Here is a 44,720-nt window from a genome sequence, read left to right as displayed (position 1 = left end):
GCTTCCATTCAGGTTGCTTTGCCTTTGTATAATCCTCAAATATATGGAGGTATTAGGACTTCTAAAATTGCTACAGAGATAACCAATTACAATACAAAAAACTGAAGAACAGGTTTTTTTGAAATATCAACCTTTATTATAATGTTCAGATTCTACAAACATCAATTGGCATTTATTGACAGCAACATCGTTAATACAACAAAACTTCTTGGAAACATGCAACTTTTACATCAACAATTAATGATAAAAGGAACAGATGTAAGAAAGGTGGAACTGCAAAATGACCAATTAACAACGCAGCGAGATCTTATTGCCAACAATCTTGAACAAGTTATGGATGCTTTAAAATTCTCTATGGGAATTTCAATTCATCAAAACATACCCATAGAAACGGACATTCAATTCAAAACATAAGTGAATATTCAAGTTTACCAACTATTGATTTACAACTTATAAATTTGCAAAATCGTCTTTTAACAAGCGAGTTGAAAACATTAAAAAATTTGCGATTGCCACGGTTTCATTATATGGAAGCTACGGACAAACCGGATTTGGATATGATAAAAAACCAAATGATTTTCTAAAATTCTTTCCGCAAGTTTTGGGGGTTCAATTTTCTTATCCTCTTTTTAACGGAACAGTCACTTATCGAAAAATAAATCAAAAAAGATAGAAATTCAAAATAGTCAGTTGCAAATAAGCTTAGTAACAGACCAAAATAATATGCTCATTGAGAATGCAAACCGCCGTAGATTTATTACACAAAAAACAATAGCAAATACTTTGTCGCAAATAAATTTGGCAAGAACTGTTTATGAACAAACGCTCTTACAGCAAAAAGAAGGCACTTCAAATTTAACCGATGTTTTATTAGCCGACAATGCTCTGCGAGAGGCACAACAGAGTTATTTATCAGCTATTGTAGAATATCTAAGAGCTGATTTGGAATTAAAGAAATTAACTGGAAATATTACATTAAAGAACTAAAAAACACGAAAATGACAAAAAAAATAATTTATATAGTTGTGGCTTTGGCTTTAATTGTTTTCACAGTTATTCGTCTGAAAAGCAATAAAGAAACCACCCAGAGAAGAGTTTATCAGTATGATAAAGAAACTCCAATTAGTATTCAGGTTGATACCATAACATTGAAAGACGTAAACGCTGAATATTCTTACACGGGTTCTTTTGAACCCAATAAAGAAACTAAAATAAGTGCTGAGATTCAAGGTAAAATTAACTCATTGCTTGTTGATGTCGGGAGTAGTGTTAAAACGGGTCAGGGCTTAATTCAATTAGATAATTCGTTGCTGAAATTGCAACATCAATCTATTGAAGTGCAAATTGAAGGATTGTAAGCTGACGTAAAAAGATACACTGTTCTTGCTAATGCAGATGCAATTCAAGGGGTTCAATTGGAAAAACAGAACTGGCTTTGAAATCGGCTAAATGTACAAAAAGCAACACTTCTTGAACAAATCAACAAAACCACCATTAAATCGCCATTTAATGGGATTGTAACTGCTAAAATGACTGAGGAAGGCGCATTTGCTGCTCCCGGGATACCCTTATTGCAAATTACGGATATTTCGAAGTTAAAATTTACAATTAATTTGCCCGAGCAACAATTGAATCAGTTTAATTTGGGGCAAACATCCAAATTAACTGCTGATGCAATGCCGAATATAGTTTTGTCGGGTGAAGTTTCTATGATTGGTAGTAAAGCCAATATGGGAAATAGTTTTCCTGCTCAATTTTTAGTTGGAAATACCCCCGATTTGAAAATAAAATCAGGAATGTCGGGCAGTGTGCTTGTTGCAAATAAAAACGAACAGAAACAAATTATTATTGCTTCTTCGGCTATTGTGGGTACTAATATTAAACCACAGGTATATATAGTAAAGCAAGGAAAAGCAATTCTCTGCGATATAACCATCTCAAAACGAATAGGAAACAAGGTTATAGTTGATAAGGGATTAACAAAGGGAGATGTAATTGTAACCAACGGGTTTATCAATCTTTTTGATGGTGCCAACGTTTCAATTAAAAACTAGAAAATCATGAATATTACAGAAATTGCCATAAAACGACCATCGCTAATAATTGTTCTTTTAGCGTATTTACGCTTTTGGGAATTATTGGTTACAAAAATTTGGGCTATGAATTACTGCCCGATTTTAACCAGCCGGTAGTTGTAATAAAAACTATGTATCCGGGAGCAGAACCGCAGGAGGTGGAGACTTCTGTTTCACGAAAAATTGAAGATGCACTTTCAAATTTGGAAGGTGTAGATTATCTGGAAACGAAGTCAATGCCCAATGCATCGGTAATTATTGCCAACCTGAAATATGGGACAAATGTTGACAAAGCCATGCAAGATGCTCAACGCTATATAGACAATATCAGAAAAGATTTGCCTGCCGATATTTTAAGTCCGGTGATGAGTAAAGTTTCGCCAAACGATTTGCCAATCATCTCGATTAGTGCAACCAGTAAGTTGTCGGAAATTGAGTTCTATCAGAAAATGAAAGATGATTTTCTGCCACAAATACAGCAATTAAAAGGGGTTGCCGAAATTAACTTTTGCTTGGCGAAGAACGTGAAATTCAGGTAAAAGTGAACCAAGATAAATTGGTGTATTATAAAATTTCACTTAGCCAGGTGGTAGATGCTATAAATCGTTCAGGCATAGACCTTCCTGCCGGAAAAGTCCAAACGCAAAAAGAAAACAATTCGGTACGTGTTACTGGGAAATTTACGACAATTGAAGACATAATGAATGTGCAAGTAGCTATGCCATTTCCCAACAGCCCGGTGTATGTAAAAGATGTTGCCAATGTTATTGATGGCGTTAAAGGAAATTGCATCAGTGAGCCGATTCAATGGCGTAAACGGTATTGGGCTGATGCTGAAAAAACAAGGCGATGCCAATGCGGTAGAGGTTTCGAAACTGGTTCGTGAAAACTTAAAACAATTGAAGAGCAGAACAAAAGTGCAGTGTAAAATTTATTATTGCCGATGATTCAACCGACAAAACGATCGCCGCTGTTAATTCGGTTGTATTTGATTTGTTTTTGGCAGTAATACTGGTTTCTATTGTGATGCTTTTGTTTTTGAGAAGCTACCGAAATTCATTAATTGTATTGATTTCCATCCCGACATCTCTTGTTACAGCTTTTGCTGTGATGTGGCTTTTGGGCTACACCCTAAATCTGATGACACTGCTTGCTATGTCTTTAATTATCGGGATTTTGGTTGATGATGCCATAGTGGTACTTGAAAATATTCAACGCCATTTAGATAAAGGAAAAGAAAAACGAACAGCGGCAATGGATGGTCGAATGGAAATTGGGTTTTCTGCACTCTCCATTACTTTGGTGGACGTGGTTGTATTTTTGCCCATTTTGTTTTTGCAGGTTTTTGTTGCCGATATGCTTAAGCAATTTTCGGTTGTCGTTATCACTTCTACGCTTACCAGTTTATTGGTTGGGTTTACCCTTACCCCTTGGCTTGCGTCCAGAATCGGGAAAAAGAAGATTTGCAACCTACCAATATTATGAACCGTTTTTTGCTTTGGTTTGAACATCAATTAAACACTTTTATTGAATGGTACGGCAGACAACTTGTTTGGGTACTAAGCCACAAACTTATTTTTACAGGCATTGTTTTGCTCCTTTTTGTGTTGACTTTGGGTGTAATGAAACAAGGTATTATTGGCAAAGAAATGATGTCAACCGGCGACCAGGGAAAATTCCGTTTGAATCTTGAATTTGATAAAACCATTACGGTACAACAAAACAACATTGTATCGCAACAGGTTGAAAACTATATTCTGCAACAACCCGAAGTATCCTCGTTATTCAGTAATATTGCGGGGCCCAGCACCGGAATCGGAAGTCTTGGAGTAGGTGCTGCCAATAAATCTGAATTTACTATTCAATTAAAACCTGAAAAAGAACGAAATATGAAAACAGAAGAATTTATGAAATTTCTTCTGTCTCAACTAAAATCAGATTTTCCGGGTACAAATTTCTCGATGGCTGTAATTGGATTACTACCCAAAGGAGCTCCAATTAAAATTACCTTGAGTGGTGCAAATATAGATTTAGTAATGAAAACATCACAAGAGTTGAAATCAGTTATTGAAACGATTCCCGGGGCAGACAATGTTCAATTATCGGTGGTTGAAGGCAATCCCGAATACAAAGTAATTCCAGATAAAGATAAAATGCAGCGATTAGGTCTTACCACTGCTTATGTAGGAATGAATTTAAGGACAGCATTTACTGGTAATGACGATGCCTCGTTAACTGAAAACGGAACAGAATATCCGGTAGAGAATTTGGCTTGACGAATTTGACCGAAAGAATTTTGAAGATGTAACTCGGTTTACTATCGTTAATCCAATGAATATTCCTATAGAAGTTTCGCAATTTGCCACTGTAATGCAAGACAATTCACCATCGCTTCTTGAAAGGCTCGACAGGCAAACATCGGTAACGCTTACAGCCGAATCATTTGGCCGGCCTTCCGGAACAATGGCAGATGAAGTGATTACCTATTTAAAATCAAAACCACTGCCCGAAGGTGTTAAACTGAGCTGGGGTGCAGATATTAAAACACAAAACGAAAGTTTTGGTGCACTGGGTTCTGTTTTGCTTATTTCATTTATCCTGATTTATCTGATAATGATTGCATTATATGATAGCTACATCTATCCATTTGTTGCGTTGTTTGGTATTCCAGTGGCTGCTATTGGGGCATTTTTGGCATTAAATTTATCATTAAATCATTTGACTCTTTTGCCCAACTTGGATTAATTATGCTTATGGGCTTGGTAACAAAAAATGCCATTCTTATTGTCGATTTTACCAATCAACTAAAAGCGGAAGGCAAACATTTTAAAGAAGCATTGATTATTGCCGGCAAAGAACGGATGCGCCCTATTTTAATGACAACCTTGGCTATGGCAATTGGCATGTTGCCCATTGCATTGGCAAAGGAACCGTGCAGAATGGAAAAATGGTTTAGCATGGGTTATTATAGGCGGTTTACTTTCGTCAATGATATTAACTGTTTATTTAGTTCCGATGGTTTACTACGTGGTGGATAGTATTAAAGAACGATTTGCAAAAAAGAAAGGAATTGCAGAATGAGAAATCTAACAATTGTAATAAGTTCGTTCTTGCTTTTGCTGATAATTACATCATTTAGCAATCAAGCCGAAAAACATTTTCATTAACAGTAAATGTTGAAAAACTAAGAAACTCTGAAGGCATAGTGCAGTTTGCTTTGTACAATAAAGAAGGTTCTATTCCTGACGAGAATTTTAAGAAATGCTATAAAATAGTGAAAGCTAATATTGTAAATGGTTCATCTACAATAACATTTCACAGTATTCCGTCAGGTAAATATGCTGTAAATATCTTACATGATGAAAATAACAATAGTAAAATTGATAAAGGATTTATACTCCCAAAAGAAGGTATAGGATTTTCAAATTTTAAAACGATAGGACTCTCAAACAGACCCAATTTTGAAAAAGCCTCTTTTATACTTAATAGCAATAAAGTACTGATGATATTAAGATGGTATATCTATAGCCAAATGGTATGAGAACAATTATTAAAATAGTACTTCTGATTAATGTTTTTCTTCTGCTTGCTTGTGAGGATATGTTCGACTATTCGCCTTATGCTATTGATTTTAGTGATGAAAAAGAAAATGTGAATCAACGGAATATCGAAAAACTACATGCACGGGAAAATGACGATACAATAAGCATTGCATTTACAGGCGATACCCATCGTTTTTTGATGAAACGGAGTTGTTTGTAAGCGCAGTTAATAAAAACAAGGCTATTGATTTGTAATACATGTGGGCGATATTGCCGATTTTGGGTTGCCTAAACAGTATTTGTGGGCTAATTCATACTTGCTTAAATTAAATTTTCCTTATTTTGTTGTTATCGGGAATCACGATTTGGTGGGCAACGGTTCGCAAGCTTATCTTGAAATGTTTGGTGTATTAAATTATAGCTTTATATACAACAGCATTAAATTCGTTTTTATAAATACAAATAGCCGTGAGTTTAAATATAGTGGTGATGTTCCTGATATTCAGTGGTTAGACAACCAATTGCAACCAAATTTTGATTTTACTATGGCAGTTGTGGTATTTCATGTCCAGCCAACAGATGCTGATTTCGATGCATCTCTCGAAGAGGATTTCCACAACTCCTTATCACGTTACAATAATGTATTATTCACCGTACATGGTCACTCGCATGGTCACGAAATATATTATCCTTATGCTGATAGCATTACCTATGTTAATGTTTTTGGCGTAGAAAACAAAAAATACAATTTGATAAAAATATCCAATAATCAATTTGAAGTTGAAACAGTTGAATTTTAAAATAGTACGGATAAGTTTGCTGATTATATTTATTACCGGAGCTGAAGCCTTTAGTCAGGTTTCACAAAACTCCGATTCAGCAAAATATAAAAGGTTTTTGCCTGATTATGTGAAGCTGCAATTTGCCGGAGGTATAGGATTTGTTTCAATGGGTGTTGGATACACCTTCTTTAATCAAAAAATAGAGGTCTCCTACTTTTATGGGTATGTACCTGAATCTGTTTCAACTGACGATTTACACAGTGTAAGTTTGCAATTAACAGCCAAATTATTACGATTTAAAATAAACCCTAACATTGAATTAATGCCTTTGAATTTTGGCTGGTTCATACATCACACCTTTGGTAACGAATATTGGATAAAACTGCCCGACCATTATCCGGCTGAATATTATTGGTGGTCGCCAGGGAGAAACTCGGGAGTTTTTTTGGGTGGCGAAATTAAAACAAAACTATTAAGCAATAAAACACCAGCTTCCGGTACTGCATTTTATGTTCGTGCAGGCAGCAGAGGCTTATACATTGCAAGCAAATTTGGGAATTCTACAATTCCTTTAAAGGATATTATAGAGTTTGGATTTGGCATTGCAGTTTATCGCTAATATCAAAGAGTATGATAAAGTCAATAATTACTTTATTCATAGTTATGCTAACAAATTCACTGGTTAGCATGGGGCAAGCAAGCGACTCAATGCAGCAGATTGGAATCACTGATATATCTCAGGTGAATCAAGGGAATAGTTATATTACTTTTCCTATGGATATTGGTAATATTGAACCCCTTTGGTTCGAAGGGAATTTAATTCCAAACTTTTACCTCAGGCAAAGTAAAAACTCTAGATTGGTGGGAGTAATTACGCCACAAGTTATTATCAGAATGTACCAAGAAGAGTCGTCTCCAGTTCGTACTCCGAGTTATATACCCCAATTTACTTTGTATTTTCGTTTAAATAATAATAAATTTTTAAATAACACAAGTGTTTTCGGTCGAATTGCCCATCATTCCAATGGTCAGGATGGCGATTTTTTCCTTGGTAACGGAGATGCTAACACAAAATCAGGTGACTTTTCCACAAACTATTTTGAAGGCGGGCTAATAAAAACAAATTTCAATAAACGGCTTAATGCTTTTCAGTTTTTTAAATCATCTTTAGAGGTTCACCCACAAAGTTGGTCTGCTGATGAACTCGAAGGAATATACAGTATGGTTCGTTGGCACAATGCATTTTCGATATTTAAACTTTCTAATAAAAATATCGACCAAAAGCAGCGGTCTGCTAATATTTCGTTAAAAGGTGAGGCGATTTGAAAGTTTGGTAAAATAAACGATTGGAATAATGCATCCACTAAACGCCTAAACCTTGGTTTAACGTTTTACTATCACCCTAAATTTTTAGAAGATATTGGCCTTTTTGTTCAATATTACCACGGGTTGGATTATTACAATATGTATTTCAATCATCAGCTGGATGTGCTGCGTTTTGGAATTATGACTGAGAAACTAAGATTTTAATTGCAACTGTTATAACGATAAATTCAAAAGTGTTAAAATATAAAACAATGCCAAATCGGATGAAAGTAAAGTACACCGATAGGTATCCTTCGGGATTATGTGAACCGATTTTAATTTGACTCTGGTAGCCCGGAAAATGTTTTTACTCCGTAGTTAACGTTCTACATCAGGATTCCTATCGCTGCACTTTTTATTTTGATTTGACCTGCAAGAAATCAATGATGCTGATACAATTTGGACTCAACGCTCGATAGGATTTTTAGAAGTTTGATTGTGATTTACTTAGTGGAGTTTTTTAACGTGAAAACTCTATGATTTAATGATTTAAGAGTTATTGGGAGAGCCAATTCTGATCAAAGCCTCGCTCCTACTTGTATTGTGACTTCCAGTGCAAGTAAATAAGTCAAACACAAATTGACTTCTGGCTGCAAGTAGATTTTTATGTGCTGATTTTTTAACGTCATCGAAAACGTGGGATTTCTAAAAATTAAGCTACGCAATCGGGATTTCCCCGCATTTTGCCCCCCCCACCCCCCCCCGCCAAACACGGTTGTAGGCAAGCCTGAGAGACAGCTCGTAACAAATAAGCAATGATTAAGATAAAACTAGAAAAATATAAAATTCACAATTATTATATTGATGTTATTAAGGATAAAATGGCAGCGGAGACATGTAAAACGAATTTGAGCCCACAACTGATGTTTAAACAAAGTTTTACAGGGATTACTTTAAAAACTTTCGTTGGTAATTGGACTAAAAATGGATTTTGGATTTCAAAGTTCAGAATGCAACTTATGCAATTACGACCAGATATTATCGCAAAATTTAGATTTATTGATATTTCTGAATATAGTGAGCTTTCAATACGATATTCGATTGGTTTTTCAAGTCTTTTTATTGGATTAATGTGGATTACTATGTTTGCTTTGCCTTTTCTAGCTTTTGGATTAGTTGGATACTTGATTGGTTTAGCTGTAACTATTGGAGGTTATGTTTTATTGTCGATAATTGAACTTGGGAACTTGCAGGAGAAAATTTTAGAAAAGGTATTGAGTAATGTTGCTCGTGAATCTATTGAAACATGATTATATATTTAATATTAGGTCTATTCATACTGACGGCTTACTTTATCTATAAAGATAAAAAGGAGCGAAAAGACTTGATGAATGAGACAAAAAAATTTATTGATAAGAATTATGACAAGTTGGTCAATCTGGATTTATCAGCAACCAAATTTGATTATTTACCTTTAAAAACTAATATTTACTATTTGAAAAAAGGTGATTCTTATTTGATATGTATAAATCAGAAAAAACCTGACATTCAATTGTCTGACTTGATTTATAGTAAACATCAAAGATTTACTCAATACTTGACCAAACATAATGAACCTATGGTTTTTCAAGATAAACGGACGAATCATTTATTTTACCCTGTTAATTCAAACGATATTAATACTGATTTTCTGATTTTTGAAAAAGGAAGAACTGATTTTGATGATATTTTTACGAAACATAGATAAAGGCCAGCCTACAACAATGTATAAAAATAATAGCCGAGATAGTAGTAAATTCAAGGGTTGTAGCCCGCTTCAACTTTCGTGCAACTTGACAGGAAAGTGCCACGCAGTCGGCTACTATTCTTATACTCAACGTTGCGTGCAATGGCATCAAAACCATGACACCTGGAAATCGGATGAAAGTAAAGTACACCGATAGGTATCCTTCGGGATTATGTGATTCGATTTTAACAAGACTTTATAGTCCGACAAGACTTAGTGCACTTTAATAACTTTCTGCATCAGGATTCCTATCGCTGCACTTTTATTTTGATTTGACCTGCAAGAAATCAATGATGCTGATACCATTTGGACTCAACGCTCGGAAGGATTTTTAGAATTTGATTGTGATTTGCATTTAGTGCAGTTTTTAATGTGTGAGAACTCTATAATTTAATGATTTAAGAGTTATTGGGAGAGCCAATTCTGACGAGCCTCGCTCCTACTCGTATTGTGACTTCCAGTGCAAGTAAATAAGTCAAACACTAATTGACTTCTGGCTGCAAGCAGATTTTAATGCGCTGATTTTTAAACGTCATCGAAAACGTGGGATTTCTAAATAATAAGCTCTCATCGGGATTTAAAATTGTAAAAGACATTAACTAACCGTGGATATTTAGCCTTCACCATCTATTTGGACAAAAGGACAAAATTTTAAAACAAAAACCCACTGCACGCAACAAGCAGTATACGCAATACGGGTTGTTTTGCTATATTTGAGCCATGTACAAGCAATCAACATTCAGTAGTGCTGACAGTCGGCTTTCTAAAATCCCCGCACTGCGCATACTGCTGGGCGTTAGCACCAATTTTGACAAAAAAAACGACAAACCTTAATAATATTGGAGTATCCGAAAATCCATAAAAGAGTAGGAAAAAACTAAATTTAAATAAAATGAAAAAACAATCGATTTCTTTTGCAATTTTAATTGCTATGTTTTTTATGACTGAGAATTTATATTCTCAAGGTAATTTCTCTTTACATGCTGGACCATCTTTTGCAATTTCCGATTTTGGAGATGACGATATTGATGATGACGATGCTGGTGGAGCTGGTGTTGGCTTAAATATTGGAGGTAAATATACATTTAAGCTAAATGATAAAGGATTAGGATTGTATTTAGGTGCTGATTTTAATTATAATGGTTTAAAAAGTAGCTACAAAGACGATATTGAAGATGAGTTAGATGATATGGGTGCTGATATTGATATTACATATTTCAAGTATATTAATGTTCCAATTACCGCAGGATTAAATTTTACATTTAAGGCTAATGACCAAGTTTCTCTTTTTGGTGATTTAGGTCTTGGTGCTGATTTTTTTAAGGTTACTAATATGACAATGGAAGCAGATAATGAGGAACTTGAATTTAATTACAAATTATCAACTCAACTTGCTTACAAAATTGGAGGCGGTCTTTTAATTCAAGATAAATATATAATTGGCTTACATTATAATGGATTAGGTGAACATAATGTTAAAGGTGAAATGAAATATGATGGAGATACTGAAGATTTAGATGATACAAAACTAAAAGTCGATATTTTAACTCTGACTTTTGGAGTAAGATTTTAAAAAAAACTGGTGCTAACAACGGGTCATAAAACATGCCGGTTTCAGTGGGTTTGCGAGCGGTTCGTCCCGCATCAAGTTTTGTATCGTGGGATACAGACGCATCTCCGCAATCCGGCACGTTTCATACCCGCAACCGTTGGCTGTAATACAATCGCAGCAGGAACATTCAGATTATGCCATAAATATTAGGGGAGACGAAATTTGAGATTGTCATTTAAGAAAACTAGATTATGAGAAATTATATTTTACTACTTGGATTGATAATTTCAATCAATTTATTTGGACAAGAACTGACCAAAAAGAAAAGAAATATATTCCAGAGGATTTTAGTGAATCATTAGAGCAGTTAGATAAAATTATTCCTGATTCTTCAAAAAATCTGATAAAAACTATGACTGAAAATGATTTTATTGCTCAAACGCATCTTACCATTGGAATGTGGATTAGGAATTATTGGTTATACAACAGATATTTACTTGGATTAATTGTTACAAAGTCAGATTTAAGAAAGGATTTAGCAGCAAAAGGATTATTTCATAACGATGATATGTCTGGAGTTATTTTACGCTCCTATTATAGAAAATTAAACGGATTGGATATTAATCTTGAACAACAGATTAAAGATATTCATCAATGGTATGTAAATATGAATAATCCTGAATGGAGAGCGGAACAAGATTCAATTGCTTGGGTAAATCATATGAGTAAGTTTAATATTGGAGACACTATTGCTCAACACATTTATTACGAAAGAAACTGGCTTGGAGAACCAAGAAAAGACAACGTAATACTTGCTGAGATTACTGATAAGAATGAAAAGCAGATAAAAATAGAGATTGTTTCATTCGGAGAAGAAACCGAAAAACAACTTGTTTACGAAGAAATTGAATGCGATTCGACTGACTGTTGGATTTCACCTTATTTCTGGAAAAATATAAATGACTTTGAAGATTAAAGAAGTACTACAGCCAACACAGTATATACAAAATAGGCGCAATAGTAGTAAATTCAAAGGTTGTAGCCCGCTTCAAAATTGTTACGGTTTGATAGGTTTGAAGCCCGCAACCGCCTACTTTGCATATACTAAACGTTGGCAACAAGTGTAAAAAGACAGACGACCAGACAGAAACGATAGTGATAAATTGAAAATAGAAAGGATTTAGCTTTTTGACAGGACAGTGCAAATTTGATGGAAATTTATTTTGTTTTTTTCTTCCCCCCGCAAAAAAAAGAAGAAAGAAACTCCACCCACATTGCACACATTGCCAAAGCCCCACAAGCCAACGCTGAAACCAAAGATTTGTCAAAGAGTGCAATCTTGCCGACACACACGGTGCTAAAACGTAGCTTTATCTGTATTTTTGAAAATTGTAAAAAAAGAAATTAAATATATGAGTTTAAATACACAATCACTGCAACCAGTTATAAACTTCCTTTGGACAGTTGCGGATGATGTTTTGGTAAATACCTACCAAAAAGGAAAATACAAAGATGTTATACTACCAATGGTAGTTATTCGCCGTCTCGATTTACTTTTAGAACCTACAAAAGACCAAGTTTTAAAAACATTCAACGAATACAAAGACAAACTTCAAAACCTTGATAGCTTATTGACTAATGGTAAACATGGTTCTGGTTTGGCTTTTTATAATACTTCAAGGTTTACATTAAAAAAACTGCTCGATGACCCGAAAAACCTTAGAAGTAATTTTGAAAACTATTTGAATGGTTTTTCAGAAAATGTGCAGGACATTATCAAACAATTCAAATTCAGAAATGAAATTGAAACATTGGACGAAGCAGATATACTGTTTTCTCTGATTGAAAAATTCTGTTCACCGAAAGTTGAATTGCACCCCGACAAGCTGCCACCGTTGGCAATGGGTTATGTTTACGAGGATTTGGTTCGCCGATTTAACGAAGAAAACAACGAAGAGGCCGGAGAACACTTTACGCCAAGGGAAATCATTGATTTGATGACGCACCTTGTTTTCTTACCTGTGAAAGACAAAATTCAACAAGGAACTTATTTGATTTATGACCCCTGTGTGGGAAGTGGCGGTATGTTGACCATTGCCAAACACTTTATGCTCAATCCCGAAGGATTGATTAAAAGTAATTCTACCGTTCATTTATACGGACAAGAAAGTACGCCTTTCATTTATGCGACTTGCAAAAGCGATATGCTTATAAAGGGCGAAGACCCTGACAAAATTGTATATGGAAGCACTTTGAGTGCTTACGGGTTTGATAAAGATTTGAAATTCGATTTCATGCTTACAAATCCGCCATACGGCAAAACATGGGCTCCCGATAAAAAAGCATTGGGCGTTGGCCCCAAAGGAGCCATTATTGACAAACGCTTTATGCTGAAAGGCAGCTACAAAGAAGAAGCCGTTACCAGCCGCGTGAATGACGGACAATTGATGTTTGTATTGCACATGCTCAGTAAAATGAAAGATACCGAACTCGGTAGCCGTATTGCTTCTGTTCATAATGGTTCGGCTTTGTTTACAGGTGATGCTGGACAAGGCGAAAGCGAAATTCGTAAATACATTATAGAAAGCGATTTGTTGGAAGCCATTGTAGCATTACCAAATGATATGTTTTACAACACTGGCATACCGACTTACATTTTCCTTTTCACCAACCGAAAAACGAAAAACCGAAAAGGTAAAGTGCAATTGATAAATGCCACTTCCGAAAAGTTCTATTATAAAATGCGCAAGCCTTTAGGCAAAAAAAGAGTTGAATTTTCAACGGAGCATATTCCTGTGATTGAGAAAATGTTCTTGAATTTTGAAGAGAACGAATACAGCAAAATATTTGACAATGCAGATTTTGGCTATGCTCAAATTACGGTGAACCGCCCATTAAAAGATGAAAAAGGCAAAATTGTAACAGATAGCAAAGGCAAACCAAAGCCCAACCCAAAATTGAAAGACACCGAAAACATTCCATTGAAAGATGCTATTCAGGAATTTTTTGAACGTGAAGTATTGCCGTTTGCTCCTGATGCTTGGTGGGATAAGAAAGACACCAAAATTGGGTATGAAATTAACTTTGCTAAATACTTTTACAAACACCAACCGCCAAGAGCCTTGGCTGATATTGCCAAGGATATTTTTGCAATTGAAGAAGAAACCGAAGGACTATTAAAAGAAATTATTAGCTAATGGCAGAACTTGACACAAGGATGAATTTAAAAACTATCATTGATTACAATGAAGTTTACGGTGTATCAAAGGATATTTCTTTTGCTGATACTTTAATTAAAGACATTCCCTCTGTAACTCTATTGAATTACATTTCTGGTTTCAATATCAAATTGTATCTGAATGAAGTTAGCACAGAAGCATACAATATTCAAATCCAGTTGTTGAATAATTTGATTGTAAAAGCAGGAGAGCCAACAATAGAAATTTTCAAAAAAGTGTTTCAAAAACATCTTGACCAACAACAGTGGCCAATTGTTTTTTGGCAATATTCAAACTTGCTTTTCTATGAATTAATTTTAAGAAATTATAATACAAAGCCAAGCCGAGACTTTACAAGTGATGAAGCAAAAAGAGTTCTTGATGCATATCTAATCTTGAATAGTATCACAAGCAACAGATTTAAAATTACAACAGAAGAAGTTCAAGCAGCGGCAGCAAAAGAAGAAACTGAAAGTATTTTGCTGCCAAATTTTATTTATCAAAGAGACTATACTTCAACAACTGATTTCTCGAATCAAATCACAAGAAGTATAAAGTTCTTTGAGTATCTTGAAAACTCCGAAAAATTCAAAGTTTTTGTTCAGGACTATTACAACCATCTGCATGTAAAAGATTGCAAAGATTTAATCTTTAACATACTTACTGTTTTTACCCAAGTGGGGATACATGAACCAGTAACTGCACGAAAACAAATAATTCCATTAGGCAACTTGTTGCCATTGATAAATATTGATTACATAAATAGCTTATCAATCAATGAAGCTATTTCAAATTATAACCCTGATAATAGCTTTAGAACATTGCGAAAGAAAATGCTTTATCATTTTGATAAATACATCTACTTTCTGCTTGATATAAATTTTCTTATTGACCAACTATACAAAGCACAGATTTTTTCTTTCAAAGAATTTATTGAAAATAACGGCTACAAAGGCAATTTTCTTTCTGTAAAAGGAAAAGAATTTATGGAGGATATTTATTTCCGTCTCATTATGGAAAAATGCTTTCCTCACTATATTCGTAAATCAGGAGATGATGCAAAGAAAAATGATGGCAATGAAATTTGCGATTACTACCTACGTAATGGCAATAACATTATTCTCATTGAATTTAAAGATATACTCCTTAGTGCAGACTTGAAAGAAAAATCAGATAAAGAATTACTTTATTCTGAATTTGAAAAGAAATTTTTCGAAAACCAAAAGAAAGACCCAAAAGGAATTCAACAACTTTTCAATGCAGTAAAATATATTGAAAGTAGCACACTTTCTTTTGACGAAATAGATGAAATAGGCAAACTCAACATTTACCCTATTGTAGTTTATACCGATTTGTCCTTTGGATATGAAGGCATAAATAAAATTCTTAAAAATAAGTTTAATGAATTGTTAAACACTGAAACCTTTACGAAAACAATAGTAAAGGATGTAACCTTTATCAATCTTAATTACTTTGAAATACATGAAGATTACTTGAAGCAGGACTTTATTGAACTTTTCAAATTCATTGAAGAATACCATCAACACACAAAAATCGAACAATACAGAAATACGCCATTTGAAGTTTTCAGCAGATTTTATTTAAAAGAGAATGTAAAAACAGAATTAAGCAATCCCTCATTTATGTCAGAGGTTTTAAAACAAATTATTCCACCAGAATTTCATGATGCAACTATTAACTGAAAATACAAAAACCGCTTGGTTAGGTGATTTCCCATCTCATTGGCAAGTGCTTCGCATTAAAAATCTGTTTCAGGAAATGGACAGCCGAAGCGAAACAGGTAGCGAAGAACTGCTTTCGGTTTCGCATTACACAGGCGTAACGCTGAAACGTGAAAGTTTAGAAAACGAAGACGACCATTTAACTAATGCCGAAAGTTTGGTTGGCTATAAATTAGTTTCAAAAAACGATTTGGTAATAAATATCATGTTGGCTTGGAACGGAAGTTTGGGTATTTCGCCATATAACGGAATTACAAGCCCCGCTTACTGTGTTTACCGCATAAAAGGCGATAACAACCCTGAATATTTTGGCTATTTATTTACAACCAATTTATTTAAAGCCGAGTTTCGCAGAAACAGCACAGGCATTATTGACAGCCGTTTGCGTTTATACTCCGATAAGTTTTTCAGTATTTATTCGGTTGTGCCACCTAAAAACGAGCAAGACGAAATTGTTCAGTACATCAAAGCACAGGAAGAAAAGATAAATCTGTTTATTCAGAAGAAGCAACAGTTTATTGATTTATTGAAGGAACAGAAAAATTTGGTTGCTTTTAGTGCCATTCATATGGAAGGGTTAAAAAACAACTGGACAGAACGTAGAATTAAAAGTTTTTCTCAAATTTTAAGAGGAAAGTTTACACACAGACCAAGAAATGACGAAAGGTTATATGATGGAGATTTTCCATTTATTCAAACTGGTGAAGTATCACAAGCAAACAAATATATTAATGGTTATCGTCAAACTTTGAATGAATGGGGTTATTCTGTTTCAAAAGAATTTCCGAAAGGAACATTGTGTTTGACAATTGCTGCAAATGTTGGAGATGTAGCTATTCTAAACTTTAATGCTTGTTTTCCTGATAGCATAGTAGGGATAGTTCCGAATGATGAAGTTGATTTAGATTATTTATACTATTCTTTGAAATCACTTAAAGCAAAATTTCTATCTGAGGCTACATTGACAACACAGTACAATCTTAATGTTGAGAGAATTGCCCCAATAACAATTCCGATACCAGATAAAGAAATTCAAAAAAAGATTGTTTTAGAAATTGAAACCGAGTCTGCCACCATTGACACCGCCATAGCCAAAGCCGAACGGGAAATTGAACTCATAAGGGAATATAAAGAGGCAATGATAAGTGAGGCGGTGATGGGGAATATAAAATTTTAAGAGTATGTATTTATCGTCAATCCATATTGAAAACTACAAAGGCATCAAAAACCTTGATGCAAACTTTCAGAAAGACATAAATGTAATTATTGGTGAAAATGGAAGTTGCAAAACTGCATTGATTGATGCAATAAGATTGCTTTACAATTTGGGCAATCAACAAAGAGAACTTTATGTAACCGTTGACGATTTTTATTTGGGAGAATCAGTAATTACAATATCATACGAATTCAGAGAACTGACAACCGACCAAAAGGGAGCATTTTATGAGTATGTAGTTTTAGGTGAGACAGAAGAAAAGGACTTTGCAAGAATTACTATTTTTTATAAGAAAGAAAAGCAAAAGGTCTTGTTTAGTTACTACACAGGCGAAGTTGAAGGGCAACGGGCAGATAGTGTAACATTCCAATACTTCATTCAATACTACTTAGGAGCATTGCGAGACAGTACAAGAGATTTGCTGACTAATCGCAATAGCATTTTAGGTAGTTTAATAAATCGTCAAGTTGAAAATAATAATAGCCAAGCGAGCTACGAGGCACTAATGAAAACTGCAAATGAAGAATTATTGAAACAAAAAGAAGTTACAGGTTCACAGCACTCAATCAACACCAATCTAATTAATATTTACAAGCAGTCCATAGAGAATCAAATCGGTTTGCGAATTGAAGAATCAAAAGCGGAATACATTGTAAACATAATAAAACCTTATCTGCCCCATGACACGGAAACTCTCACAGGTGAAGGTTTCAACTTAAAGCAAAATAGTTTAGGGTTCAATAATCTGATTTACATTGCAACAGTTTTGGGAGACATCAACCAACAACTTAAAGATGATAAAACTTCTCACTACACTTTGCTAATTGAAGAACCCGAAGCACATTTGCATCCACAGCTACAAATGAACTTGTTTAACTTCTTAAAGCAAACAAACAACCAAGACAATTCGCAACTTTTTATTACAACTCATTCACCAACACTTACTTCTAAAGTTCCGCTTGACAATTTGCTTCATTTATCAAAACATCACGAAGCAATTAACTTGAACCAGTGTTTTGAAGGTAGAGAAATAATTCAGGTGGAAGAAGAAGACGAAGATGCTTTTTCGGACGATGCTTTGAATAGAAAAAAACAATTAGAACGATATATAGATGTTACGAAATCGCAATTGTTTTTTTCAAAAGGTGTTTTATTTGTTGAAGGCATCTCTGAAGAACTTTTAGTTCCAGTGTTTGCTCAAATTCTCAATCAAAGGTTAGAGGATTACAAAATTGAATTACTTAACGCTAACGGCACATCTTTTTATCCTTTCGTCTACTTGTTTAATTCTACTGATAAATTTAAAACGCTTCCTCTGCCTTTATCAATCTTGACAGATGATGATAGATACACAGAATCAAAAAACACAGAATATAGTTTTAAAAATATTAAGGACAATCTGCCGAAAGCAGAATACCTTTTTGAAAAAATTAAATCGGCTACTCAATCAGCAAGGATTAAAAACATTTCGGAATTAATAAAAAGTGTTCCTGAAAAAATCAGTTTAAATTTCTCATACAAAACATTTGAATTTGAAATTGTTCAAGCAAACATTTCAAAAACAAAAACACAAATCGCTGATAACTTGCTTTGGAAATATTTAGCACAGGACAAATCAATAGTAAAGAAGTTCACTAAAATAAAAGCACATTTAGATTCATTTGTAGGAGCTGAAATAACCGAAGCAGAATTAAGCAAGTTGCAAATTTTAATATGGAAAGCAATACCAAGTAAAGCAGAGTTTGCACAAGATTTTTCTGTTTACCTATTAGCGAATCTTGAAACAGCCAAAACAAACTTTGTTGTTCCTGACTACATTAAAAAAGCAATTACTCATTTAATCAACTACAAATCAAAATGAGTATTACGCTATCTGATGAACAAAAGATTTATGTGCAGACATCGGGAAAAGTTATTCTCAATGCCTGTCCTGGGAGTGGCAAGACAACAACTGTTGCTCATAAACTTTATGCGTTAATTCAAAATTGGGAAAAAAGTTTTTCAGCAAGTGCAGGAATCGTTTGTCTTTCTTTTACCAATGTTGCTAAAAATGAAATTGCTGAAAAATTCAGGGAGTTAAACGGCTTTTCATTACCCTATCCACATCTTATTTCTACCATTGATAGTTTTGTAAACTCATATATCACACTACCATTTGCCCACAAGATAAATGACATTGGAAAACGCTATCGAATAATTGATGACTTCGGCTACTTAGATAGAATCTTTCAATCGAATTGGCAACTGATGAAAACTTTCAAAAGCCATTTGTTTGCATTTCCACCAAGTAAGATTGATTATACAATCAACAGCAGTTATTCATGGGACGGACATGATAAAAGTGGAGATGCGGAATTTGTGAAGTATGCCAAAACAATAAAGATAATGCAAATTAAAATGGGTTTGCTTAAAACAAGTGACTCTGCTTTTTTTGCATATCTTATCTTGAAGAAGTATCCCCGATTAGCAAAATATCTTGCAGCAAAATTTCCTTACTTAATCATTGACGAGGCACAAGACACTTCTGAAATTCAACATTTAATTTTAGAAATGCTCTATAGCGAAGGTTTAAAAAATATTGACTTGGTTGGTGACCCTTATCAATGTTTGTATCAATGGAGAGATGCAAGCCCTGAATTGTTTCTTCAAAAATTTGACGATACTGAAAATTGGAAAGGAATTTACCTGTCTGAAAATAGGCGTTCAACAAAAAAGATAATTGATGTTTTCAGTATATTAAGACGAAAAACTGACAAAGCAATTGTTCCAGTCATTGATACGGCTGACGACTTGCCATTGCATATTATTAAGTATGATGGTGCAAACTATGCTGATGCTATAAGTAAGTATGAGAAACTTTGTAATGACAAAAAAATTGATTCTAATATAATACTTGTAAGAGGTAATGCTCTAAAAAATTCTTTGCTTGGCAAAGAAAGTAATTACAAACCTTGGAATACAGCAGTACCTTATCTACTAATTGAATCAAGAATACACTTACAATCAAATGAAATTAAAGAGGCAGTGAAAAAAATTAGGCGAGTGATTATTGGACTTTTTTCACCTGACATTTCTTTCACTGACCTAAAAGAAAAAGAACAAGAACTAAAGAATGACAAGGAGACAAACTCTACAATCTTCAATTTAATTAGAGGACTACCTTCTTTTGATTTATCACTGAAAGACTGGACAATTCAAACACAACAATATCTCAAAGATGAATTAGAACTTCTCAATGAACCTGACTTTGGTATAAGGAAAAAGAATGTCACAAAAAATGGAAAAACTCTTTTTGACAAAGCAACTTTGGATAATCCAGTCAATAAATATTTTAAAAAATCTACTACTGATAGTAACATTCCAATAACTAATATTCACCAAGTGAAAGGAATGACATTTGATTCAGTTTTTCTGATTTTGAACTCTAAAAACCATAAAGAAAATGTCACATTAAATGATTTTAATTTAACAGAGCCATTGCCATCTGAAAAGCAGCGTTTGATTTATGTGGCTATTTCAAGACCAAGAAGTTTGTTGTGCATAGGAGTTCCAAATACCATTGCAGACCATGTTTTGAAAAACCAATTCAATGATGAAATAATTATTTTATAGGTGTAACAGTATGAATAAAAAAACCGACACAACAGAAAAAGGACTCGAAGCCCATATTACACAACACTTGTGTTTGGTAAATGCTTTTGAAGAAAGACATCATAGCCAATACAACCGTGTGGATTGTGTGGATGATGATTTGCTTTTTAATTTTCTGCAAAACACGCAGGAAAAAGAAGTAATGAAATTGCAAACCATTCATGGCAACAATTATAGAAGTAAAGTATTGTATCGCTTAAATAACCAAATAAAAACAATTGGAATTATTGAAGTTTTACGCAAAGGCATTACCGATAATAATATTAAACTCAAACTGTTTTTTGATAAACCCGTTTCAAACCTAAACGAAAAAGATTTAGCCCTTTACAATCAAAATATTTTTTCAGTCACTCGGCAAGTACATTACAGCAATCAAAATGAAAATTCGCTGGATTTGGTGGTTTTTATCAATGGTTTGCCAATCGTTACTTTTGAACTAAAAAACGAACTTACCAAGCAAACGGTAAAGGATGCCATTAAGCAATACAAAAACAACCGCGACCCAAAAGAAGAATTATTCCGCTTAGGTAGGTGTTTGGTGCATTTTGCAGTTGATACAGAACAAGTTTGGATGGCAACACATTTAAAGGGCGAGAATACTTACTTTTTGCCCTTCAACAAAGGAAATAATAACGGAGCAGGAAATCCACCCAATCCAAATGGCATAAAAACCGATTATCTCTGGAATGAAATTTTAACCAAAGACCGTTTAACAAATATCATTCAGAACTATGTTCAGTTATTTGAAGAAGAAACAGAAAAGATTTTGCCCGATGGAAAAGTAAAGAAAGAAAAAGTTAAAAAACTAATTTTCCCTCGTTTCCATCAAATAGATTCTGTTGATAAACTTCTCAATAATGCAAAGGAAAACGGAGCAGGAAAACGCTATTTAATACAACATTCAGCAGGTTCAGGAAAATCAAATTCTATTTCATGGTTAGCTCATCAGTTGGTTGGCTTATTCGACAAGGAAAATACAAATACTGTTTTTGATACTGTTATTGTGGTTACCGACCGTAAAGTGTTGGACGCACAAATACGAAACAACATCAAACAATTTGAGCAGGTGAAGGGTGTTGTTGAAGCCATTACCGAAGGAAGTAAACAACTGAAAACCGCATTGGAAGAAGGCAAGAAAATTATAATCACCACTATTCAAAAATTCCCATACATTGTAAACGAAATTGGTGAACTGCCCGGAAACAAATTCGCAATCATCATTGACGAGGCACACAGCAGCCAAAGCGGAAATACAGCAGGAAAACTAAATGAAACACTTTCAAAAGAAATTGATGAAGAAAACGCAGAAGAATGGACAGACGAAGATGAAATTGTAGAAATTGTAAAAGGCAGAAAAATGCTATCAAATGCGAGTTATTTTGCTTTTACTGCAACGCCTAAAAATAAGACACTCGAATTGTTTGGCGAAAAATATAATGACAATGGCAAAGAAAAATTTAAAGCATTTCATCTTTATTCAATGAAACAAGCCATTGAGGAAAATTTTATTCTTGACGTATTGCAGAATTACACGACATATCAAAGCTATTATGCTTTATTAAAGAAGATTGAAGACGACCCAGCTTATGACAAGAACAAAGCACAAAAGAAGCTGAAAATATTTGTTGAGAGCCACGAACACGCCATCGCTAAGAAAACTGCATTAATCATTGACCATTTTATGGATAGCGTTATTCGCCAGAAAAAGATTAATGGACTGGCAAAGGCTATGGTTGTTACAAGTAGTCGTAAGAATGCGGTAAAATACAAAACAGCATTTGATAATTACTTGGCTAAAACCAATAATCCATACAAATCAATTGTAGCATTTTCAGGTGATATAGACGGAGAAACAGAATCTTCTTTAAATCATTTTTCAAGTGCTTCTATTCCTGACGAGTTTAAAAAATCAGAGTTTCGTTTTTTGATTGTTGCCAATAAGTTCCAAACTGGCTTTGACCAACCGCTTTTGCACACAATGTATGTTGATAAGAAATTGGGCGGTGTAAATGCAGTTCAAACACTTTCACGTTTGAATAGAACAACATCAGGCAAAAAAGACACATTTGTTCTAGATTTTGGCAACGATGCAGAAGAAATTAAAAAGTCATTCGACCCGTTTTTTGAAACAACAATTCTTGGAGAAGCAACCGACCCAAATAAATTATTTGACTTACAAGCTGCTTTAGATGCGTTTCAAGTTTACACACCTGAACAAGTACAAGAATTTTCACAAAAGATTATTGCTAATGTTCCAGTTGACCAATTACATACTATTTTAGATGCAGCAGCAGAAGTTTTTAGAACAAGTTTAAACGAAGAACAACAAGACGATTTTAGAGCAAAATGTAAAACCTATGTTCGCTTATATGTCTTCCTTGCTCAAATAGTACCTTTTGTAAATCCTTATTTGGAAAGATTATACTTGTTTTTAAACCATTTGCAAAATAAACTCGGCAAGCAACGTGATGAAGATTTGGCACAAGGGATTTTGGATAATATTGACATGGAAAGTTACCGACTTCAAAAAGAAGGTGAATTTAATATTCAATTACAGCAAGGCGATGAATTGAAACCAATTCCAACTGATATGAGAGGCAGTGCAGCAGAGCCCGAAATGGAATATCTTTCAAACATTGTGAAAGCATTTAACGATAAATTCGGAACCACTTTCACAAATGAAGATAAGGTTCGAAAAATGACACAGGATTTAATGCAAGATGTAAAAGACGACAAATCTGCAATGGACAATATTAGTGCATCATTGAGTAGAAACGACCTACAGAATGCACAGATAACTTTTGCCGATATTTTGAAAGAGAAAATGATAAATCATATTGACAGCAACTTTGAAGTTTTTAAGGAATACAATGATAATCCAGAATTCAAAGCATTTTTAGCGGGACAAATGTTTAAAATATTGATAAATGATTTGGCAAAAGCAGTATAATAGCCAACGCACAGTCGTAAGCACATTTGCAAGCCCACACGAGCCAACGCTCTAACCAAAGGCTTACAAAAGAGCTTCCGCCTTTTCTGCCCACGTAACCGCCTTTCAGGACGGTTTTAGGATTGCCAACGCTCAAAAAAACAAAATAAATTTGTGCTTCGTGGTTAGGTTTGTGCAGATTGATAATGACAAGAAAATAAAAGCTAAATAGATGATAAACAGACTGATATGAATGAACACCAGTTGCCAACATCGTGTATAGTGCATTTGGCGGATAGTGCTAATTTTATGGGCGTTACATTTAATAAACTTTGTAACGGTTTGACAGGTTCGTGCTTCGAATCGCCAAACGACACCATACACGTAACCGTTAGCGGTCAGCTTGAAAAACTACTGCCGACAGGGGACTCTGAAAATTAACAAGATTAAGTAACAAAATAAAATTGAAAACAATGAAAAAAGTTATTTTATTCCTCTTTATATCGTTGACGACAATTGCTCTTAAAGCACAGTCCTGTGACGAAATTATGGAGTATGTAAAAAAAGAAGGTGGATATGGGACAACATACACTAGTTATAATAGTGATGCCATTTCAAAGGTGACATTTTATCAAATGACAGTTGACTATAAAACACTTTATTTTGCAATTGTCTGCTTCAAGAAAGAATATTCTTATAGCTGTTCAGAGTATATTTATCAAGTTGGCTCAAACACCAAGTTTAATTATTCCCTTAACTATTTGAACAGTGCAGGAAAAGCTTTTTGGGAATACATACAACCATACAATGAAAATTTAGGCTGTGCGCCAAATTTCAAATAATCAAAATGACACACTATCATATAAAAATTAATAAAAACAAAAAAAACAGCAAAATGAAAAAGCTAATTTTCGCACTCATCATGATGCTTCCATTACTTGGTAAAGCACAAGCTCATTTAGGTTCAACCTTGGTTGACATTAAAGCATTGCACCCTGATAAAGAATTTACAGTAAAATATACTGATGATGGCCAAAAATATGCCTTCGCAGATATGGTTTATGGAACGTTCTTCTATTATTTTGACAAGGAAACAGGATTGTCAAATGTTTGCTACCAAGTTCCATTCAATATGAACACGCTAAATGGTCAAGTAGAGGCTTATAATAAAAAATATGTTATAGTTTCAGAAACTTCTTGGAAAGCATATCTTGAAGGAGGTGGATTAATGAAAATCAACTTAACTTATGTTGAAGATTTGAAAAATTATATTTTCAGTTATACCAATTAGTCAATATGCCAAATACAATACAAGATAGAATAAAAACTGTAATGGGTGGTGGTGGTCATGTTGTAATACTTGGTGCTGGTGCAAGTATTGCATCTACATTTAGAAATTCTGAAGCGACAGGTAAAAAACTGCCTTCAATGGATAACTTTATTGACATTGTTGGACTGACTGACATTGTTCAAAAACTCCCCAAAAACCTAGTAGCACAAAATTTTGAAGAGTTATACAGCAAATTGCACAAAGACAATTCTAAATCCAATGAAATCCTTGAAATAGAGAAAAGAGTTTACGACTATTTCAAAGATATGGAACTGCCAAATGAACCAACAATCTATGACCATCTAGTTTTAGCTTTACGACCAAAAGATTTAATAGCGACTTTTAATTGGGATCCATTTTTATATCAAGCGTTTGTTAGAAACAATCATGTAGCTGATATGCCTTATTTTGCTTATTTGCATGGGACTGTTGCTCTAGGTTATTCAAAAGAAGATAAAAGAAGTGGACCAGCAGGTTGGTATTCAAAAGAAACTAAGAATTATTTTGAGCCTACTAGGCTTTTATATCCAGTCGACCAAAAAAATTATAACCAAGATGAATTTATTAGTAAAGAATGGGATAGGCTAAAATATTGGCTCAATTCTGACTCTACGAAACGTGTAACTATATTTGGATACGGTGCTCCAAAATCCGACCTTGAAGCGGTTGGAATGTTAAATGAATCTTGGGGAACAAGGGATAAGAGAAATATGGAGCAGTTTGAAATAGTTGACATTAGAGAAGAAGAAACTGTTAGACAAAATTGGGACAACTTTATTCATTCACATCATTATGATTATTCGTCAGATTATTTTTCAAGTTCCCTTGCATCCAATCCTCGTAGGACTAGTGAAAGCTATTTTCAACATTATATGCCAATGACACCTTCAGAAGCATTTAGTGAAAACAATCCTGTCCCAACAAATTTTAAGACATTAGAAGAACTTTGGGAATGGTACAAACCACTTGTAGAAGCTGAAAAAGAATGGAATGAAAAAAACAAAGAATAATAAAAAGCCGAACCGCTAACAACGGGTCATAAAACATGCCGGTTTTAGTGGGTTTTCGAGCGTTTCGTCCCGCATCAAGTTTTGTATCGTGGGATAGGGACGCATCTCCGCAATCCGGCACGTTTCATACCCGCGACCGTTAGTGCTAATTAAAAATGAAATACCTACTTAAAAAGAAATATAGTCTTGACTTGAATTTTTCAGAAGAAGATTTTCGCAGAAAGTTCAAATCAAAGTTCTCTGAGAGGAATAAAGATTCCATACGAGGATTAAAAGGTGTAGTAGAGGCAAAGACATTTACTATTAATCATCCTTATAATATACTGATCCCTGATTATTCTGGAGATAGGTTTATATACAGTCTCTTTGAATTAATAGGTAGCTATAATTGTCATGAGGGAAAAACAAAAGTTGATTTAACTGTTAGACTTACCGTTTTTACAAAGTTTATGATGTTGCTCTGTCTAGGCATCACAAGCACTTTGATATTTGTTGCAAGTGGTATTTATGGCTTTCTGATATGCCCTTTATTAGTTGCTTTATTATATCTCTTTTTAAGGGTTGGCCTTTATATTTCAGAGCCTTTATATCTGGATAATTTCAAACTTGCTTTTGGACTTATTAACGAAGTATTAAAAGACTATAGTTTTGAGGTTAAAGAAAACATAGCAACCATTCGAATTAGCAGAAAAAAAAGAATTCTCTATAACATATTAGCCATATCGATTTTATCTGCCGTATACCTATCTATGGTACTAACATCAAGTGACCAAGAATATATTTTATCAACAATCATCTTTATTTTTATTATACTTACTTCTCATCAAAACCATCTTGATTATAGCATAAAACTAATATTGAAAAATTCTCAAGTTGTTGATTTTTGGTTATTTTATAAAATGGCATTGATACCTGTTCCAAGTCTACTTTTTAAGATTAAAAAATCCCAAAAAAATGAAATTAAAAAACTGAGATTTAAATACAATATAATAACAGGACTTCTATATGGGTGTATAGTTGGCATGATATTCTATTTCTTATTTTGATTTAGGTGTCCTATAACTAGCACTAACAGCCAATATAAGCAAGCTGGGGGTTGCAGAAATAGAAAAGTTTGTATATTTAATCCGCGGTATCGCTGGTTTGTTTGGTTGGTGGTTTTAATCCCAGCCAGCTCATATTGGCGGCCCGTTGCGTGCAATGGCATCAAAACCGTGACACCTGTAAATCGGATGAAAGTAAAGTACACCGATAGGTATCCTTCGGGATTATGTGATTCGATTTTAATAAGACTCTTTAGTCCGGAAAATGTTTTTACTCTGTAGTTAACGTTCTAAATCAGGATTCCTATCGCTGCACTTTTGTTTTGATTTGACCTGCAAGAAATCAATGATTCTGATACCATTTGGACTCAACGCTCGGAAGGATTTTTAGAATTTGATTGTGATTTGCATTTAGTGCAGTTTTTAATGTGTGAGAACTCTATAATTTAATGATTTAAGAGTTATTGGGAGAGCCAATTCTGACGAGCCTCGCTCCTACTCGTATTGTGACTTCCAGTGCAAGTAAATAAGTCAAACACTAATTGACTTCTGGCTGCAAGTAGATTTTTATGTGCTGATTTTTAAACGTCATCGAAAACGTGGGATTTCTAAATAATAAGCTCTCATCGGGATTTAAAATTGTAAAAGACATTAACTAACCGTGGATATTTAGCCTTCACCATCTATTTGGACAAAAGGACAAAATTTTAAAACAAAAACCCACTGCACGCAACAAGCAGTATACGCAATACGGGTTGTTTTGCTATATTTGAGCCATGTACAAGCAATCAACATTCAGTAGTGCTGACAGTCGGCTTTCTAAAATCCCCGCACTGCGCATACTGCTGGGCGTTGGCAACAAGTGTAAGAGCGACAGACAACCAGGTAGATACGATAGCTTTTAATTGAAAATAGACAGGATTTAGCTTTTTGACAGGACAGTGCAAATTTGATGGAAATTTATTTTGTTTTTTTCTTCCACCCGCAAAAAGAAAGAAACCCAACCCACATTTGGCACATTGTCAAGCCCCACATGCCAACGCTGAAACCAAAGCTTGCCAAAGAGCCAAATTTTCCTTCGCGCATAAGACCGGAAACAAAATTATATGTATCTTTGACAAAATTGTCCAAACAGATTAGTCAAATGACAAAAGAAACTTTTGGTGAATATATCAGACGATTAAGAGAAGAAAGAAATCTTCCACTTAGAAAAGTTGCAGCCCAACTTGACGTTGATACATCTACTCTTAGCAAGGTTGAACGTGGTGAAAGACCTATGTCAATTGATTATTTGAAGCCACTAAGCCAAATTCTAAAAATCGATTACAAAGAACTTCAAGTTCGGTTCTTAGCAGACAGTATAAATGCAAATTATGGAAAATTAGAATATTTAGAGGATGGTTTGGACGAAGTCATTAATCAAATAAAAAAGAACAAGAAGTAATGCCAACTAAATTTTTTACAAATCAAAACGATAATAGTTTACTCAAAAAGTTTGAGGGTGTATTTACAAATATTGAAAGTATCAGACATTTTGATGCTTTGGTTGGTTATTTCAGGACTTCCGGTTATTTTAAAGTACGTGCTTTCCTCGACAGAATTCCTAAAATCAGAATCCTTGTTGGTATCAATGTTGACCAATTAATAAAAAAATATCACGACAAAGGACAACTCTATCTTGAAAATCCCGATGAAACAAAAGCGGATTTCCTTGATGAAATCATAAAAAATATTCAGGAAGCCAACTATGATGAAGTTACAGAAAGAGGAATCCTTCAATTCATTGATGATTTAGTTAGTGGAAAAATTGAACTAAGGGCACATCCAAAAAAGAAAATTCATGCAAAGGTTTATATTTTCAGACCAGCTACTTTTAATGAATATGCACCTTGCGAAGTAATTACTGGCTCATCTAATCTGACTGATGCCGGACTAGGTGCAAATCCTGATTCAAACTATGAGTTTAATGTTAGTCTGCGTGAGTATGAAGATGTAAAATTCGCAACCGAAGAATTTGAAAGGCTTTGGGATGAATCTGTTCCCATTCTACAGGCAGAAGCAGAAAGAATCAAGAACCAGACTTATTTGCGTGATGACTTTACTCCGTTTGAGTTATATATCAAAATGTTAATTGAGTATTTTGGTAAACGGGTAGATTACGACCCATACAATATTGACCTGCTTTTACCCCCAAAATACATTCGATTAAAATACCAATCAGATGCTGCCAATCAGGGCTATGCAATTATGATGAAGCATAATGGCTTTGTTTTGGCAGATGTGGTAGGTTTAGGAAAAACGATTATTGCCTGTATGATAATTAAAAAGTTCATTTACGAAAATGGCACTCATACAAAGGTTTTAGTTGTTGTACCACCCGCAATTGAAGATAGCTGGAGACGGACAGTAAAAGATTTTGAACTTGATAATCATTTTACTTTTATTACTCTTGGCAGCTTACATAAAATACTCGACCGAAACAACTATTCTTATCCGAATCCTGAGGAGATTGATTTAATTGCAGTTGACGAATCTCACAAATTCAGAAATGATTATACCGAAATGTATTTGGCTTTGCAGGAAATATGTAAAATGCCACGTTCAAGAGCTGCTGAAAATGGAGATTTACGAAAGAAAGTAATTTTAATTTCTGCAACGCCTTTGAATAATCGCCCACAGGATATTGAAAACCAACTTTATCTTTTTCAGGATAGAAGAAACAGCACGCTTGAAAACATCCGAAACTTACAGGAATATTTCAAACCAATAAATGAGCAATATAAAAAACTGGCTTACGAGAAAAAACTGAATATCAAAAAACTGAAAGCCTTATTCCAGAAATTAAGGGATGATGTAGTGGAACCGCTTGTAATCCGCAGGACAAGAACTGATATTGAAAGCAATAAGGAATATTTGGAAGATTTAGAAGTTCAGGGAATTAAATTTCCTAAAGTGGGCGACCCGATTGCACTTTACTATGAACTGGATGGTAAACTAAGTGAATTGTTTTTCGATACAGTTTCATTGATTACTAACCTCGATGAAGAAGGCAATAAAATTGATGGTTTAGGATATTACCGTTACCGTGCTATTGAATTTCTTTCTAAAGATGAAGACAAAAAAATGTATGGTAATGTGGAATCCATTTCGGGCAGGTTATCTGCAATTATGAAAACCCTTTTGGTGAAACGCCTTGAAAGTAGCTTTTATGCTTTCACTCAGTCATTGTCAAGATTTCAGAAAGCCATTGATAATATGCTGGCTATGTTTGATGATAACAGGGTATTTATTGCACCTGATTTAGACATCAACAAATTGCTCGAAGAAGGTTTAAGTTATGATGAGATTGAAGCTAAAATCAACGAAAAGGGTGGAAATAATAAAGAGTATAGAAAAGATGCTTTCGACAAAAAATTTATTGCTTTGCTCAAGCAGGATAAAGAAAAAGTGGATGATTTAATTGAACGCTGGAGCAAAGTAAAGAAAGACCCAAAACTGATTGAATTTGCAAAACAAATTCTGGAGGAATTTTTTAAACCAAACCAGAATATTAGTGGCAAACTGATAATCTTTTCCGAGTCAAAAGAAACAGCAGAAGAATTAACGGTAAAACTTTCAAAGATTACAAAGAAAAAGGTACTTACTGTAAGTGCCGAAAATAGAAAATATGTTGAGAATACTATTCGTGACAATTTCGATGCGAACCTTGAGGAGGATAAATGGCAAACAGAGTATGATATTATCATTACAACGGAAGTACTGGCAGAAGGCATAAACCTACACAGAAGCAACGTTATAGTAAACTATGATGTTCCCTGGAACTCTACCCGTTTAATGCAACGCATCGGTCGTGTTAACCGTATCGGTTCAAGAGCTGACAGAATTTATGTTTACAACTATTATCCTTCCGCACATGGAGATGCTCAAATTCATTTGGTAAACAACGCCCTGCGTAAACTTCAGGCATTTCATACTGCTTTTGGTGAAGATAACAAGGTATTCTCTATTCTTGAAGAAAAAGGGGAAGGTGCTTTGTTCGGAAATAAAATTCAAAAAGAAGAAAGCGAAATACTTAAGTATCTGAATGAATTAAGAGATTTTCGAAAGAAGCATCCAAAGATATTTAATGATATTTCCAAAATTCCAAACAAAGCAAGGTGCGGCAGAAAACTGCCTGACAGTAAACAACTGACTTTGCTCGACACTGAAACAGGAGAGATAAATTACCCCTTGCAGAATACATCACTGTCATATCTGAAAAGTGAAAATCATCCCGGTATTTTCTGTCTGATTACACCGGAAATGAATATTATAGAAATGAATTTCTTACAGGCAGTAAAGTTATTTAAAGCTCCTGATACAGAGAAAGCAATTTCTTTGCATGAATTGCACCATAAAGAAACTTTAGCAGGTCTTGAATATTTTAAATCGGAAAAAAATCAGGAAAATGTTCAAACTGTTTCCCGAAGAAACTTAAGTCCGGCAGAAAACAAAGCCATTTCAAACATTAATGCGTTAGTAAAAATTGCGCCAACCGAACAAAAACGAATGGCATTAATTCGTGCTTTAGATATTATCAAAAAAGGAACATTTGCATCTAAGGGTTTACCAAAATCAATCAATGATTTTTTTATTTCAAATGCAGGATTGCTCAAAGAGCCGGAAAAGTTTATTGAACAATTATTTATTACCGTTCTCGATAGGTACGACCTTTCTCCCGGTTCCGAGGAAATGCCTCAATCAGAAAAGGCACACAGGGGAATTGTAAATCCTCAAATTGTATTAACTCAAAGTTTCAGTTAAATATGGCAGCCAACAGAATTCAGTTACAAAACGCATTAAACAAACCTTACGACAGGGTTTTGTTTTCTCGTGAAGTTTTAAGTCCGGTTTTTGGTTCAGGATTTACGCTTAATTCCTCTTTAGTTCCGGCATCGGTATCTCCCAACAAATCGGAATCGGCTGCGATTGCCAACGTTTGGGTTTACGGTAAAATTCAATTGGACGATAGCACCGAAATTACCTGCTACGAAGTTCTGTTGCAACCCAAAGTGCGCATCGAACAAAGCAAGGTAGCTATTCAGCAATATGTGCGAAAGCTGCTTACAGCCGGACAAGCGGCATTAATCAATTTTGTTGCACCTGCTAATAAAAATATCTGGCGGCTTACATTGGTTGCCAAAGACAGTGTACTGACCGACAAAGGGGTAAAAGAAAAAACCACCAATGCCAAACGTTACACATTTTTATTAGGTCCTTCGGAAACCTGCAAAACAGCAGCCGAACGCTTTGAAACTCTGAGCACCGAAAAGGAGATTTCGTTTCAAACCCTTGTCAATGCCTTCTCTGTTGAAAAATTAAGTAAAGCATTTTTTGATGAATACACCCTGCATTATCAAAATTTTTGCGATTATCTGCAGGAGTCCAATTACCGTAAATCAGTTTTCAATATTACCTTTCCTGTCGGTGCTACAAAGCAGGAAAAGGATAAAGCCAGCAAACCCATCCGCGATTTTGTAAAGAAACTGCTCGGGCGTATTGTGTTTCTATACTTCGTTCAGAAAAAAGGATGGTTGGGTGCAAATGATATCAATTACACCGATGGTCTTGGTGATTTTATAAAACTACTCTTTAACAAATCGGGTGGAAACGATACTTTTTACAGCACTTGGTTAACGGTACTTTTCTTTGATACATTAAACAAAGAAAGAGCAAACGATGATTTTAAAATGCCGGATGGGAAAACGGTTAAAGTTCCTTTTCTGAATGGGGGGTTGTTCGATAAAGAAGAATTTGATGAACACTTGTTGACTTTCAAATCAACACTCTTTCATCATCCCGATTTCGAAGATACTATTCTTACTGAAAAAAGTAAAGGGAATGCCCGTGGTTTTCTCGACTTTTTGAATGCCTTTAACTTTACTGTTTACGAAGACAGCCCCGATGACCATACCGTAGCCGTTGACCCGGAAATGTTAGGTCATATTTTTGAGAACCTTCTTGAAGATAACAAAGACAAAGGAGCTTTTTATACTCCGAAGGAAATCGTGCATTACATGTGTCAGGAAAGTTTAACGGAATACCTGTGTACCACTTTGCAGATTAAAGATGAAGTTGCAGAACGGGAAGCCGTAAATCAGTTGCTGAAAAATAAAATAGTTGACGATGTTCTAAAACCTGAAATTACAGAACTTGAAAAAGCCCTTGACAATGTAAAAATATGCGACCCGGCAATCGGTTCAGGTGCATTTCCTATGGGCTTATTACAGGAAATTTTCAGCATAAAAGAACTCATTGCTTACGAAACCGGCAAGGAATGGAAACCTGCCGAAACCAAACTAAACATTATCCAAAACTCAATTTACGGGGTGGATATTGAAAAGGGCGCTGTGGATATTGCACGTCTTCGCTTTTGGCTCAGTTTGGTTGTTGACGAGGAAAAGCCAAAACCTTTACCAAACCTCGATTATAAAATTGTGGTGGGCGACAGCCTGATAAGCAAGTTTGATGGCGAAATAGTTGAAATTAACTGGGAACGTAAAAGCAGCGTAGGTAAAGCAGATGAATATGTGAAAAATGTACAGCGTTTATTGGTTGAAGTTGCAGACAAGCAAAAGAAATACTTTAACCCAAACAACAAGAATAAGAAAAAATTACAGACAGAAATCCGGAATCTAAAAATTGAATTGCTCATCAATCAACTTTCCTTTAATAAAGAACTTTACATTGGTAAAACTGTGCAAAAAGGTGGCTTTATGCCCACGGCTGCCGATATTAAGCACAATACCGAACGGGAATTGCAAATTAATGGTTTTGACAATCTGATTACCAAACTGAAAAACCTGTTGAAAAACCCTGATGAACCCTTTAACCATTTTGATTGGAAATTGGATTTTCCAGAGGTTTTAAATCCTTATTTAGTGAATGGTAATGGAGGCTTTGATATTGTAATTGGAAATCCACCTTTTGTTTTTTCAAGAGAAAATATATCGAATGAAGAAAAAGTAATATATAAAAATCATTATAGCCTGACACAATTTAAGATTAATCTATATATACTATTCATAGAGAAGGGCTATAAATTACTTAAAAATGAAATAGGTGTTCTGTTTTATATTACTCCTAATAACTGGCTAACCTTGGACACTAATTCTGATTTGCGTAAATTCATTTTAAGTGATACCAAAAACATTTGTATTCTTCAAAACTATGCAAATGTTTTTGAAAGTGCCAGCGTTGATACAGTTATTATTGGCTTTATTAATTCAAAAACAGGTACTGATTTAGTACGGTACCTTGAATGGGAAGATAAAATACCTGTAATAAAATCTATTAACCCTGCGAAGTATTATTTGGATAGTAGTAAGCATATAATCAGCGGAATATCGCTAAATATCGAAACGGATTTTATTTTAAATATTGGCGGAACTGAATTGCAAAATATATGTGATGTTAAAAATGGGGTACAAGCATATACCGTTGGTGAAGGCACACCAATTTGTACTGAAAAAATGAAAAATGAAAGAGTATATCATAATTCCACCCCTAAAGATAAAACTTGGGTGAAATATCTTGATGGTGTTGATGTTTCGAGATATAGTTTAGGATGGAGCGGTCAATACATAAAATATGGTAGGAATTTATCAAGACCAAGAGAAGTTGACCTTTTTTATGGTGACAGATTACTCGTAAGACAAATACCAAGTCCTTTGCCTTATTGTATAAACGCATGCTATACTAATGAACACACTATAAACGACAATAATAGCATGATTGTTAAACTCATTGATAATACTTATAAATTAAAATATATTCTTGGTGTATTAAATTCATCTCTGATTAGTAAATGGTTTGCTGTAAAATTTGGTAAGCTTTCTAGAAAGATTTTTCCTCAATTCAAAGTAAAGGAGCTACGAATTTTTCCAATTATTAAAGCAAGTAAGGAAAATCAGATTACAATTGAAAAATTTGTTTCATATATACTTTTCATAAAAAACAATAATAACCTTTCAAACAATTTACTTTATTCTTCTTATTTCGAGCAAATCATTGATGGCATGGTGTACGAGTTGTATTTTCCCGAATTGCTCAAAAAACACAACCGTGAAATCATCAAGCATTTGGGCGAGTTGCCAGAGTTTACAGACAGCATGAGTGATGAGCAAAAAATGAAGATTTGCAAAAAGGTGTTTGACAGGTTGAATGATAAGGAGCATCCGGTAAGGGTTAACCTGTTTTACATGAATTCCATACCAGAGATTGCCATAATAGAAGGAAAAAATGAGAATAACTGATATACATATAAAGAACTACCGTGCTTTTTACGGTGAGCACCATATTTGCCTTGACAAAGACGGTAAAAACCTGATGGTTTATGGCGAGAACGGCAGTGGCAAAAGCTCTCTCTTTACAGCCCTTCAGGATTTTCTGAAATCTTCGGTTGGCAAAATTGAGGTAGAAGAAAATATTTTTGTTCCTACCTCTCAAAAAAACACAGCCAGCATAAAGGTTAATATCAAAGAATCGCCAGAAACTTCAAAAACCACCACTTTTGAACTGAAACTAACCGACAAGGAAATAATCAGTGCAGATAAAACTCTTATTGCCGATGCCAATAAAATAAAGGGCTTCTTTGACTACCGCAGCTTATTGCGTACTCACATGGGGCATAAAGACAAGGTCGATTTATTCGATATTTTGGTAAAGGATATTCTTTACAATTCTATTAATCGTTTTTCAAACAAGGAAATTGGTAAAGAATGGCAGGCAATCCATAACGATACTTTCAACAAAAGGCAGATTAAAAGGCAGCAGGAAGCCACAAAGAATTATCTTTCCGAAAAATTTAATCCCGGTCTGAAGCAATTGCTCAAAGATATAGAAGCGGACACCAATACATTTATGAAATCTTTTGGTGCCAGTGTTAAGATTTTGTTGGATTTTGATAAAGTAGAATATCAGGGCAGAAGGAAACTTACAGGAAACAGCATCAATTTAAATATTGACTTTTTTGAAAAATCAATACCAAAACATCAGCTTTTTCTCAATGAAGCCCGTTTGTCGGCACTTGCAATAAGTTTGTATTTGGCATCTATAAAAGTAAATCCGCTTTCAGGAGCACTAAAAATCCTTGTTCTTGATGATTTGCTCATTGGTTTGGATATGAGCAACCGGTTACCCTTGCTTGATATTTTGAATAAACACTTCATTGATGTTGACAAAGACAAGCAATTTCAGGTAATAATGACCACCTACGATAAAGTTTGGTATGAATTGGTGCGAAATTATTTCGGAGTTGAGAAGTGGAAATATACTGAGATTTATACAAAATCATTAAAAGATGACGACTTTGAAATTCCGGTAATCTTTAATGAAAACGGCTATCTGGAAAGGGCTAAACATTATCTGTCTGAAAAGGACTATAAAGCATCAGCCGTTTATCTGAGAACAGAATTTGAAAGAATTGTAAAGACCATTTGTGATAAGCAGAAAATCCCTGTATGTTATCACAAAAACCAAAAAGAGACAACAAGCGAAGACTTTTGGACAGCCATAGAATCCCAGACTAACCTTGACCCTACATTAATTCATGAAATTACAATCCATCGTGGAGTTGTAATGAATCCTTTCAGCCATTACGACCTTGAAAAACCGGAGTTTGAAGCGGAATTAAAAGCAACTATTAAAGCAGTTGAAAGACTGAAAGATGAAATGAAAAATGTTAAGAAAAACAAAACAATTGATAAGCTTGAAAAAGAAATAGCAAGACTTAATACAGAAATTGCAGGAAAAGATAAATTGATTGGAGAATTAGGAGCAAAACTGAAATCAAAATGAGCCAACGCAGCAGTCACACACATTGCCAAAGCCCCACAAGCCAACGCTTCAACCAAAGCTTTGCCAAAGAGTGTGCCTGCCCAACCCACGTAACCGCCTTTCAGGTCGGTTTTAGGATTGCCCACGCTCAAAAAAACAAAATAAATTTGTGCTTCGTGGATAGATTGGTGCAGATTGTCAATGACTAGAAAATAAAGCTAAATAAATGACAAAAAGACGGATATGAATGAACACCAGTTGCCAACACACAATATAGCCAATAAGGGTTTTAGGGGTATGCGAAGGTTTGTAGCCCGCTTCAACTTTTCGTGTAACCTGATAGGAAATCGCTCGCAATCCCTTACTGGCCATATTGTCAACCGTTGCGTGCAATGGCATCAAAACCGTGACACCTGTAAATCGGATGAAAGTAAAGTACACCGATAGGTATCCTTCGGGATTATGTGATTCGATTTTAATAAGACTCTTTAGTCCGGAAAATGTTTTTACTCTGTAGTTAACGTTCTAAATCAGGATTCCTATCGCTGCACTTTTGTTTTGATTTGACCTGCAAGAAATCAATGATTCTGATACCATTTGGACTCAACGCTCGGAAGGATTTTTAGAATTTGATTGTGATTTGCATTTAGTGCAGTTTTTAATGTGTGAGAACTCTATAATTTAATGATTTAAGAGTTATTGGGAGAGCCAATTCTGACGAGCCTCGCTCCTACTCGTATTGTGACTTCCAGTGCAAGTAAATAAGTCAAACACTAATTGACTTCTGGCTGCAAGTAGATTTTTATGTGCTGATTTTTAAACGTCATCGAAAACGTGGGATTTCTAAATAATAAGCTCTCATCGGGATTTAAAATTGTAAAAGACATTAACTAACCGTGGATATTTAGCCTTCACCATCTATTTGGACAAAAGGACAAAATTTTAAAACAAAAACCCACTGCACGCAACAAGCAGTATACGCAATACGGGTTGTTTTGCTATATTTGAGCCATGTACAAGCAATCAACATTCAGTAGTGCTGACAGTCGGCTTTCTAAAATCCCCGCACTGCGCATACTGCTGGGCGTTAGGCGCAAGGTAACAAAACCCAAAACATAGACAACATCCCGATAAATTGACAAAAAACAAAATAGTACCCCACGCACAAAGCAAGAGTGTGGCAGCCCATCCCTGCAACCGTCCCTGCGCTACCACACACTTTCTTTTTTTGCCGTCACACAGTCAAAGTGGAATTCCAGAAAAATATTTATACCCGGACTAACATAGTATTTTTTGAGTTCAGAGACTATAAATTATTCTTCATTGGCTCAGCTTATTTAAATTTTACTAATTTATTACTCTATTAATTTCAATGCTAAGTATTTAAACTTAGATTAAAAATAAAGAAGATTATGTGGTATTGGAGTTTATCTTTAAAGGATATTTTCATTACATAATGATTGGTAATATGAATCCAAAGGTGAATCGTGAATCATAGAATAGTTAGTAAAAGGTAAGTGGGCAATAAAACATTTAGCAGAAAATGAAATCGTTTTTTTATATCTAAAGATTTGGCTTATTAAGAAGGTTGTATATTTTTGCACCTATTAATTATTTTTATTCTTGTATTAAAATATATCCGCCTTCTCTAAAACCTTAAGTCAGAATAAACAAATTTTAGAGGCATAATTGAGCGGAATAGAAGCTAATATTTTCATTCGTAGAAAGGAGGTGAAAACTAATAGTATATGTTAGGCCCAGCTGATCTAGGATCTTAAAGGCACAGATAATTTTGTTGTTACAAATAATCCGTAAAAAAAGCAAACAAAAAACCCCATCCTTCAAATTGACCGTGAAATCAGAATAAGGATGAGGCAGTTAACACAAAGTATTAACCTATAAATTTAACCAAAATGAAACGAATAGATATCTTTTTTAAAAGAATCCCTAAATTTTTATTAATCCTTGCAACTATTTTACTTAACTCTTGTGATAAGTTAGAACAAGTAATTGATGAGAATTCCAACCAAGAAATCGAAAACCAAGAAATTACGGTTGAAAATGGTTATCTAAATTTTCCTAATCAGCTGTCTCTAGATAACTACATTTCTGAGATTGAAAATGAACTTAAAAATAATTCAACTGAAAAGAGTGGTTTAAAATCATCACATAAAATTACTATACCCGCAGGTTTTGAATCTCTTGCTGGTAAACTATCGCAAATAGAAAACAAATTAAAAAATGCTACTGTAGATAGCTCAAGTTTTGAAATTGAAAGGTTTTATGCTGAGTTAAATAAAGCTCTGATCCCCGAAGATATCATTCACTATGTTGTTGATACTGCAAGAAAAATGAAATTAGAAGGAAAAATTTATCAAATTACAGAAGCAGGCACTTTTATTTACACAGAAGATTTAAAATACGAATTTGAAGATTTATATACAAATTTCTTAGACCGCTATAAAAGTTATTCTTATCAAGTCGATAGCCTTACTTACCAGTATGGCAATATTAGGTTTATTGATTCATACAATTTTGTAAATAATGATAACCTTAGTATAGAAAATATTATTGCACTTATTAGTGGAGAAAATACGACTAAGGAAGAATTTTCACTAAAATCTGCAAGTGACAGGATTATCTCTGGTTATACATCCACATACAATTTAACTGATTATCTTGTTGGTGGCGGAACAGCGGTTGGAAAGGCATTTAGTAACATAGGTCTTAATAATTGGCGTAGCAAAGAATTTGATGGTGATCATCGAGTAAATGTCTGTTTGTATGCCTTAAACTATGGTTTCTTTAAATGTGCAGGTTTCAAGGTAAAATTCCAATATAAACATTATTCTAAAGTGAATGTTGGTGTTCTTGGTTGGAGAACCTGGGTTACCCTTGCTAGTTATTGGCTAACTACAAATGCATCTGAAATGGTTATCGGAATAGATTATTTCAAAGGATATACTTCTTTTAACTATAATTTAGAGCCCTCAGATTATACAGGAATTGCAAAGAAATTTTCTAATAATTTTGGTTCTGCAACTAGTAATATGGTTTTTAAAGGGTTTCTAAAAGAGCCTGAATCATTAGTTCGTGATTGGGTCAGTAATATTCATATTTTTGGTGGCAGTATCGACTTTATGGGCAATACGTACCAAGATACTGATGCATATAATGCTTTATATAGGAGTGGTTACGAATGGCTTACTAATGAACTAAAAAAGCGAACATCTTCTTTTGTATATGATAATGTAAAGAGTTCAAATTCTCCAGTAATGATGGTTTCTCCAGGAGTAGGTATAAGTGGCAGCAAAGAATATTTATATTTAAATGGAGTTTCTTCATATTTAGATAGATCTGAAAAGGGAATTCGATTAGGTTTTCCTTCTGCGGGGCTGAAGCTTATTTGGAATTCATCAGGGTACACACCATCTAGTTATGCTCCGTATCTTCCAATTTCATTTCAGGTTGAAGAAGCCTATATTTTCGGAGCTGTAAAATATAATGGAGTTTGGAAGGGTGTAAGAATGTATGTTCCTTAACCACTGTTAACAAAACAAAATGAGAGCGCTTATTATCAAAGGCGTTCTCATTTAATAGAAATAAAAAATACAATGAAACATCCATGAGCAAATAATCATTATTTCACACTAAAAATTTGATTATTTGTAAATGGTAATCCCGAATGGTTATCGGACAAAAAAAATAAACACATGAGATATTTTTTCATATTTGGATTATTTGCTCTTTCAATGCACGCGGAAGCGCAGTCATTTAATATCGATGCAAGCATAGCAACTGATCCAGAGAATAGTATAATGATTTACAATGTAAGTCCTGGTTTGGGTTATTCTTTTACCAATAGCGATTATCTCTATGGAGGGATAAAATTTCAATCGTACAGTTTGGTTCCACGATACAGTAGAGATCAAAACGACCTTTGGTCAACCACAAATGTTCTAAACTTTATGTTTTATGGAGGAATACGATATAACATCCCACTTTTTAAAATTAAAAACGATGCTGATTTAGAACATATTATAGGCATTTTTCCTGAAAGTAGATTATATTTCAACCCTTATGTTCCACGCCAATTAAAATATATCGATGAAAATAATGCAGAAGTTACTGCTACTGGTGAATATGCAACTCAATTCGCCTATGGTATAGGCTTTGGCATATACATAAAAGAAAAAGAAAATAATGCCTCTTTTGCCTTAAAGTTTGAATACAGCAATATCGACGCTTTTCAAACCTTGCGAGAACTTGACTACGGAAACAAGCACTTCGATTTTCCTTCCACTACACAATATTCAATTGGGATTTCGTTATTCTTTCTATAACAATTATTAATAAAAATGAAGAAACTAACTTTTTTTATAATAGCAGCTTTTTATCTATTATTAAATGCCCAAACACAACAAGCAAGCATAGAAGAAAGAATGTTCGGAGTACAAGCGGGCTTTTTCGGCATCTGGGGTAATTATGAAAAAAAACTGTCAAATACAACTACATTAAAAACAGAAATAGGTCTTGATTATGGCTTATGGCTAGAGGCCAACGAATACTTGGGATATTTCTTTGCACCCGCATTAATAGTAGAACCAAGATACTATTATAGTCTGCAAAAAAGACAAGCAAAATCAAAACGTATTGACGGAAACAGCAGTAATTACATTTCGTTATTCTTACGTCATCACCCCGATTGGTTTGTAATCTCAAACTATAATCTGGGGAGTGTAGTTCCAGATTTATCAGTAATTCCTACATGGGGTATTCATAGACGAATAGGAAAAAATTTCAACTTCGATACTTCGGTTGGTTTAGGCTATCGGTTCTACTTCATCAATAATAACGAAGTTTCATCAAATTATGGTGAACTAGACTTTAATATAACCCTAAGAATAGGGTATGAGTTTTAAATGATTGTCTTTTTAGTTTTGTCATAGTTTTGTATATTGCAATATATCAAACCGTTATTACTATTATTGTTATATAACCTAAGTTCAATTTAAATCTTACAATTATGGCAAAAAATCGAAATTACAGTTGTAAAGATGTCGATATGCTTATGGCATCAAAAACCATCGCCGAAAGTTTCAAAACAAACATTTCAGAACTTTCTACTACCCGTACAGATTGGACAGAACAGTATGCAACCGATTTGATTACACGAATCGACAATGCAATCGAAACCCATTTGGGTGTTGATGCAAAAAAAGATTTACGTAATGCAACAGCAACGTTGGCATCAATACAGGTTCCGGCCAAACGGGATGTATCCTACTTCAAAACACAAATAGACGAAGACTTTAAGAAAGAAACATCAAAACGTGATGAAATCCTTAAAAATCTTGGTTTTGCAAAACATCTTCGTGGAGTACAAAAAGGCAACCAGGAATCATTAATCCAGTTGCTCTATCAGTTCAAAACCAATATGAGCGAAACGTTACGTCAGGAAATTATCGTCAAAGGATTAAGCGCAACGCTTATTGACAACATTATCGGATATGCCGATTCCTTTAAACAAGCCAATGTTACACAAGAGACATTTAAAGGTTCAACCAAAGAAATTACACAAGAGGTAACCGATGTTTTCAATGCTATTTACGATGAGATAATTGGTATCTGCAAGAAAGCATCAAATTACTATCAGTACGAACCCTTAAAGAAAGAGCAATTCACCTTTGCAAAGGCACTTTCCAATCTTGGGGCAGCAGCTAAAGTAGCTGGTAAAGAAACTGCACAGGCATAAAATTAGTCTGACAAAATAGGGACAACGTTCTCAGAGAAGGGCCATCATCTGACAGACAAGGGAGCTAATATGACAAAGAAGGGAATGAATCTGGCAGACAAGGGACTTAATTCTCAGAGAAGGGAGCAAACCCGTCAATGAAGGGACACAATCTGACAGAAAAGGGCGCAAAGTTGACAAAGAAGGGAGTTAATCTGACAGAGCAGGGAGTTAACTTGACAAAGAAGGGACAATATCTGACAGACAAGGGAGCACGTACATAGCCCTTCGCACACCGTCCCTTCTGCTTGAAGGCACATGCGGCAAACCCCGCAGGCAAACACACAAGCAAAGTTTGCCGCAAGAGCCTTCAAGCCCGTCCCACCCCAACGCACGAAGGACACCCTACACCGATAGACAGTCCATTAAACGGATACTGAAACGATAGATAAATAACTGATAATCAATAACACCCAGCGCCTAACAGCCAATATAAGTAAGCTGGGTGTTAGTGGTTTACGAAAAGTACGTATATTTAATAAAATTTTTAGCGGTCTGACAAGTAAGTGGCTCCGAAATCCCAGCCTACTCATATTGGCCAACCGTTACAGCCAAGTGTCACCTGCCAATTTTAAGGTCATTTTACTGATAGTGCATCTAAGTTAGCTCCGGTTTGATAACACATTTTGCATGCCCCAGTCCCACCCCTTCATTTAATTGGAGCGCTATTGTAACGGATTGCAAAGTGTCACAAAACTTGGGTAAAGTTCAAAAACCAATTCCAAAACCATGAGTAAGCTTTGGCTCTTTTGGCAATAAAGCCTTTTGTCTGCTTAATAATAACCATTTACTCAGCCTCTGAGCCAATGGTTTGGCTAATGGTTTTTGAAACAACTTTTCCGCCACTTTGCTTTGCACCCTGACAAGTCCTGCAGCTATTAAATGCCCGGCAGATAGATGAGATAGCAATTAAATCCGGTTCCGGGGGCAAAATGATGTTCCAAACCTTGTGCGCCCATATAGCTTTGCGCTTTTAACACGCCGCCACCAGGCTATAACAGCCAATATAAGCAAGCTGGGGGTTGCAGAAATAGAAAAGTTTGTATATTTAATCCGCGGTATCGCTGGTTTTTTGGGTTGGCGGTTTTAAGCCCAGCCTGCTCATATTGGCGTACCGTTAGCAACCATTTAAAATACATTCGCAAGATGACAAGATTAGCTATTTTATGTTTCGTCCTTCTAACATTAACTCACTGTACGAACAAAAACGAACCTAAAACAAATTCTATTGAATTTAGCCTATATGAATCTTACAACTTAATCGAATTGTCAACTGCTTTCAATCAAGCAAATGAACTGATCAGAAAGTATCAATTGGATTCAATCGCAAAAATCAAGACTGGTTTGAGTTTATTAGACTCTATTAATAAGGGATCCGTTAAGGGTGATTCTTTAAGAAAACCCTATGAGGATTTTCCACTATTTTCAGTTCTTGTACCAAATGCAAGAACAGACAAAAATGGAAATAATTATTTGGATACTTCAACAATACTCGGGTGGACAACAGACACATTAAAACTGAAAAGTTATTTAAATTTATCACGTAATGTATTCCCTGAAGTAACATGGATTACTTCTAAAGGCTTTTCTAACAGATATCTAGGTTTGCACGCAATAAAAAATATTAATAAATTGCCTTTTAACAAAAATGATATAGATTCTGTTATTATAGAACCGACAGGTCCTAATTCATTTGGCGGAGTATTTGAAAAAATTTCAGATTTAAAGGGTATTTCAAAATATAGAATTGAACTTAAGCTAAATAGCCAATTATCCAATATTCTTGGAAATAATTCTTATACGTTAATTTTAAAAACATACACGATTGATTATGCTGGATCAGTTGTAAATTTTAAAAAATTTCCTGGTCAATATATTTTCATTGGCGAGATGACATCAACAGACTTTCAGATACTTAAAAATAACTTC

At 34.6% G+C, this 44,720-nt stretch carries 29 protein-coding genes and 3 pseudogenes (1 of these 32 running past the window's edge); all 32 read left to right on the top strand.

Features of this window, described 5'->3' with window-relative positions; all coding sequences use genetic code 11:
- Positions 1-165: 165 nt before the first annotated feature.
- On the top strand, positions 166-414 hold the full coding sequence (locus IPM71_16570) for a hypothetical protein (GenBank protein ID QQS51142.1): 249 nt from the start codon (positions 166-168) through the stop codon (positions 412-414).
- Between the two features lie 237 nt (positions 415-651).
- Positions 652-987: pseudogene (locus IPM71_16565) on the top strand (TolC family protein).
- An 11-nt stretch (positions 988-998) separates the two neighbouring features.
- Positions 999-2,054 (top strand): annotated as a pseudogene (locus IPM71_16560) (efflux RND transporter periplasmic adaptor subunit).
- A 6-nt stretch (positions 2,055-2,060) separates the two neighbouring features.
- A pseudogene (locus IPM71_16555) lies at positions 2,061-5,156 on the top strand (efflux RND transporter permease subunit).
- 121 nt (positions 5,157-5,277) lie between these two features.
- Positions 5,278-5,616: a DUF2141 domain-containing protein gene (locus IPM71_16550; GenBank protein QQS52883.1), complete on the top strand. Its 339-nt coding sequence runs from the start codon at positions 5,278-5,280 to the stop codon at positions 5,614-5,616.
- Entirely contained in the window at positions 5,613-5,837 is a 225-nt protein-coding gene (locus IPM71_16545; protein QQS51141.1) for a hypothetical protein, read from the top strand. The genes IPM71_16550 and IPM71_16545 overlap by 4 nt, the downstream gene beginning before the upstream one ends.
- Positions 5,838-5,877: 40 nt before the next feature.
- The gene (locus IPM71_16540) at positions 5,878-6,417 is read left to right on the top strand and encodes a metallophosphoesterase (GenBank protein QQS51140.1); all 540 of its coding nucleotides are present in this window, start codon (positions 5,878-5,880) and stop codon (positions 6,415-6,417) included.
- The gene (locus tag IPM71_16535; protein QQS51139.1) at positions 6,398-7,018 is read left to right on the top strand and encodes a hypothetical protein; all 621 of its coding nucleotides are present in this window, start codon (positions 6,398-6,400) and stop codon (positions 7,016-7,018) included. The genes IPM71_16540 and IPM71_16535 overlap by 20 nt, the downstream gene beginning before the upstream one ends.
- 68 nt (positions 7,019-7,086) lie before the next feature.
- Positions 7,087-7,725, top strand: a complete 639-nt coding sequence (locus tag IPM71_16530; GenBank protein ID QQS51138.1) for a phospholipase A — start codon at positions 7,087-7,089, stop codon at positions 7,723-7,725.
- Between the two features lie 794 nt (positions 7,726-8,519).
- On the top strand, positions 8,520-9,014 hold the full coding sequence (locus tag IPM71_16525; protein ID QQS51137.1) for a hypothetical protein: 495 nt from the start codon (positions 8,520-8,522) through the stop codon (positions 9,012-9,014).
- Positions 9,011-9,451 carry a hypothetical protein gene (locus IPM71_16520; GenBank protein ID QQS51136.1) on the top strand — a complete coding sequence of 147 codons (441 nt, stop codon included), beginning with the start codon at positions 9,011-9,013 and terminating at the stop codon, positions 9,449-9,451. The genes IPM71_16525 and IPM71_16520 overlap by 4 nt, the downstream gene beginning before the upstream one ends.
- A 931-nt stretch (positions 9,452-10,382) precedes the next feature.
- Complete coding sequence (locus tag IPM71_16515) at positions 10,383-11,063, top strand: outer membrane beta-barrel protein (protein ID QQS51135.1); 681 nt, start codon at positions 10,383-10,385, stop codon at positions 11,061-11,063.
- Between the two features lie 391 nt (positions 11,064-11,454).
- Positions 11,455-12,018, top strand: coding sequence for a hypothetical protein (locus IPM71_16510; protein QQS51134.1), 564 nt, complete (start codon positions 11,455-11,457; stop codon positions 12,016-12,018).
- Positions 12,019-12,454: 436 nt separating this feature from the next.
- Positions 12,455-14,239, top strand: coding sequence for an SAM-dependent DNA methyltransferase (locus IPM71_16505; protein ID QQS51133.1), 1,785 nt, complete (start codon positions 12,455-12,457; stop codon positions 14,237-14,239).
- Complete coding sequence (locus IPM71_16500; GenBank protein QQS51132.1) at positions 14,239-15,963, top strand: hypothetical protein; 1,725 nt, start codon at positions 14,239-14,241, stop codon at positions 15,961-15,963. Before IPM71_16505 ends, IPM71_16500 begins: the two co-directional genes overlap by 1 nt.
- Positions 15,944-17,179, top strand: a complete 1,236-nt coding sequence (locus tag IPM71_16495; GenBank protein ID QQS51131.1) for a restriction endonuclease subunit S — start codon at positions 15,944-15,946, stop codon at positions 17,177-17,179. The genes IPM71_16500 and IPM71_16495 overlap by 20 nt, the downstream gene beginning before the upstream one ends.
- Before the next feature lie 4 nt (positions 17,180-17,183).
- Positions 17,184-19,079, top strand: coding sequence for an AAA family ATPase (locus IPM71_16490; protein QQS51130.1), 1,896 nt, complete (start codon positions 17,184-17,186; stop codon positions 19,077-19,079).
- Positions 19,076-20,830 (top strand): ATP-dependent helicase, encoded by a 1,755-nt coding sequence (locus IPM71_16485; protein QQS51129.1) that lies wholly within the window; start codon positions 19,076-19,078, stop codon positions 20,828-20,830. Before IPM71_16490 ends, IPM71_16485 begins: the two co-directional genes overlap by 4 nt.
- Before the next feature lie 10 nt (positions 20,831-20,840).
- The gene (locus IPM71_16480; GenBank protein ID QQS51128.1) at positions 20,841-23,819 is read left to right on the top strand and encodes a type I restriction endonuclease subunit R; all 2,979 of its coding nucleotides are present in this window, start codon (positions 20,841-20,843) and stop codon (positions 23,817-23,819) included.
- 452 nt (positions 23,820-24,271) lie between these two features.
- Positions 24,272-24,640, top strand: a complete 369-nt coding sequence (locus IPM71_16475; GenBank protein ID QQS51127.1) for a hypothetical protein — start codon at positions 24,272-24,274, stop codon at positions 24,638-24,640.
- 53 nt (positions 24,641-24,693) lie between these two features.
- The gene (locus IPM71_16470) at positions 24,694-25,089 is read left to right on the top strand and encodes a hypothetical protein (GenBank protein ID QQS51126.1); all 396 of its coding nucleotides are present in this window, start codon (positions 24,694-24,696) and stop codon (positions 25,087-25,089) included.
- A gap of 5 nt (positions 25,090-25,094) precedes the next feature.
- Complete coding sequence (locus tag IPM71_16465; GenBank protein ID QQS51125.1) at positions 25,095-26,138, top strand: hypothetical protein; 1,044 nt, start codon at positions 25,095-25,097, stop codon at positions 26,136-26,138.
- A gap of 155 nt (positions 26,139-26,293) precedes the next feature.
- Positions 26,294-27,184, top strand: coding sequence for a hypothetical protein (locus IPM71_16460; protein QQS51124.1), 891 nt, complete (start codon positions 26,294-26,296; stop codon positions 27,182-27,184).
- Positions 27,185-28,325: 1,141 nt separating this feature from the next.
- Entirely contained in the window at positions 28,326-28,625 is a 300-nt protein-coding gene (locus IPM71_16455) for a helix-turn-helix transcriptional regulator (protein QQS52882.1), read from the top strand.
- On the top strand, positions 28,625-31,984 hold the full coding sequence (locus tag IPM71_16450; protein ID QQS51123.1) for a restriction endonuclease subunit R: 3,360 nt from the start codon (positions 28,625-28,627) through the stop codon (positions 31,982-31,984). The genes IPM71_16455 and IPM71_16450 overlap by 1 nt, the downstream gene beginning before the upstream one ends.
- Positions 31,985-31,986: 2 nt before the next feature.
- Positions 31,987-35,475, top strand: coding sequence for an Eco57I restriction-modification methylase domain-containing protein (locus tag IPM71_16445; protein QQS51122.1), 3,489 nt, complete (start codon positions 31,987-31,989; stop codon positions 35,473-35,475).
- Positions 35,462-37,018, top strand: a complete 1,557-nt coding sequence (locus IPM71_16440; protein QQS51121.1) for an AAA family ATPase — start codon at positions 35,462-35,464, stop codon at positions 37,016-37,018. The genes IPM71_16445 and IPM71_16440 overlap by 14 nt, the downstream gene beginning before the upstream one ends.
- A 1,892-nt stretch (positions 37,019-38,910) precedes the next feature.
- Positions 38,911-40,539: a hypothetical protein gene (locus tag IPM71_16435; GenBank protein ID QQS51120.1), complete on the top strand. Its 1,629-nt coding sequence runs from the start codon at positions 38,911-38,913 to the stop codon at positions 40,537-40,539.
- A 171-nt stretch (positions 40,540-40,710) separates the two neighbouring features.
- A complete protein-coding gene (locus IPM71_16430) occupies positions 40,711-41,340 on the top strand; it encodes a hypothetical protein (protein ID QQS51119.1) in 630 nt (209 codons plus the stop codon).
- A 15-nt stretch (positions 41,341-41,355) separates the two neighbouring features.
- Positions 41,356-41,919 carry a hypothetical protein gene (locus IPM71_16425; GenBank protein ID QQS51118.1) on the top strand — a complete coding sequence of 188 codons (564 nt, stop codon included), beginning with the start codon at positions 41,356-41,358 and terminating at the stop codon, positions 41,917-41,919.
- A 104-nt stretch (positions 41,920-42,023) separates the two neighbouring features.
- Positions 42,024-42,752 carry a hypothetical protein gene (locus IPM71_16420; GenBank protein ID QQS51117.1) on the top strand — a complete coding sequence of 243 codons (729 nt, stop codon included), beginning with the start codon at positions 42,024-42,026 and terminating at the stop codon, positions 42,750-42,752.
- Positions 42,753-43,937: 1,185 nt separating this feature from the next.
- Positions 43,938-44,720, top strand: partial view of a hypothetical protein gene (locus tag IPM71_16415; protein QQS51116.1) — the 5' portion only. 27 nt of this gene lie beyond the right edge of the window; only the first 783 of its 810 coding nucleotides appear in the window; it begins with the start codon at positions 43,938-43,940; its stop codon lies beyond the right edge, outside the window.

Source organism: Bacteroidota bacterium (assembly GCA_016699695.1).
Lineage (GTDB): Bacteria > Bacteroidota > Bacteroidia > Bacteroidales > UBA10428 > UBA10428.
This window is presented reverse-complemented; position numbering and strand designations above follow the sequence as displayed.

Coding starts and splice junctions, on each gene's coding strand:
- IPM71_16545 (QQS51141.1), top strand. CDS start 5,613: ATGAGAACAATTATTAAAATAGTACTTCTGATTAATGTTTTTCTTCTG.
- IPM71_16530 (QQS51138.1), top strand. CDS start 7,087: ATGGGGCAAGCAAGCGACTCAATGCAGCAGATTGGAATCACTGATATA.
- IPM71_16525 (QQS51137.1), top strand. CDS start 8,520: ATGATTAAGATAAAACTAGAAAAATATAAAATTCACAATTATTATATT.
- IPM71_16520 (QQS51136.1), top strand. CDS start 9,011: ATGATTATATATTTAATATTAGGTCTATTCATACTGACGGCTTACTTT.
- IPM71_16515 (QQS51135.1), top strand. CDS start 10,383: ATGAAAAAACAATCGATTTCTTTTGCAATTTTAATTGCTATGTTTTTT.
- IPM71_16510 (QQS51134.1), top strand. CDS start 11,455: ATGACTGAAAATGATTTTATTGCTCAAACGCATCTTACCATTGGAATG.
- IPM71_16505 (QQS51133.1), top strand. CDS start 12,455: ATGAGTTTAAATACACAATCACTGCAACCAGTTATAAACTTCCTTTGG.
- IPM71_16500 (QQS51132.1), top strand. CDS start 14,239: ATGGCAGAACTTGACACAAGGATGAATTTAAAAACTATCATTGATTAC.
- IPM71_16495 (QQS51131.1), top strand. CDS start 15,944: ATGATGCAACTATTAACTGAAAATACAAAAACCGCTTGGTTAGGTGAT.
- IPM71_16490 (QQS51130.1), top strand. CDS start 17,184: ATGTATTTATCGTCAATCCATATTGAAAACTACAAAGGCATCAAAAAC.
- IPM71_16485 (QQS51129.1), top strand. CDS start 19,076: ATGAGTATTACGCTATCTGATGAACAAAAGATTTATGTGCAGACATCG.
- IPM71_16480 (QQS51128.1), top strand. CDS start 20,841: ATGAATAAAAAAACCGACACAACAGAAAAAGGACTCGAAGCCCATATT.
- IPM71_16475 (QQS51127.1), top strand. CDS start 24,272: ATGAAAAAAGTTATTTTATTCCTCTTTATATCGTTGACGACAATTGCT.
- IPM71_16470 (QQS51126.1), top strand. CDS start 24,694: ATGAAAAAGCTAATTTTCGCACTCATCATGATGCTTCCATTACTTGGT.
- IPM71_16465 (QQS51125.1), top strand. CDS start 25,095: ATGCCAAATACAATACAAGATAGAATAAAAACTGTAATGGGTGGTGGT.
- IPM71_16460 (QQS51124.1), top strand. CDS start 26,294: ATGAAATACCTACTTAAAAAGAAATATAGTCTTGACTTGAATTTTTCA.
- IPM71_16455 (QQS52882.1), top strand. CDS start 28,326: ATGACAAAAGAAACTTTTGGTGAATATATCAGACGATTAAGAGAAGAA.
- IPM71_16450 (QQS51123.1), top strand. CDS start 28,625: ATGCCAACTAAATTTTTTACAAATCAAAACGATAATAGTTTACTCAAA.
- IPM71_16445 (QQS51122.1), top strand. CDS start 31,987: ATGGCAGCCAACAGAATTCAGTTACAAAACGCATTAAACAAACCTTAC.
- IPM71_16440 (QQS51121.1), top strand. CDS start 35,462: ATGAGAATAACTGATATACATATAAAGAACTACCGTGCTTTTTACGGT.
- IPM71_16435 (QQS51120.1), top strand. CDS start 38,911: ATGAAACGAATAGATATCTTTTTTAAAAGAATCCCTAAATTTTTATTA.
- IPM71_16430 (QQS51119.1), top strand. CDS start 40,711: ATGAGATATTTTTTCATATTTGGATTATTTGCTCTTTCAATGCACGCG.
- IPM71_16425 (QQS51118.1), top strand. CDS start 41,356: ATGAAGAAACTAACTTTTTTTATAATAGCAGCTTTTTATCTATTATTA.
- IPM71_16420 (QQS51117.1), top strand. CDS start 42,024: ATGGCAAAAAATCGAAATTACAGTTGTAAAGATGTCGATATGCTTATG.